General features: G+C 64.9%; 54 protein-coding genes, 1 tRNA gene and 1 pseudogene (1 of these 56 only partly in view). 25 read left to right on the plus strand and 31 right to left on the minus strand.

Annotated features, from left to right (window positions below; translation table 11 throughout):
• From HMPREF3014_RS16195 to HMPREF3014_RS16270, 15 genes and pseudogenes are all read right to left on the minus strand, one after another.
• Positions 1–599 (minus strand): annotated as a pseudogene (locus HMPREF3014_RS16195) (phage tail protein); the annotation flags it as partial.
• 58 nt (positions 600–657) lie between these two features.
• A complete protein-coding gene (locus HMPREF3014_RS16200; RefSeq protein WP_003117974.1) occupies positions 658–1,260 on the minus strand; it encodes a tail assembly protein in 603 nt (200 codons plus the stop codon).
• Positions 1,261–1,314: 54 nt separating this feature from the next.
• Positions 1,315–2,085, minus strand: a complete 771-nt coding sequence (locus HMPREF3014_RS16205) for a C40 family peptidase (protein ID WP_003117973.1) — start codon at positions 2,083–2,085, stop codon at positions 1,315–1,317.
• Positions 2,086–2,087: 2 nt separating this feature from the next.
• Positions 2,088–2,783, minus strand: a complete 696-nt coding sequence (locus HMPREF3014_RS16210) for a phage minor tail protein L (RefSeq protein ID WP_003117971.1) — start codon at positions 2,781–2,783, stop codon at positions 2,088–2,090.
• 7 nt (positions 2,784–2,790) lie between these two features.
• A complete protein-coding gene (locus HMPREF3014_RS16215; RefSeq protein ID WP_003113186.1) occupies positions 2,791–3,132 on the minus strand; it encodes a phage tail protein in 342 nt (113 codons plus the stop codon).
• Positions 3,125–4,963: a phage tail tape measure protein gene (locus tag HMPREF3014_RS16220; RefSeq protein WP_009875789.1), complete on the minus strand. Its 1,839-nt coding sequence runs from the start codon at positions 4,961–4,963 to the stop codon at positions 3,125–3,127. The genes HMPREF3014_RS16215 and HMPREF3014_RS16220 overlap by 8 nt, the downstream gene beginning before the upstream one ends.
• Before the next feature lie 46 nt (positions 4,964–5,009).
• Complete coding sequence (locus HMPREF3014_RS16225) at positions 5,010–5,264, minus strand: hypothetical protein (RefSeq protein ID WP_003113188.1); 255 nt, start codon at positions 5,262–5,264, stop codon at positions 5,010–5,012.
• Between the two features lie 29 nt (positions 5,265–5,293).
• On the minus strand, positions 5,294–5,641 hold the full coding sequence (locus HMPREF3014_RS16230) for a phage tail assembly chaperone family protein, TAC (RefSeq protein WP_003113189.1): 348 nt from the start codon (positions 5,639–5,641) through the stop codon (positions 5,294–5,296).
• Positions 5,642–5,652: 11 nt separating this feature from the next.
• Positions 5,653–6,147, minus strand: coding sequence for a phage tail tube protein (locus HMPREF3014_RS16235; RefSeq protein ID WP_003113190.1), 495 nt, complete (start codon positions 6,145–6,147; stop codon positions 5,653–5,655).
• 315 nt (positions 6,148–6,462) lie between these two features.
• On the minus strand, positions 6,463–6,720 hold the full coding sequence (locus HMPREF3014_RS16245; RefSeq protein WP_003118919.1) for a hypothetical protein: 258 nt from the start codon (positions 6,718–6,720) through the stop codon (positions 6,463–6,465).
• Complete coding sequence (locus HMPREF3014_RS16250) at positions 6,717–7,079, minus strand: hypothetical protein (RefSeq protein WP_004355109.1); 363 nt, start codon at positions 7,077–7,079, stop codon at positions 6,717–6,719. Before HMPREF3014_RS16250 ends, HMPREF3014_RS16245 begins: the two co-directional genes overlap by 4 nt.
• Complete coding sequence (locus HMPREF3014_RS16255) at positions 7,076–7,705, minus strand: glycoside hydrolase family 19 protein (RefSeq protein WP_009875788.1); 630 nt, start codon at positions 7,703–7,705, stop codon at positions 7,076–7,078. Before HMPREF3014_RS16255 ends, HMPREF3014_RS16250 begins: the two co-directional genes overlap by 4 nt.
• Before the next feature lie 15 nt (positions 7,706–7,720).
• A complete protein-coding gene (locus tag HMPREF3014_RS16260) occupies positions 7,721–8,068 on the minus strand; it encodes a phage holin family protein (protein ID WP_003117965.1) in 348 nt (115 codons plus the stop codon).
• Between the two features lie 459 nt (positions 8,069–8,527).
• Complete coding sequence (locus HMPREF3014_RS16265) at positions 8,528–8,887, minus strand: PA0613 family protein (protein WP_023086930.1); 360 nt, start codon at positions 8,885–8,887, stop codon at positions 8,528–8,530.
• A 47-nt stretch (positions 8,888–8,934) separates the two neighbouring features.
• On the minus strand, positions 8,935–9,135 hold the full coding sequence (locus HMPREF3014_RS16270; RefSeq protein ID WP_003085132.1) for a TraR/DksA C4-type zinc finger protein: 201 nt from the start codon (positions 9,133–9,135) through the stop codon (positions 8,935–8,937).
• Positions 9,136–9,592: 457 nt separating this feature from the next.
• Here HMPREF3014_RS16270 and prtR point away from each other — a divergent pair, with 457 nt between their 5' ends.
• Together prtR and prtN are read left to right on the plus strand one after the other, a co-directional pair.
• The gene (gene prtR / locus HMPREF3014_RS16275; RefSeq protein WP_003113202.1) at positions 9,593–10,363 is read left to right on the plus strand and encodes a transcriptional regulator PrtR; all 771 of its coding nucleotides are present in this window, start codon (positions 9,593–9,595) and stop codon (positions 10,361–10,363) included.
• A 99-nt stretch (positions 10,364–10,462) separates the two neighbouring features.
• Positions 10,463–10,777: a pyocin genes transcriptional regulator PrtN gene (gene prtN, locus HMPREF3014_RS16280; protein WP_003121843.1), complete on the plus strand. Its 315-nt coding sequence runs from the start codon at positions 10,463–10,465 to the stop codon at positions 10,775–10,777.
• Between the two features lie 316 nt (positions 10,778–11,093).
• On the opposite strand, the gene trpE is transcribed toward prtN, so the two are convergent.
• From trpE to HMPREF3014_RS16330, 10 genes are all read right to left on the minus strand, one after another.
• The gene (trpE, locus tag HMPREF3014_RS16285; protein WP_023086929.1) at positions 11,094–12,572 is read right to left on the minus strand and encodes an anthranilate synthase component I; all 1,479 of its coding nucleotides are present in this window, start codon (positions 12,570–12,572) and stop codon (positions 11,094–11,096) included.
• Between the two features lie 72 nt (positions 12,573–12,644).
• A complete protein-coding gene (locus HMPREF3014_RS16290; RefSeq protein WP_003099532.1) occupies positions 12,645–13,463 on the minus strand; it encodes a phosphoglycolate phosphatase in 819 nt (272 codons plus the stop codon).
• A complete protein-coding gene (gene rpe, locus HMPREF3014_RS16295) occupies positions 13,463–14,137 on the minus strand; it encodes a ribulose-phosphate 3-epimerase (protein WP_003085122.1) in 675 nt (224 codons plus the stop codon). The genes HMPREF3014_RS16290 and rpe overlap by 1 nt, the downstream gene beginning before the upstream one ends.
• Positions 14,138–14,260: 123 nt before the next feature.
• Positions 14,261–15,091, minus strand: coding sequence for an ABC transporter permease (locus HMPREF3014_RS16300; protein ID WP_003099535.1), 831 nt, complete (start codon positions 15,089–15,091; stop codon positions 14,261–14,263).
• Between the two features lie 105 nt (positions 15,092–15,196).
• A complete protein-coding gene (locus HMPREF3014_RS16305) occupies positions 15,197–16,444 on the minus strand; it encodes an ABC transporter permease (protein ID WP_003123930.1) in 1,248 nt (415 codons plus the stop codon).
• Positions 16,445–16,558: 114 nt separating this feature from the next.
• Positions 16,559–17,605 (minus strand): ABC transporter substrate-binding protein, encoded by a 1,047-nt coding sequence (locus tag HMPREF3014_RS16310; RefSeq protein WP_003099539.1) that lies wholly within the window; start codon positions 17,603–17,605, stop codon positions 16,559–16,561.
• Positions 17,606–17,660: 55 nt separating this feature from the next.
• A complete protein-coding gene (locus HMPREF3014_RS16315; RefSeq protein WP_003085109.1) occupies positions 17,661–18,770 on the minus strand; it encodes an ABC transporter ATP-binding protein in 1,110 nt (369 codons plus the stop codon).
• A 233-nt stretch (positions 18,771–19,003) separates the two neighbouring features.
• Positions 19,004–20,038: a polyamine ABC transporter substrate-binding protein gene (locus HMPREF3014_RS16320; RefSeq protein WP_003085106.1), complete on the minus strand. Its 1,035-nt coding sequence runs from the start codon at positions 20,036–20,038 to the stop codon at positions 19,004–19,006.
• A 128-nt stretch (positions 20,039–20,166) separates the two neighbouring features.
• Positions 20,167–20,799 carry a response regulator gene (locus tag HMPREF3014_RS16325; RefSeq protein WP_003085103.1) on the minus strand — a complete coding sequence of 211 codons (633 nt, stop codon included), beginning with the start codon at positions 20,797–20,799 and terminating at the stop codon, positions 20,167–20,169.
• 45 nt (positions 20,800–20,844) lie between these two features.
• Positions 20,845–23,238, minus strand: coding sequence for a PAS domain-containing sensor histidine kinase (locus HMPREF3014_RS16330; RefSeq protein WP_009875783.1), 2,394 nt, complete (start codon positions 23,236–23,238; stop codon positions 20,845–20,847).
• 151 nt (positions 23,239–23,389) lie between these two features.
• Between HMPREF3014_RS16330 and HMPREF3014_RS16335 the strand changes: the two genes are divergently transcribed.
• Complete coding sequence (locus tag HMPREF3014_RS16335) at positions 23,390–24,451, plus strand: alpha/beta hydrolase family protein (RefSeq protein ID WP_009875782.1); 1,062 nt, start codon at positions 23,390–23,392, stop codon at positions 24,449–24,451.
• Here HMPREF3014_RS16335 and HMPREF3014_RS16340 read toward each other — a convergent pair whose 3' ends face one another.
• Genes HMPREF3014_RS16340 through HMPREF3014_RS16350 form a run of 3 tightly spaced genes read right to left on the minus strand, consistent with a single transcriptional unit; the run spans position 24,452 to position 26,899 of the window.
• A complete protein-coding gene (locus HMPREF3014_RS16340; RefSeq protein ID WP_009875781.1) occupies positions 24,452–25,210 on the minus strand; it encodes a DnaJ domain-containing protein in 759 nt (252 codons plus the stop codon). It lies immediately after the preceding gene.
• 1 nt (position 25,211) lies between these two features.
• Positions 25,212–25,886 (minus strand): N-acetylmuramate alpha-1-phosphate uridylyltransferase MurU, encoded by a 675-nt coding sequence (murU, locus tag HMPREF3014_RS16345; protein WP_003117959.1) that lies wholly within the window; start codon positions 25,884–25,886, stop codon positions 25,212–25,214.
• Positions 25,883–26,899 carry an aminoglycoside phosphotransferase family protein gene (locus tag HMPREF3014_RS16350; RefSeq protein WP_023086928.1) on the minus strand — a complete coding sequence of 339 codons (1,017 nt, stop codon included), beginning with the start codon at positions 26,897–26,899 and terminating at the stop codon, positions 25,883–25,885. The genes murU and HMPREF3014_RS16350 overlap by 4 nt, the downstream gene beginning before the upstream one ends.
• Before the next feature lie 126 nt (positions 26,900–27,025).
• On the opposite strand from HMPREF3014_RS16350, the gene lptD reads away from it, so the two are divergent.
• From lptD to HMPREF3014_RS16410, 12 genes are all read left to right on the plus strand, one after another.
• On the plus strand, positions 27,026–29,809 hold the full coding sequence (gene lptD / locus HMPREF3014_RS16355) for an LPS-assembly protein LptD (RefSeq protein ID WP_004352244.1): 2,784 nt from the start codon (positions 27,026–27,028) through the stop codon (positions 29,807–29,809).
• Positions 29,790–31,082, plus strand: a complete 1,293-nt coding sequence (locus HMPREF3014_RS16360) for a peptidylprolyl isomerase (protein WP_003109024.1) — start codon at positions 29,790–29,792, stop codon at positions 31,080–31,082. The genes lptD and HMPREF3014_RS16360 overlap by 20 nt, the downstream gene beginning before the upstream one ends.
• Positions 31,079–32,065, plus strand: a complete 987-nt coding sequence (pdxA, locus tag HMPREF3014_RS16365; RefSeq protein WP_003085089.1) for a 4-hydroxythreonine-4-phosphate dehydrogenase PdxA — start codon at positions 31,079–31,081, stop codon at positions 32,063–32,065. Before HMPREF3014_RS16360 ends, pdxA begins: the two co-directional genes overlap by 4 nt.
• A gap of 115 nt (positions 32,066–32,180) precedes the next feature.
• The gene (rsmA, locus tag HMPREF3014_RS16370; protein WP_003161932.1) at positions 32,181–32,987 is read left to right on the plus strand and encodes a 16S rRNA (adenine(1518)-N(6)/adenine(1519)-N(6))-dimethyltransferase RsmA; all 807 of its coding nucleotides are present in this window, start codon (positions 32,181–32,183) and stop codon (positions 32,985–32,987) included.
• 36 nt (positions 32,988–33,023) lie between these two features.
• Positions 33,024–33,404, plus strand: coding sequence for a Co2+/Mg2+ efflux protein ApaG (gene apaG / locus HMPREF3014_RS16375; RefSeq protein WP_003085085.1), 381 nt, complete (start codon positions 33,024–33,026; stop codon positions 33,402–33,404).
• Positions 33,404–34,255 (plus strand): symmetrical bis(5'-nucleosyl)-tetraphosphatase, encoded by an 852-nt coding sequence (locus tag HMPREF3014_RS16380; protein WP_003113213.1) that lies wholly within the window; start codon positions 33,404–33,406, stop codon positions 34,253–34,255. The genes apaG and HMPREF3014_RS16380 overlap by 1 nt, the downstream gene beginning before the upstream one ends.
• 43 nt (positions 34,256–34,298) lie before the next feature.
• Positions 34,299–34,631 carry a thiosulfate sulfurtransferase GlpE gene (glpE, locus tag HMPREF3014_RS16385; RefSeq protein ID WP_003099577.1) on the plus strand — a complete coding sequence of 111 codons (333 nt, stop codon included), beginning with the start codon at positions 34,299–34,301 and terminating at the stop codon, positions 34,629–34,631.
• A 278-nt stretch (positions 34,632–34,909) separates the two neighbouring features.
• Positions 34,910–36,832 carry a PrkA family serine protein kinase gene (locus tag HMPREF3014_RS16390; RefSeq protein ID WP_003085078.1) on the plus strand — a complete coding sequence of 641 codons (1,923 nt, stop codon included), beginning with the start codon at positions 34,910–34,912 and terminating at the stop codon, positions 36,830–36,832.
• Between the two features lie 100 nt (positions 36,833–36,932).
• Positions 36,933–38,204 (plus strand): YeaH/YhbH family protein, encoded by a 1,272-nt coding sequence (locus HMPREF3014_RS16395; RefSeq protein ID WP_003099579.1) that lies wholly within the window; start codon positions 36,933–36,935, stop codon positions 38,202–38,204.
• Positions 38,201–39,754: a SpoVR family protein gene (locus HMPREF3014_RS16400; protein ID WP_003099581.1), complete on the plus strand. Its 1,554-nt coding sequence runs from the start codon at positions 38,201–38,203 to the stop codon at positions 39,752–39,754. The genes HMPREF3014_RS16395 and HMPREF3014_RS16400 overlap by 4 nt, the downstream gene beginning before the upstream one ends.
• A gap of 93 nt (positions 39,755–39,847) precedes the next feature.
• A complete protein-coding gene (locus HMPREF3014_RS16405; protein ID WP_009875777.1) occupies positions 39,848–40,354 on the plus strand; it encodes a DUF4136 domain-containing protein in 507 nt (168 codons plus the stop codon).
• A gap of 43 nt (positions 40,355–40,397) precedes the next feature.
• On the plus strand, positions 40,398–41,630 hold the full coding sequence (locus tag HMPREF3014_RS16410; protein ID WP_003099584.1) for a multifunctional CCA addition/repair protein: 1,233 nt from the start codon (positions 40,398–40,400) through the stop codon (positions 41,628–41,630).
• Here the strand turns inward: HMPREF3014_RS16410 and folK are convergent.
• Positions 41,603–42,145 (minus strand): 2-amino-4-hydroxy-6-hydroxymethyldihydropteridine diphosphokinase, encoded by a 543-nt coding sequence (gene folK / locus HMPREF3014_RS16415; protein ID WP_003099585.1) that lies wholly within the window; start codon positions 42,143–42,145, stop codon positions 41,603–41,605. The genes HMPREF3014_RS16410 and folK overlap by 28 nt on opposite strands.
• Positions 42,136–42,489, minus strand: a complete 354-nt coding sequence (gene folB / locus HMPREF3014_RS16420; RefSeq protein ID WP_003099587.1) for a dihydroneopterin aldolase — start codon at positions 42,487–42,489, stop codon at positions 42,136–42,138. Before folB ends, folK begins: the two co-directional genes overlap by 10 nt.
• Positions 42,490–42,572: 83 nt before the next feature.
• Here folB and plsY point away from each other — a divergent pair, with 83 nt between their 5' ends.
• Positions 42,573–43,142 (plus strand): glycerol-3-phosphate 1-O-acyltransferase PlsY, encoded by a 570-nt coding sequence (gene plsY / locus HMPREF3014_RS16425; protein ID WP_003085061.1) that lies wholly within the window; start codon positions 42,573–42,575, stop codon positions 43,140–43,142.
• A 78-nt stretch (positions 43,143–43,220) separates the two neighbouring features.
• On the opposite strand, the gene tsaD is transcribed toward plsY, so the two are convergent.
• Positions 43,221–44,246, minus strand: coding sequence for a tRNA (adenosine(37)-N6)-threonylcarbamoyltransferase complex transferase subunit TsaD (tsaD, locus tag HMPREF3014_RS16430; RefSeq protein ID WP_023086927.1), 1,026 nt, complete (start codon positions 44,244–44,246; stop codon positions 43,221–43,223).
• A gap of 200 nt (positions 44,247–44,446) precedes the next feature.
• Between tsaD and rpsU the strand changes: the two genes are divergently transcribed.
• The 9 genes from rpsU to HMPREF3014_RS16475 form a co-directional block, all read left to right on the plus strand.
• On the plus strand, positions 44,447–44,662 hold the full coding sequence (gene rpsU / locus HMPREF3014_RS16435) for a 30S ribosomal protein S21 (protein WP_003085057.1): 216 nt from the start codon (positions 44,447–44,449) through the stop codon (positions 44,660–44,662).
• Between the two features lie 69 nt (positions 44,663–44,731).
• Complete coding sequence (locus HMPREF3014_RS16440) at positions 44,732–45,181, plus strand: GatB/YqeY domain-containing protein (RefSeq protein ID WP_003085042.1); 450 nt, start codon at positions 44,732–44,734, stop codon at positions 45,179–45,181.
• 82 nt (positions 45,182–45,263) lie between these two features.
• The gene (gene dnaG / locus HMPREF3014_RS16445) at positions 45,264–47,258 is read left to right on the plus strand and encodes a DNA primase (RefSeq protein WP_003121834.1); all 1,995 of its coding nucleotides are present in this window, start codon (positions 45,264–45,266) and stop codon (positions 47,256–47,258) included.
• Between the two features lie 79 nt (positions 47,259–47,337).
• Positions 47,338–49,191, plus strand: coding sequence for an RNA polymerase sigma factor RpoD (gene rpoD, locus HMPREF3014_RS16450; protein WP_003085035.1), 1,854 nt, complete (start codon positions 47,338–47,340; stop codon positions 49,189–49,191).
• A gap of 106 nt (positions 49,192–49,297) precedes the next feature.
• Positions 49,298–53,035, plus strand: coding sequence for an EAL domain-containing protein (locus HMPREF3014_RS16455; protein WP_009875774.1), 3,738 nt, complete (start codon positions 49,298–49,300; stop codon positions 53,033–53,035).
• 16 nt (positions 53,036–53,051) lie between these two features.
• Positions 53,052–53,128, plus strand: a tRNA-Ile gene (locus HMPREF3014_RS16460).
• Positions 53,129–53,308: 180 nt separating this feature from the next.
• Positions 53,309–53,719: a hypothetical protein gene (locus tag HMPREF3014_RS16465; protein ID WP_017001534.1), complete on the plus strand. Its 411-nt coding sequence runs from the start codon at positions 53,309–53,311 to the stop codon at positions 53,717–53,719.
• A gap of 573 nt (positions 53,720–54,292) precedes the next feature.
• Positions 54,293–54,508: a restriction endonuclease subunit S domain-containing protein gene (locus tag HMPREF3014_RS34925; RefSeq protein WP_023086925.1), complete on the plus strand. Its 216-nt coding sequence runs from the start codon at positions 54,293–54,295 to the stop codon at positions 54,506–54,508.
• Positions 54,501–55,778, plus strand: the 5' portion of a protein-coding gene (locus tag HMPREF3014_RS16475; RefSeq protein ID WP_017001536.1) for an N-6 DNA methylase. The gene runs 198 nt beyond the window's last position; 1,278 of the gene's 1,476 nt are visible here — the first part of the coding sequence; its start codon is at positions 54,501–54,503; its stop codon lies off the right edge, out of view. The genes HMPREF3014_RS34925 and HMPREF3014_RS16475 overlap by 8 nt, the downstream gene beginning before the upstream one ends.

The raw sequence follows: 55,778 nt of genomic DNA on the forward strand, positions 1-55,778 counted from the left end.
CGGTTGTTGTTCTGGTTCGGCGTCAGGCGGCGCACGCGCACCTGCCAGCCGCTCCGCGCCTCCGGCAGGTCGACACGGTGGGAGCGCTCGTAGCGGCTGGTGGACTTGTCGTCCAGCGAAGCCTTCAGCGCTTCCTGCCAGGCACCGCCGTCGACGGCGATGTCGATCGCGTAGTCGATGCGGTAGCCGACCACGTCACCGTTTTCCTGCTGGCGCTGGATGGCCGGCCAGGACAGGCGCAGGCGCACCGCCGAGAGCTGGGTGTTGTTCACCGCGCGGACCCAGGGCGCGTCACTCTTGAGTTCGACGCCGACCGCCAGTTCGTTTTCCACGGCGGGCACACCGGCAATGTGTTCCTGGTCCACCGAGCCCGGACGGAACTCCCAGGTCACTCCGGGGAAGTTCACCGAGCCGTCCGCCGCCAGCAGCGGCGTATCGTCCAGGTAGATCGAACGGCCGTCGACGCCACCGTCGAACTCGCCTTCGCCCAGTGCCAGGAGAATCTTCGCCCGCGCGATCGAGCGCACCGAGTCCGGCATCTCCACCGGCTGGCGCGGCTTCTTGCTGCCACCCTTGTGGCCCGTGATGGTCTTGTTCATGACGTTCCTTCAGGCAAAAAAACGCCCGCGCATGGCGGGCCTGTTACGGCGTTGCCGACTACAGCCGGTCCTCGGCATAGATGCCGGCGCTGATCACCGCGCCGCCGATGCGGCGCTTGCCATAGAGCACGCCGACCGGATGGCCCTGGGCGATGGTGTTGACCGGGCCGCCGAAGGCATAGCTGGGGGCGTTCTCGGGGGCCTCTCGGCCCTTCAGGCCCTTGGGTTGGGGGCTGAGCATCTGCATGACGCCGCCCGCCAACATGCTGACTCCAACGGTTACTAGGAACGAACTGGTTCCACCGGAGAAGAACGTCGTGAATCCACCCACGACAATCAAGGCAGCCCCCAGAATCGTCTGGAAAAGCCCCGCCTGCTTGCTCCCGATCACCAACGGCACGATGCGGATATCCTCGCGTCCGCGCATGTCCAGTTGCTCGCCGGACAGGTTGGTACGCCCGCGGAACACGGCGAAGGTCAGCCCTTTCGACTCCGCCTCGCGCATGAACGTCTCGAATCCCTCCATGGTGTGCTTCAGGGCACTCATCGCCTCGCGTACCGTGCCGCTTTCCAACAACCGGCCGTGCATGCGGCCGAAGCGCTTGCCCAGAACCCCGTATAGACGGATGGTGGTGAGGCCCTGACTCAGGGTGTCACTCATGGACCTGTTCCTCTCGTGAAGAGCCGATTCCGACGGCTCGCTTGAATATGTCGTTCACTGCGGCATCTGCGTGTGCCGCAAGACCAGGCGCGTGCGTTCGATCCAGGGTCCGCCGAACACGTCGCGGGTCGACAGCCGTCCGTACAGGTGGTGCAGCAGGAACGGTCCGTCGCCGCCGAGCGCCTGGACCGGCTCGCTGTCCAGACGCCAGTCATTGCCCAGGTAGATGCCCGCGTGGTTAGGGTGCAGCGCCCTCCCGACCTGCATCACCAGCATGTCGCCGCGGCGGATTCCGGCCAGCGGCACCGGCCGGAATCCGGCCGCCGCATAGTGCTGCTCGTAGAGGCTCTCGCCGGTTTCCCACCAACCGTCGCGGCGCGGATAGTCCGGAAGCTCCAAACCTGCCTCGCGGCGGTACCAGTCGCGACAGAGGCTCCAGCAGTCGAGCACGCCGTGGGCGAACTCGCGGCCGAGCAGCGGCGCCCGATAGCCCTCCGGCGCTAGATGCGCGACATCGCCTTCAGGCCAGGACAGGATCACCCAGGGCAGACCATGCAGTTCGCAACTGACCCGATCGGCCATGCTCGGCGTGGCCGGAACGTCCGGGTGGCTGTGGACGATGGCCAGGACCTCGCCCTGGTCCTCGGCAGCGCACCAGTCCTGGTGATCGATCACGAAGTGCTCGCTGGGCGATCCGGCTGCGTTGCGACAGGCCACGTAGCGGCGTTGACGCACACCGCGAACGATCAGCCCGCAGCATTCGCGCGGATGCTCGCGGGCGGCGTGTGCGGCGATGGCCCGCTGCAGGCTGCGGCTCAGTTCCATGCTCACATCCTGACCAGGCCGGCGCCGGCGAAGCCGCCGTGGGACAGCGGGTTGTCCGCGCCGAAGCGCAGCTTGCAATCGCTGACCCGGCCGCCGCAGCGGTCCAGCGCCGGATCGTCCACCGGATTGCCGTCGGCATCGAACATCGCCGTGCCGGTGTAGTTGCAGTCCTGCCCGCGGTACTCGTTGGTGATGCACCAGTGGCACAGCGAGGTGATCTGGCGCGCCGGGATCTGCTGGCCCTGGAAGTCCGGCGGAGCGGACAGCTCCCAGGTCACCTGGACGCTGTTCTCGGCGGTCTTCTGCTCGAGGAACCAGATGTTCAGGCGCTCCTGGGAGGGGTCGGCCTGCGGGTTGCCTTCGGCGAAGTTGGCCGCATCCAGGTAGTGCGCATAGGTCTCGCGCACGGTCAGGCGCGCGCCTACCAGGCCATCGAAGAACAGGCAGAGCGCGCTGATGCTGCCGTCAATGTTGCCCACGCTAAGGGTCGGCGAACTGGCCCGGCCGTCGCCGCGCTGCTCGAAGCCGCGCGCCTCCAGCGGCCAAGCTTGGTAGACGTTGCCCTGCCAGTGGATCGGCCCCTGCTGCAGGTGGCCGTGGAAGCGCAGCATCTCGCCGCCGAACCCGGTGCAATCCAGGTCGAACAGGCGCACCAGCGCCCCAGGCTCGAGGGCCTGGTCATCGGCTGTGATGGTCATGCTTACCTCACGGATTGAAGACTTGCTGGAAGGTGGTGTTCAGGGTGAACACGCCGTTGCCGCGCGGTCGCAATTGCCAGCCCTGGGCGCGCACCCGTACCGGTTCGCCAGTGGGCAAGGTCCAGAGGAACGAGCGGTAGCCGCCGTGGCGCTTGAGGAAATCGCGGATCGGGCCGATCAGCGCGAGATCGCCGGTACGCGAAACCTGCCAGGTCTCGCTGAGGTTGTTCAGCCCGTCGCCGAGCGCCTGGCTGTAGCCGCCGCCGTACTGCACCTGGCGCACCAGTTGGTTCGCCTGGCCGGCGGAATCGATCGAGATGTCCCAGGTAAAGCGTTCCAGATCAGCCATTCACCATCCTCCATACCAGGCCGCCGGGGCGCAGCTCCTGCGCCACCACGTTGCGCGCGGCATCGTTGATCATTCCCGCCAGCTGCTGTCCCGTACCGTCGTCGCCGCTGGCCGTCGCCGCGCCCTCGCGGCCGCCGCCCAGGCTGACGCTGGTGGAGAAATTGAAGACGTTGCCACCCTCGCCGCCGCCGAGCGCGCGCACGCCGAGCACGCCATCGGAACCGCGACTCAGCGGCATGATGGCTTCCGGCCCACGCTCGCCGATCAGCGCCGGACGACCGCCGGCCATGCTGAACAGCGCCGGCGCGCTCTGGATGCCATCGTTGAAGGCACCGCCCCTGGCGAACCCAGGCATGCCTCCGGCGCGTTGCTTGCTGACCCAATTGGCCATGTCCGAGCCGGTGTAGTCGGAAATCCGCGAGCCCGCCGTTGCGCCGCTACCGAAGAACCCGCTGACCGCACCGACGATGCCGCCGATGATCTGCAGCGTCGCCTGCCGCGCGGCGATCCGCGCCATATCCTGGATCACCGAGTCGGCGAAATCCTTGAACGACAGCTTGCCCGTGGTGGCAAAGGTGAACAGGGCGTTCTCCATATTGGTGAAAGCGTTGGTAAACAGCATGTCCATCATTCCCGAGACGTCCTGCGCCTGGTCGCGCAGGCTCGCCCAGGAGGCGTCCATCTGTTCGACCCAACTGCCCACCGGCTTGCCAGCGCTCGCCGAAGCCCCTCCAGCCGATACCTTGGAACCGTCCCCGGTCTGCCCGGAAGCAGTGGCCACCATCGCGCCGACATCCATCGCCGCTGCCGGCATTGGCGCGGCACCCTGGGCCGCGGGAGCGCCCGCAGCCGCTTGTCCCGCATCTGCTCGGGCCTTTTCCAGTAGCGAGGTATAGGGCTTCTGGCTGGCCAGTTGCGCCTCGGTGATGCCGGCCTTGCCATTCATCCAGCCGAACAATCCGTCCAGGGCGAGCATTGAAAGCTGCCGCGCGGCGATCCGGGCGACATCGTCGATCACCGTCTTGGCGAAGTTGCTCAAGGACAGCTTTCCGGTAGTGGCGAAATTGAACAGCGACTTCTCGAGCTTCTCCGACGCATTCCTGAACAGCTCGTCGGTCATCCCGGAGATATCCTGCAGCGGCGCGCGGTAGGCGCCCCAGACACTGTTCATCTGCAACAGCCACTGCTTGAAGACCTGCGACTGGAGCGACGGCTGTTCCTTCTCGTCGTCGCCGGCCTTCGCCTGTCCCTTGCCCGCCTTGTCGTCGACCTTGGGCTTCTCGGTACCGACGCTGGCGACCCAGCCAAACAGCCCGTCCAGCAGCATCAGCGTCATCTGCCGCGAGGCGAGGCGCGCGGCATCGGCGTAGGCGGCCTTGCCCACGTTGGCAAGCGACAGCTTGCCGGTCTCGCTGAGATTGAGCAGCGCCTTGTCGAGCTTGTCGGAAGAGTTCTTCAGTAGTGCTTCGTTGAGCTTGGACAGATCCTGGAGTGGTTCGCGATAGCTCTTCCAGGCTTCGCCCAGTTCCTTCTGCCGGGACTTCCACTCGGCCAGTACCTTGTCCTGGGCGCTCTGCACAGGCTTCTTGGCCTGACCCGCCTGGCGACTGGTCCTGCCCAGCATGTCCAGCGCCTGGTCCAGCACGCTGCTGGCAATCAGTGCCGAACTGTCCAGGCTTTTGCCGATAGCCTTGCCAGCTTTTTCCGCGCGCGCCTCCATGGCACGCATTTTCTGATCGTTGATCCTGCCAACCTTGTCCATCCCGGCCCTGTACCCTTCGCTGCGAAGGACCAGGTCGAGCGTCAGGCTGCCGTCGGTATTCGTGGCCATGATTCATGTCTTCCAGAAAAAGACCCCGCCGCAGCGGGGTGGCCTGTCATGCCCATTGATCCATCGCCTGATGCAGCGAAAGGGGCTGGAGAGCCATATGCGGACGGAACGCGTCGGGATCGGCGTCCGCTCCCAGCGCATGCCCGAGCAACGCAGCGATCCGAGCCAGCGCAAGCTCCAGCCGGTGTCCCGGATGGAGCGAGCCGCGCTTGTTCAGGTAGGCGACCCAGGCGCGGTACTCGGCGTAGCTGAGCCGCTCCTTGGCCTCGGCAATGGTCGACCCGCCGACGCCGTTCAGCACCAGCTCGTGCCAAACCTCGTCGGCGGGGGTCAGTTTTTTTCCGCGTCCTCGACCCGGTTGACCTCACCGACCGCCTGCAGCAGCAGGAAGCCCAGCGCCGGGTCGAGGTCGTAGGCCTGTTCGTAGGTCAGGCTTTCCTCTCCCGTCTCGCCCAGGCGAATGCATTCGGCGAGGTAGCGCGCGTTGCGGCTCTGCTGGTCGCCTTCGGCGGAGAACAGGCGCTCCACCGCGCCAAAACTGTTGCGTCGGACGAACACCTGGAAGGTGTCGCTGACCGCCTTCTTCCTGCCGGCGGGAACGCGGGTCCAGGTAATCTCCTTGCGCACCAGCGCCGACTCGATGAAACCGCCCGCCGCACGAAGTTCGTTGAGATTCATCTACGCGCTCCTCAAGCCGACTTCGGCGTCCACTTGCCGGCGCCGGAACGCTGGATGGTGGCCTGGGTAGCGACCAGCGTGTTGCTGGCGAAATCGAAGGGGAAGTCGCTGACGTAGCCTTCGAAGGTGAACCAGGTGCGCGCCGGCGGCAGCACGAAATCGTCGCCTTCGGTGCTGACGGTCGGCTTTACGTCGATTCCGTCGGACCAGCCGATGGCCCACTTGACGCTCGTCTCGCCATCTTTCTCGGACAGTTGGAACAACCGAACGTGACTGGCCAAGCGTGGATCGGCGTTGATGCCGAGGGTCGCCTGGCCAGGGGTGCGCAGGCCTTTCTTGTACTTGCGCGAAGTGTCGCTCAGGCACGGGTCTTCGATCTGGTCGGCCGGATTGCCGCCCGGGTTGAACGAAGTCACGCCTTCGATCTCCAGGACGGTAGCGGCACCGGTACCGGATACCGGCGGAACCAGGGCGTAGATCTGGGTACCTTGAGTCAGGATGGACATGGAAAACTCTCCTTTATGCACATGAAAAGACCCGCACCAGGCGGGTCGTCTGGCCCCGTCCCCAGGACGGTCGGCCGTGGCGCGGTACGCGGTCGGCGAGGAGCCTCCACGTCCCGAGCCGTTGTCGGATGCAAACGAAAAAGCCCGGCACACTGGCCGGGCTCTGAGGTTGCAGGTGACATCCCTGGGGGGACACACCTGTACAAGCATGACTACGTTGTACCGACCGATTCCCGGCTCGACAACGCTGCGGAATCAATACACGGCAATATGCGCCGGACACACGTCCATCGACGTCCATATGCGCCCAGTGTCTCAGCGGCAGGCACGCAATGCCGCCTGCAATTCGAGTTCGTAGCCCTGCCGCTGGCGGCGCTCGGCGAGCAATGCGCGAACCTTGGCCTGCAGCGAATCGCCGGCCTTCAGCGTGGCGCCGGCCCAGCTCGGCGGGCGCACGTCAGGTACACGGCAGGGCACTGCCAGGGGAACCTCGACGCGCACGGGGCGAGGTGTCGTCGGTGAGGCTGCGCAGCCCGCGAAAAGCAGACAAAGCCCCAGCAGGAGACGAGTCATAGTCCCAGCTCCCGGTCGATCGCCGCACCTGCCGCCTGGCAGTCCGTGCCAATGTCGGGTTCCTGGAGCAGACGCACGGCCGCGGCATACTGCTCCGCGGCCTGCGCCCTGGCCTCGCCGAGTGCCTGCTCGGCATCCTTCGCGCGCCTCTCGGCGCTCGCCCGCACCGCCGCCAGCGCGCGCTGCTGCTCATCGAGCAAAGCCTCGAGCTGGCCGCTGGCGACGCGGCTGGCAGTGAGTTGGCCCAGGGCCTCCTCCAGTTGCGGACGATAATGGCGGGCAACCAGGCCGCCGCCGAGCAAGGCGCCGGCCAGCAGGACCAGCAACACGGCCGGCAGGAGCAGAGCGAGCCGGCTCATGACAGCACCGCCCTGGCCCGCTGCCACAACGCCAGGCGCTCCGCCTGGCCATTCAGGCCGCCGTTGATGCGGCGGGTGATGGCAGCGAACTCGCCGCGGTCGGCCAACTCGTTGAGCCCGTGACCGGCCCACCACCAGGCGGCGCTGCGGGCCGCCGGCACGGGCTGCTCCAGGCGCCAGGGCTCGGCTTCCAGCGGCTCGCCGAGGGCCTCGCCGACCAACCGGTAGTTGGCACGCCCGGTGATCTGTAGCAAGCCACGCCCACGGAAGCGCCAGCCATCGCCGGACGCTTCGTCGCCATTGCCGTTGCGCGTGGCGTAGGTGTTGTCGGCAATCGCCTGCGGATTGCGCGCCAGCCGCAAGGCCAACGCGTTGGGCTGCCCGTCGGGGCCGAGATAGCGGCTCGGCCAGGTCGCCGCCAAGCCTTGGGCGCTGTAATTGAGGTTCTCCACCAGCCGGGTCAACTGGCTGCTTTCGTGGCCGACCTGGGCGAGAAACGCGACACGCCGCGCCGGTGTGTCGATCTCCCTCTCGTCCATGGCCCGTTGCAACGCCGCAACGAAAACGCCCGCGACGAGGCGGGCGTTGGGAAAAATGCGCAGCAATTGCTGCTCGGTCAGTTTCATCGATCCTCCTGGCGCTTATGTCCGCTCATGCGGCTCCTCCTCGGGCAGCTCGCAAACCCCCAGGCGCCGGGCGGCCCAGCGTTCGTAGAGACCGACGGCGATCTCCGCGCCGGCCGCGGCGGTCAGGCTGCCCAGCGCCGCGGCGAACAGCAGCGCGGCGCCGCAAGCCAACGCCAGCAGCATCACCGCCACGCCGCAGACGATCGACGCGCCGGAGCGCAGCGCCAGGCGCCGCAACAAGGCCCAGCCGCCGAGACCGGCCTTGTCGGCACGCCACATCTCGCCGCTGACGCCGCCCAGCGCGGCGAGCAGGATCAGTACCCAGAGCGGCATTTCCGTCAGTGTCTGCGGTTCGTTGCCCATGGGTCCCTCCTTGGCAGGCAGCGCCGGGCACGTCCGCACGAACGTTTTCCCGGGCAATAAAAAACCCGGCGCCAGGGCCGGGTTCCGGTGCTTCACGAGTGCCTCCCTGGGGACGCACCTTTACAAGAATGACTACTTTTTACCGCCCGATTCCCAGCCCGGCAATGCCTTCTCGACAATCCACTGCAATAGGAGGGAGACGCACCACGATATGAGGGTGATATACCGCCTTGGGAACCTTCGCCAGGCATCCGGGCAAGTGCGTACCCACTTCCGATATGGAAAAGCCCGGCATCGACTGACGAAAAGGACGGCTCCGCCAGCCCGACCCCGCCTCTACCGTGCAGGGTCCGCTGCTGTGCATGGGATTCGCCGCCTCCGTGGGCGACAGGCATAAAAAAAACCGGCCCGAAGGCCGGTTGGAAAATTCCAGGGGGGACCAGGATCCGGTCCAGGAACTCAGGCCGCCCGCCGCAACAGGCCGTCCTGGATACCCTGGTGCGCCACATGCAGGCGCAGATAGAAGGTGTTGCGGCTGCAACCGCAGTGGCGGTACTTCTGCTCGGGGAAGCTGTCGCGATTGAGATAGTGCTCCACCACCACGGTCTTCAGTTCCTCGGGTAGGCGATTTACCAGGCGATCGACCTCCGCCACACGGTCGAGGATCACCCGGCTGCCACGGTGGCCGCGGACCACCTCGCCCTTGCTGGCGATCAGCATGGCGATCAGGTTGCCGCCGGCGTAGCCGCCTCCGTTGCTGCCTGGCGCGTGCAGTTCCTCGGCCCAGAGCTTGAGCATTTCATCGATGGCTTTGATCACGGTCGTGTCTCCTTTCACTGCCCGCGAGGGCTCGGCATGAGGTCGGTTCAACGGCGCTCGTGGCGGTCCTGGCAGTCGATGCAGCGACTGCAACCCGGTGCCGCCCGACGGCGCGCCTGGGGAATGGGCTCGCCGCAGTCCTCGCAGTCTTCCGCGGACTCACGGATGGCCAGCGCCGGGCGCGCCGCCAGGAGGCCGTCGAGGCGAGCCAGGACCAGTTCGTTGGCGTGATCGGCAAGGTCAGCCATGGAAAGCCTCCCTGGCGTGCCCGACGCCCGACGGCCGAATGGATGGAACATGACAGATGCGCGGCGCCGGTTCGGCGACCTGCGTTCCTCTGCGCGGAAATGGCGAGTGCGTATCTCGCGACATGGCAATGACTCCCTGTACGACGCCGCCGTACCTGAAGCAGGTCGGCGACAGAATGAATGAGCGGGACGGAGCGTCTGCATGGACGGCGCTCCGGCCCTCCAGGTGCCGGAGCGCTTTCCCGTGGCCCCGGCACCCAAGCAGTCGGCACCTGCATCGTCGGTCGCCGACAACCGGGTGTGTCCCTGCACCCATGTGAAATCTCTGAAAGGCGGGTGGGAAGTTGTGGAACTCACCCCTTCCGCTTTCTGACGGAAGAGAAATTACAACCAAAGCTATTTATCGTCAACACCTAGGCTCTTTACAGAAAATCCATCGGTCTGTAGATTGCCGAGCATGGACAAGAGCACCCAGATCCCGCCCGACAGCTTCGCCGCTCGCCTCAAGCAGGCCATGGCGATGCGCAACCTGAAGCAGGAAACCCTCGCCGAAGCGGCAGGGGTTTCGCAGAACACCATTCACAAGCTGACCTCGGGCAAGGCCCAGAGCACCCGCAAGCTGATCGAGATCGCGGCGGCCCTGGGCGTCTCGCCGGTCTGGCTGCAGACCGGCGAAGGCGCTCCAGCCGCGCGCAGTGCCGTATCCGTGGCCGATGGCAGCCCATTGGTGCTGGAACCGCTGCATCCGTGGGACAGCGACACACCGCTGGACGAAGACGAAGTGGAACTGCCGCTGTACAAGGAAGTGGAGATGTCCGCCGGCGCCGGACGCACTGCGGTGCGCGAGATAGAGGGGCGCAAGCTGCGTTTTTCCTACGCCACGCTGCGTGCCTCGGGCGTCGATCCGTCGGCGGCGATCTGCGCCCAACTCACCGGCAACAGCATGGAACCGCTGATCATGGATGGCTCCACCATCGGCGTGGACACCGCCACCACCCATATCACCGATGGCGAGATCTACGCCCTCGAACATGACGGCATGCTGCGGGTGAAGTTCGTCTATCGCCTGCCCGGCGGCGGCATTCGCCTGCGCAGCTTCAACCGCGAGGAATATCCGGACGAGGAGTACTCGCCGGAGGACATGCGCAGCCGCCAGATCAGCATGATCGGTTGGGTCTTCTGGTGGTCCACCGTACGCCACCGGCGCGGCCCGTCCCTGGTGCGGTGAGCGCCTGGCGCTCGCCCGCTCTACAACTTCAGCTATTGAACAAGAAAACAACCTGAGCTATATTTCCCTCAACGACGTGTAGCCGCAGGAGGGAATACCATGCAGCCATCCATCGCCCCTAGCACTCCGATTCCACGCCAGGAAACCGTGGAATTGGTCTACCGCATCTTCGGCGACGTCCTGGTGCCGCTGGAGCAGGTTCGCGAACGCTGGTTTCGCAACCTGAACAAGGAAAACTTCAGCAAGGCCCTGGCATGCGGGCGGATCGCCCTGCCGGTGACGACCCTCGACGATAGCCACAAGGCCATGCAGTTCGTGGCCCTCGATCACCTCGCCGCCTACGTCGACCAGCGCGCGAACCAAGCCGGAGGCGCCCGTCGAGCACAGCCGGGCGCTGACAGCATCGCATCCTGAGCGGCCCGCCGTTGCCAGCATCGTAGGGAGCGACACCATGCTCCGCCTGGCGGATATCGCGTGGTGATGTCCCCCTACGAAAGCGCCTTCTGCGTGGGCAAGTAATGCCGAAGGCGTCATCCGCCAACCGGACATATCGATCACTTCACCTTGAGGCGGGTTCGGCGTCCTGCCCCTGGCGGATATCGCGCCGCGATATTCGCCCTACGAAAGCGGTGCCGCGTAGGGCCGAAGCCAATGCGTGGGTCCAGCCGGGCATAAAGAAGGCGGATGACGCAAACGCCATCCGCCTTCTTTTCTTCCGCCTCGCGCCGTCTTATTCGACGCTCTGCTCGGCCAGCGCCACGGCGCGGAACATCGCCCGGCGCTTGTTGATGGTTTCTTCCCACTCCAGCGCGGGCACCGAGTCGGCAACGATACCGCCGCCGGCCTGCACGTGGAGTTCACCGTTCTTGATCACCGCGGTGCGGATGGCAATGGCAGTGTCCATGTTGCCGTTCCATGCCAGGTAGCCGACCGCGCCGCCGTAGACTCCACGCTTGACCGGCTCCAGCTCGTCGATGATCTCCATGGCGCGGATCTTCGGCGCGCCGGATAGAGTGCCCGCCGGCAGAATCGCCCGCAGCGCGTCCATCGCGCTGAGCCCCTCGCGCAATTGCCCGGTGACGTTGGACACGATGTGCATGACGTTGGAGTAACGTTCGATCACCATTTTTTCGGTGACCTTCACCGCGCCGATATCGGACACCCGCCCCACGTCGTTGCGCCCCAGGTCGATCAGCATCAGGTGCTCGGCGATCTCCTTGGCGTCCGACAGCAGATCCTGCTCCAGTGCCAGGTCGGCCTCTTCGTTGATCCCGCGCGGACGGGTACCGGCGATCGGGCGCACCGTCACCAGGCCATCCTCGACCCGTACCAGCACCTCCGGCGAGCTGCCCACGACATGGAAGTCGCCGAAGTTGAAGAAGTACATGTAGGGCGTCGGATTGAAACAGCGCAGCGCGCGGTACAGGTCGATGGGCGCCGCCTTGAATTCGATGGACATGCGCTGCGACGGCACCACCTGCATGCAGTCGCCGGCCAGGATGTAGTCCTTGATCCTTCCTACCGCGTTTTCATAGTCCTCGCGGGTGAAGCTGGCACGAAACGCCGGCTCACGACCCTGGGCCGCCTCGAGGTCGAGGCCGCGACGCGGGGTGACCGGCTGGCGTAGACGCTCCAGCAGCTCCTCCAGACGTGCCTGGCCGCGCTCGTAGGCATTTTCCTCGGAGGGATCGGCGAGGACGATGGCGTGGATCTTCCCGGCCAGGTTGTCGAATACCACTACGGCATCGGACACCATCAACAGGATATCCGGGTTGCCCAGCGGGTCCGGGTTCGGACAGGTGGCCAGACGTTTTTCCACGTAGCGCACGCAGTCGTAACCGAAGTAGCCGACCAGGCCGCCATCGAAACGTGGCAAGCCGGGCACGGTGGGCACCTGGTAGCGCGCCTTGAACTCCTCGACGAAAGCCAACGGGTCGGCGCAATCGAAGCGCTCGGTTTCCACGCCATCGATGCTGATCCGCACTTGATGGTCGTAGACCCGCAGCACCGTGCGGCACGGCAGGCCGATGATCGAATAGCGCCCCCATTTCTCGCCGCCCTGCACCGACTCCAGCAGGTAGGAGTTCGGCGCGTCGGCCAGCTTCAGGTAGATCGACAGCGGCGTGTCGAAGTCGGCAAGGGTCTCGAAGGACAGCGGGATGCGGTTGTAGCCATCGGCGGCCAGCCGCAGAAATTCTTCGCGATTCATGATCAGCCTCATCGGAGGAGAGAACGGTCAACAGGGTGCAAACGCGCGCCGGCTATCCGGCGGAGGATGATGTCAGGCGCGCCAGCGCCAACGCGCCAGGGCCTTGATGACCTTCATCCAGAGTTTGCTGACCGCCACGGCTTGATCTCGCTGGTCGGAGGGGGAAAGGGAGTCGTCCGGCAACACTATCTCAGCGGCCTGGTCGGCGCAAGGCAGCAGGTCGCGCAGGTTGTCGATGACCAGGGTGGGCGCTTCCTCGGCGATCGGCCGGCCGTGGTTGTAGCCATAGGTCAGCGCCGCGCAGCGCACGCCGGCAGCTTTGGCGGCGAGCACGTCGTTGCGCGAGTCACCGACGAACAACGCATCTTCGGGCTCGATGCCGGCCATCTTCATCACGAACAGCAGCGCCGCCGGGTCGGGCTTCTGCTGCGGCAGGGTGTCGCCGCCGATGATCCAGCGAAAATAGCGACCCAGCTTCATCTCATCCAGCAGCGGAGCGACGAAGCGCTCCGGCTTGTTGGTGATCAGCGCCATTTCCACGCCGTTGCGCTTGAGCCACTTGAGGGTGTCGACGACGCCGGGGTAGACCTCGGTGAGCGCATGACTGTCGGCATAGGCCTCCATGAACAACGCCAGCGCGGCTTCGGTTTCCTCCTCACCGATGCCGTCGTGCTCGATGCTTCCGGCCAGGGCGCGACGCACCAGGACGCGTGCGCCGTTACCGATCCACTGGCGGACCTTCTCGATGCCCGCCGGCGGCCGCCCGAGGCTGGCGAGCATGCTGTCGACCGCGGCGGTGAGGTCGGGAACGGAATCGACCAGCGTGCCATCCAGGTCGAACATCACCAGACGCGGCAGGCGCGTGGCGAAGAACGGCTCCGCAGCGCTCATTACTGGTGCGCCTGGGCCAGTTCGGCATGCATGGCGCGGATGACCTCGGCGTAGTCCGGGGCGTTGAAGATGGCCGAGCCGGCGACGAAGGTATCGGCGCCCGCCGCGGCGATCTCACGGATGTTCTTGACGTTGACGCCGCCATCGATCTCCAGGCGGATCTCGCGACCGGAGGCATCGATCAGGGCGCGTGCCTCGCGCAACTTGTCGAGGGTACCGGGGATGAATTTCTGCCCGCCGAAGCCGGGGTTGACGCTCATCAGCAGGACCATGTCGACCTTGTCCATCACGTACTTCAGCACCTCCAGCGGAGTGGCCGGGTTGAACACCAGGCCCGCCTTGCAACCGCCGTCACGGATCAGTTGCAGGGAACGGTCGATGTGCTGGGAAGCTTCCGGATGGAAGGTGATGTAGGTGGCGCCAGCTTCGATGAAGTCGCCGATGATGCGATCCACCGGGGACACCATCAGGTGCACGTCGATCGGCGCGCTCACGCCGTACTTGCGCAGCGCCGAGCAGACCATCGGGCCGATGGTCAGGTTCGGCACGTAGTGGTTGTCCATCACGTCGAAGTGAACGATGTCGGCACCGGCGGCGAGCACCTTGTCCACGTCCTCGCCCAGGCGGGCGAAATCGGCGGAAAGGATCGACGGAGCGATGGCGAAGGGTTGCATGGCGCACCTCAAAGGGGATCACGGAAGGCGCGCATTGTAGCCGTTATCGGTTTTTGGCGGTGAAAATGACGACTTTTCGCCGCAGCAGCCGACGCCCGGACCAAGCCGGGCGCGCCCTGCGCCTCAGCCGCCGGGTTGTGCGGTACGCATCTTCTCGCTGCGCCCGCGCAGCCATTCCAGGGTCAGCAACAGCAGTACGGAGAAACCGATCAGCAAGGTCGCCGCGGCGGCAATGGTGGGGCTCAGGTTCTCGCGAATGCCGCTGAACATCTGCCGCGGCAGGGTGGCCTGCTCGGGACCGGCGAGGAAGAGGGTCACTACCACTTCGTCGAACGAGGTGGCGAAGGCGAACAGCGCGCCGGAAATCACTCCCGGAGCGATCAGCGGCAGGGTCACCCGGAAGAAGGTGGTCAGCGGCGGCGCGCCGAGGCTGGCGGCGGCGCGCACCAGGTTGTAGTTGAACCCCTGCAGGGTCGCGGAGACGGTGATGATCACGAACGGCACGCCGAGCACCGCATGCACCACGATCAGCGACAGGTAGCTGTTGCCGAGCCCCAGCGGAGCGAAGAACAGGTAGCTGGCCACGCCGATGATCACCACCGGCACCACCATCGGCGAAATCATCAGGCTCATCACCAGTGCCTTGCCGCGGAACTCGCCGCGGGTCAGGCCGATCGCGGCCAGAGTGCCGAAGACCATTGCCAGCAGGGTCGCCGCCGGAGCGACGATCATGCTGTTGGTCAACGAGCGCATCCACTCGGCGGACTGGAAGAAGTCGGCGTACCAGCGCAGGGAGAACCCTTGCAGCGGGTAGACCAGGAAGGTGCCGGAGTTGAACGACAGCGGCACGATGACCAGCACCGGCAGTACCAGGAACAGCAGTACCAGGCCGCAGAGGATGCGCAGGGAGTAGAACCACAGGCGCTCGACCGGGGACATGTAGGGACTCAGCATGACTCGCTCTCCAATGTGTTTCGTGCGGATCCCCCTCTCCCCGCCCTCCGGGCAACCTTTTTTCCGAAGGCAGAGGGGAATCGGTTGGCCTTCTCGGAAGGCCCTCTATCCCAGGCGCAGGCGGCTGGCGCCCACCAGCCAGCTGTAGACGACGTAGAGCACCAGGGTGGCGAGCAGGAGCAGGCCGCCGAGGGCGGTGGCCATGCCCCAGTTGATGGTGCTGTTGGTATAGAAGGCGACGAAGTAGCTGACCATCTGGTCGTTCGGGCTGCCCAGCAGCGCCGGGGTGATGTAGTAGCCGATGGACAGGATGAACACCAGCAGGCAACCGGCGCCGACGCCCGCGACGGTCTGTGGGAAATACACCCGCCAGAAGCTGGCGAACGGGTGGCAGCCGAGGGAAATCGCGGCGCGCATGTAGCTCGGCGAAATGCCCTTCATCACGCTGTAGATCGGCAGGATCATGAACGGCAGCATGATGTGCACCATCGCGATGTATACGCCGGTGCGGTTGAACACCAGTTGCAGCGGCTGGTCGATCAGGCCGAGCTTGAGCAGCGCGCCGTTGATCAGGCCACCCGATTGCAGCAGGACGATCCAGGCGGCGACACGCACCAGGATCGAGGTCCAGAACGGCAGCAGGACCAGGATCATCAGCAGGTTGCTCTTGCGCGTCGGCAGGTTGGCCAGCAGGTAGGCCAGCGGGTAGGCCAGCAGCAGGCAGATGACGGTGATCACCGCGCCCATCCAGAAGGTGCGGGCGAAGATGTCCAGGTAGATGGCCTGGTCCGGGGTGGCGCGCGCCACTTCGCCGAGATCGTCGATCCGGTGGTCGAGGGCTGCGAGCAGGTAATAGGGCGTATAGCTGCTGGCGTTGCGGCGGATCACCTGCCAGTAGGCGGGGTCGCCCCAGCGCTCGTCGAGCTGCTCCATGGCGTCCTTGTAGGAAGCGGGCTCCTCCTTGAACGGCAGCTTGCGCGCGGTCTTCGCCATCAGGCTGCGATAACCGGCCAGCTCCATGTTCAGGCGCTTGGAGAGATCGCCGATGGTCTGGTTGCGACGAGCCTCGGCGAGATCCTGGCTGAGCGCCTTGTAGACGGCGTCGGCCGGCAGCGACTTGCCGTCCCAGGCGGAGATGGCCTCTACCGTCAGCGGCAACGAGCGAACCACTTCCGGGTTGGACACGCTCTTGTAGAGCAGCGCGGCGATCGGCACCAGGAAGGTCAGGACCAGGAAGGCCAGCAGGGGCAGGATCAGCGCCTGGGACTTCAGGCGGTTCATCCGCTCGGCGCGCGCCAGGCGTTGCTTGAGGGTACTGCCGGTGGCCTGGGATATGGGCACAGCTGTGGCCATAGCGAACTCCGGAAAAAAAGCGGGCCGTCGGGAACGACCCTGGAAAGTGTGGAACGGTAGGAGGAGCCGCCGCGCGGCGGCCCCTCCGGCCCTCACTGGAGGGTCAGGCGAGGATTACCTGGCCGCCCAGGCGTTGAAGCGCTGTTCCAGTTGTTCGCCGTAGTCGGCCCAGAAGGTCACGTCCATTGCCACCTGGTTCTGGATGTTTTCCGGAGTGGTCGGCATGTCCTTCAGCAGGGCCTTGTCCAGCAGCGGCACCGCCTGCTTGTTGGCCGGACCGTAGGCGATGTTTTCCGAGTAAGTCTTCTGCTGCTGGGGCTGCACCGAGAAGGCGATGAACTTCAGGGTCTCTTCCCGTTTCTTCGCCCCCTTCGGGATGGCCCAGGCGTCGAAATCGTAGATGCCGCCGTTCCATACCACCTTCAGGTTGCTTTCCTTCTGCACCGCGGCGATCCGACCGTTGTAGGCAGAACTCATCACCACATCGCCGGAAGCCAGGTACTGCGGCGGCTGGGCGCCCGCCTCCCACCACTGGATGCTCGACTTGATCTCGTCGAGCTTCTTGAAGGCACGATCCTGGCCTTCCTTGGTGGCGAGCACGCCGTAGACGTCCTTCGGCGCCACGCCATCGGCCATCAGGGCGAATTCGAGGGTGTACTTGGCGCCCTTGCGCAGGCCGCGCTTGCCGGGGAATTTCTTGATGTCCCAGAAGTCCGCCCAACTGGTCGGCGCGCTTTTCAGCTTGTCGGCGTTGTAGGCGAGCACCGTGGACCAGACGAAGAAACCCACGCCGCACGGTTGGATGGCGCCGGGCACGAAGTCCTCGGTCTTGCCGAACTGCGCCGGGTCGAGTTCCTCGAACAGGCCTTCGTCGCAGCCGCGCGACAGCTCCGGCGACTCCACTTCCACCAGGTCCCAGGACACGCTGTTGGTATCGACCATGGCCTTGACCTTGGCCATCTCGCCGTTGTATTCGCCGGCGACGATCCTGTTGCCGGTGGCTTTCTGGTAGGGCTCGTAGAACGCCTTGATCTGGGCGCTCTTGTTGGCCCCGCCGAAGGACACCACGGTCAGGTCCACCGCCATGGCCTGGGCCGCGCAGGCCAGGCCGGCCGCCAGGGTGGCGAACTTCAGGCTGGCCGCTTTCAGGGATTTCGACATTATTGTTCTCTCCACAGTGCAGGGTTGCTTCGGTACGGTTCGGGACTGCCGGCGCTCACGCCGCCGGCAGAGGGTCGAGCGCCCTCACATGCTCGACCTGCCAGCCCAGCGGAACCACATCACCGACGCTCAGCGTCGGGTCCAGCTCGGCGATCGGCTGCTTGACGAAGAAGTCGTCGCGGCCGCAAACCTCCAGGCGCACACGCACGTGGTCGCCCAGGTAGACGAACTCGGCCACGCGGCCGGAGAAACGGTTGACGCAAGACTCGCTGGCACCGTTCAGGCGCACCCGCTCGGGGCGGATCGACAAGGTTACCGGCTCGCCCGGCTGGCCGACGTTGACCGCCAGCGCCTCGACCTTCTCGCCGCGCGGCAGTCCGACCACGCAGCGCTCGCCGTCGCAACTGAGAAGCTGCCCGGATAGACGGTTGTTCTCACCGATGAAGTTGGCCACGAAGGTGTTGCGCGGCTGCTCGTAGAGATTGCGCGGCGGCTCGATCTGCTGGATTTCGCCCTGGTGGAACACCGCCACCCGGTCGGACATGGTCAGCGCCTCGCCCTGGTCGTGGGTGACGTAGACCACGGTGACACCGAGGCGCTGGTGCAGATGCTTGATTTCCATCTGCATGTGCTCGCGAAGTTGCTTGTCCAGCGCTCCCAGGGGCTCGTCCATCAGCACCAGTTGCGGCTCGAAGACCAGCGCGCGGGCCAGCGCCACGCGCTGCTGCTGGCCACCGGAAAGCTGCGCCGGATAACGCCCGGCGAAGGCGTCGAGCTGGACCATCGACAACGCGCGCTTGACCCTTTCCTTCACGTCGGTCTTGCTCATGCCGCGGACGCTGAGGGGAAAGGCCAGGTTCTCGGCCACGGTCATGTGCGGGAACAGCGCATAGTTCTGGAACACCATGCCGATGTCGCGCTTGTGCGGAGGGACATTGTTGATCGAGCGACCGGCCAGGAGGATTTCGCCGGCGGTGGGGGTTTCGAAACCGGCCAGCATCATCAGGCTGGTGGTCTTGCCGGACCCGGAGGGGCCGAGCAGGGTGAGGAATTCGCCCTTGCGAATGTCCAGGTTGAGATCCTTCACGATGAGGGTCTCGCCGTCGTAGCTCTTCTGCACGCCACGGAAGCTGACCAGCACATCGCCGCCTTGAGTCTCGGCCATAACCGCACCTTTGTTCGTTTTATGGATGCTGTGCGAACAGCCTAGAGAACCCGGCGCAGGACGCAAATCGGCCGGCAAGAGAGTTTTCTATCAGGGGAAAGGAAAGCTCTTTGTAGGAATCGCCCTACAAAAAAGATGCATCCCGGAATGGGCCGAACCGCTCTGGGAAGGGGCTTTCGAGAAGAGCAAAGGTTTGCGCGCCAGCGCTCTCCGGCTGGCGCGCAACGGCCTCCTCAGCGCTTGGCCCAGTTCTGGAAACGCTGCTCCAGGGCCTCGCCGTGCTCCGCCCAGAAGGCCACGTTCATACCCACCGCGTTCTGCATGTTCTGCGGCGCGGTCGGCAGGTTGGCAGCCACTTGCGGATCGAGCAGGCCTACCGCCTTGCGGTTGGCCGGGCCGTAGGCGATGTTCTCGGCGAAAGCCTTCTGCTGCTCCGGCTGGCTGGCGAAACGGATGAACTCCTCGGCCAACTGCTTCTTCCAAACCCCGACCGGCAGCGCCCAGAAGTCGAAATCGTAGACGCCGCCGCTCCAGACCATTGCCAGGCGCTGCTTCTCGGCCTGCGCCGCGGCGATCCGCCCGTTGTAGGCCGAACTCATCACCACCGTGCCATCGGCCAGGTCGCGCACAGGGTCCTGCCCGGACTTCCACCAATGGATATAGGGCTTCAGCTCGTCGAGCTTGCGGAATGCCCGCTCGACGCCGGCGGGCGTCGCCAGCGTCTGGTAGACGTCCTTCGGCGCCACGCCATCGGCCATCAGGGCGAACTCCAGGCTGTACTTGGCGCCCCAGCGCAGGCCGCGCTTGCCGGGAAACTTCTTCACGTCCCAGAAATCCGCCCAGCCCTGCGGGCTGCCCGCAACCTTGCCGGGGTTGTAGGCAAGCAGCGTGGTCCAGACGAAGATGCCGACTCCGCAGGGCTGCACCGCGCCGGGAACGAAATCCGCGGGATCGCCGACCTTCGCCATGTCCAGCTTCTCGAACAGACCTTCCTCGCAACCGCGCGCCAGCTCCGGCGCCTCGACTTCCACCACGTCCCAGGAGACGTGGCTGATCTCCACCATGCGCTTGAGCTTGGCCAGGTCGCCATTGTAGGAGCCATGCACCACGCGATTGCCGGTGGCGCTCTTGAAGGGTTTGTAGAACGCGGTTTCCTGGGCTTCCTTGTTGGCGCCGCCGAAGGAAATCACGGTCACGTATTCCGCCCAGGCGGGCGCGGTAACTCCGAGAAGGGCGCACAACAGGCCCGTCCTCATGGCTGGCAACATCGTTTCTTCTCCTTATCGTGTTGGCCGGCAAGCATCATTCCCTGCCGCGCGGAAGCCAGGTAGACAGCAGATCGCGAAAACCGGACCTGGCGCACAAGCCGCGAGCAAAACCTGGGCGAACGCCCCTGTCAGAGCAGGCGGTGCTCCATCGCGTAGCGCACCAGGTCGGCTACCGAATGCGCGTTGAGCTTCTGCATCAGGCGTGCCTTGTGGGTACTGATGGTCTTGTTGCTGACCGCCAGTTGCTGGGCGATCTCGTTGACGTTGGCGCCCTGCACCAGCCGCTCGAACACCGAGAACTCGCGCTCGGAAAGCAGCGCATGGGGCGGACGCGAATCGGTCAGGCCGACCTCGAAGACCATCCGATCGGCAAGGTCCGGGTCGATGTAGCGTCCGCCGCCGGCGACCCTGCGGATCGCGGTGAGCAGCAATGCCGGATCGCTGTCCTTGGTGGCATAGCCGGCAGCACCTATCTTCAGGGCGCGGGCGGCCATCTGCGCCTCGTCGTGCATCGACAACACCAGGATCGCCGGCGGCTCGTTCAGCGCGCGAATCCGCGGAATCGCCTCGAGGCCATTGACGCCGGGCATGGAGATATCCAGCAGGACCACCTCGCAAGGCGTTCCGCGCAGGGTTTCCAGCAACTGCTCGCCATTGGTGGCCTCGCCGACCACCTGCAGGTCCTTGGCCATGCCAATCAGTTGCTTGATGCCTTCCCTGACGATCGTGTGGTCTTCAGCGACCAGGACTCGGATCACCACTCTTTGCTGCCTCACGCTGTTCCGCCTTGCCGGCGGTTGTTCTTGTCACGGGCCCGCGACGCCCAGCGGAATCCTCACGCTGAGCGTGGTGCCCTCGCCGGGGGCACTGTCGATGTCCAGCGTACCGCCCATCATCAGCACCCGCTCGCGCATGCCGACCAGGCCGAAGGAACTGCCACGCCCCACCGTGGCAACATCGAACCCGCGACCGTCGTCGCTGACGCTCAGGCACAGCTCGTCGCCCTCGCGCAGCAGACGCAGTTGCACAGTATGCGCCTCGGCATGCCGCATGACATTGGTCAACGCCTCCTGGAGGATGCGGAACAGGCCGATAGCCTTGGCGTCGACCAACTGCGGCGAGTTCTCCGGCACCTCCACCAGGCAGGGAATTTGCGTGCGCGCCTCGAAGCGCCGCGCCTGCCACTCCACCGCCGAGCCGATTCCGGCGTCGAGGATCGGCGGGCGCAGTGCGGTAGCCACGTCGCGCACCAGCTGGAACAACTGGGCGATCAGCTTTTTCATGTTGCCCAGGCGTTCGCGCAGGCCCTCCTGGGCATCGGCATAGGCCAGCTCGCACATCGAGGTTTCCAGCTTCAGCACCGTCAGCACCTGGCCCAGCTCATCATGGACCTCGCGGGCGATACGCGCCTTCTCCTCCTCCCGCACCGACTCCAGGTGCGCCGACAGCTCGCGGAGCTGGGCGCGCGACTCGCCGAGTTCGAGTTCGATCTGCTTGTTCGCGGTGATGTCCCAGACCACCCCGTCCCAGACCGCGCGACCATCCTCGAAACAGCGCGCCGAAGCCTTGATGTCGGCCCAGCGCAATTCGCCCTGGCGGGTGAGGATGCGGCCCTGCCAATGCCAGTCGCGATTCTCGTCGAGGGCAGCCATCTGGCTCGACCAGTAGCGCTCGCGGTCGTCGGGATGGACCAGGCCACGAATGCCGCGGCCGCTCTCGATCAGTTCGCGAGCGCTGTAGCCGACCAGCGCCTCGCTGCCCTCGCTGATATAGGCGAAGTCGGAAAACGCGCCGGCCCGCGGGCGCTCCAGGCGGAAGACCATGCCCGGCACGTTGGAGGCGATGCCCTTCATCCGCGCCTCGCTTTCCTGCAATGCCTCGCGGGCACGGCGGCGCTCGGTGACGTCGCTGAGGAACACCACCAGATACTCGGACGTGCCGAAGCGCAGGAAGCTAAGCGAGACGTCGGCCGGCAGCCAACTGCCGTCGGCGCGCAGGCAGCGGGTCTCGAAGCTGAGCGGGCCCTCCTCGCTATTGCGCGCACGACGCCAAAGATTCAACCAGCGGTCCATGTCCAGGCCGGGCTCGAAGTCGGCCAGCGGACGGTCCACGAGTTGGCCGTCGGCATGGCCGAGCATCTGTTCGGCGGCGCGGTTGGCGTAGCGTACGCGGCTGTCCCAGTTGACCCAGAGGATGCCCAGGGTGCTGTTGTCGATGGAGAACTGGGTCAGGCGCAGCGCCTCCTCGGCCGCCTGGCGCAGCTCCAGGTCGCGGCGGGCGCCGTACAGCCGGGCTTCCAGCGCATGCTGCTGGCGCCGCTGGAGGAACACCGCCGCCAGCGCGCCGGCCAGCAGCAGGCCGAGGAGGATCGACAGGTTCTGCCAGAACCCCGGCGACTCGCCGAGGCGCGGATACTTGGGTTGCAACCAGCGCTCGTGCAACTGGTCCAGGGACTTGCGCGGCAGCGAGCGCAACGCCTGGTCGACCACCATCGCCAGTTCCGGCCAGTCGCGACGGGTCGCCACCCGTAGCAGTTGCGGGTAGCCGATGTCGCCAACCACCGCTAGCTCGGCGAACTCCGGCTCGCGAGTCAGGCGGCTGAGTTGCGCTTCGTCGATCACCGCGTAGCGTGCCTGTCCGGCGAGCACGGCGCGCAGCACCTCGCGTTCGGAATCGGCCGCCCCCCATTGCAGGCCGCTATAGGTGCTGCTGAGGTAGTCGGCTACCGAACTGCCGGCCCGCACGGCAACCCGGGTATCGCGCTCCAGTTGCTCCAATTCGACGCTGCCGCTGCCATCGCGCTTCCCCACCACCAGCCGGGAAACCCGCAGGTAGGGATCGGAGAACAGCCACAAGCGCAGCCCGGCTGGGGTCTGGCTGAGGCCGGGAGCGATATCCACGCGCCCAGCGCGCAGGGCATCGTCGAGCGCCGCCTGGTCGGGATAGCCCTGCCACCGCAAGGTCACCTGCATTGCCGTGGCCAGCCAGCCCATCAGCTCCACGTTGGCCCCGGAATACTGTTGCAGGCGGCGGTCGTACTGGGCATAGGGCGCTTCGGTGACCACCCCGACGCGCAATTCCCGATGCTCCGCCAGCCAGGTCCGTAGCTCCGCCGTCAGCGGCAAGGCGACCGACTCCTCCGCTCGCACGGGCAGGCTCAACAGCAGACAGAAGAAGAGCAGACAGCAACGACGCAACATGCCGGCGACACTCCACGGAATACACCGCAACGGAAGGAAAAGCGGGCATACCTTACCGCGAGCGCGACCGGCGAACCATGCGAAGGCTCGGCCTGACAAAGAAGTGCTCTGGGTTTAGGCTGCCTTCTGGATTGTCTATCGGGAATTTCCAATGCCGGCCTTCTCTCTACTGCCGAAGCCCTCCGCCCTGCTGCCGCTGCTATTGGCCGCCGCTTTCCTGCCGCCGGCTTTCGTTCATGCCGAAGAGGAGGCCGCCAAGGACCAGCCGCCGGCCCCCGTGGAACGCCCGGCGGTCAGCGAGCGCAGCCAGGACGAGGCCAAGGGGCTGGAGCGCCAGTTGCCGGAGGACGGCCAGCAGATCCTCAAGGCCGGCGACGAAAGCTTCCTCACCCTCTGGTTGCCAGCCAACACCGCCGAGGCCGAAGGTGTAGTGATCCTGGTTCCCGGTGATGGCGAAAGTCCGGACTGGCCGCAAGCCATCGGCCCGCTAAGGCGCAAACTGCCGGATGCCGGCTGGCAGACCCTGAGCCTGGCCCTGCCCGACCCGCAGAGCACCGCGCCGGTTACCCGCCCTGCGGAATCCGCTGCCAGCGCCAGCGCCGACAAGGACGCCAGCGCCGCGGACAGCGCAAGCAAGCCTGACGTGAAAGGAGAAAGCGGCAACGCGCCGGCGCCGGAAAGCACCGCCGAAGCCGGCAGCGGCGAACCGGCGCAGAGCGAGGACCAGGCCCCTCCCCCAGCCATCGATCCGGTCGAGCAGCGCAAGGCGCACGCCGAACGGGTCATGGCGCGCCTGCAGGCGAGCATCGACCTGGCCCTGCAGCACGAACCGAAAAGCGTCGTCCTGCTCGGTCATGGCACGGGCGCCTATTGGGCGGCACGCTACCTGGCGGAGAAGGAGCCTGCGGAAATCCACAACCTGCTGCTGGTTGCCGCGGAGGTACCGCGCGATTTTCGCCCGGCGCTGGAAGATATGGTGCCGAAGCTGAAACTGGCGACCGGCGACTTCTATTACCGCGACGCCCGCGCCGACCGCGAGGCGGCCAGGCTGCGCATGCAGGCCGGCAAGCGGCAGAAACACCCGGCCTACGTACAAATCGCGATGCAGGCGCTACCGGCCGACCCCAAGGCGGAGCAGGAGCAACTGTACCGACGAATCCGCGGCTGGCTCAGCCTTCACCTGCAGGCCGATGCGCAGAAACCTGCGGAGTGATCAGCGGAACCCCTCACGCTCTCGGACCAGGGCGTAGGCCGCCTGCAATTCACGGGTTTTCTCGGTAGCCGCACGCACGCGCTCGACGCTGGCGCCGGCTCCCGCCAGTTTGTCCGGATGGTGCTGGCTGATCAGCTTGCGATAGGCGCGTTTGATCAGCGCCGGCTCGCTTCCGGCCTCCACGCCGAGCAGCAGCAGGGCCTCACGGTAGCTATCCCGGGCGACAGCGCGCGTCCGCTTCGGCATGACCCGCGCCGACAAGCGTTCCGTTCGCTCCGCCGACCAACCCAGCCAGCGCCCCCATTGCAACACCAGTTGTCGCGCCGACTGGCTGAGCACGCCGCCAGCCCAGGCCATCCGCCAGCAGGCGAGCAATACTGCCTCCGCACGTTCGCCCTTCAGACGCGCGACCTCCGCCTGCAGATGGGCGATGCCGGCCTTGCCCTTGCCGAAGGACGCGATGGCACGCCGCTGGGCTCGCCTATCGAGCTTGCGCAACGCCATCTCCTCGCGCGCCTGGCGGATATGCATCTCCTCCACCCGCCCGCCGCTCTTGGCCAGATAGCCGAGCAACTGGAACAGCAGGTCGTCCTCATCGTTCACCGCCCGCCCGCGCAAGCGCGCCAGCAGGCCGCGCCAGGACTCCAGATGCAACCTGCGGTCCAGCAGTTGCCCCAGCAGGCCGCCGAGCAGGGCGCCGGGGATGCTGGCCAGGGCCCAGCCGGCTCCGGCTCCGATCAGCGTAGCGGGCCAGAGCATCTCAGGCGTGCTCCGCCAGCAATCGCTCGACTTCCGCCAGGCGCTCGTGGGTACCGACGTCGACCCACTGCCCACGATAGTGTTCGCCGCTGACCCGCCCCGCGGCGATGGCCTTGCGCAATAGCGGCGCCAGCTTGAAGGCGCCCGGCTGGCAGCCCTCGAACAGCGCGGGATGCAGTACGGCGATCCCGCTGTAGGTCAGGTTGCCGCCCGCTTCGCGGGTCTCGCCCACCCGTCCGCCGGCATCCAGGTGGAAATCGCCGGCGGGATGGTGCGCCGGGTTGTCGACCAGCACCAGATGCGCCAGGTCGCCGTCGGCAAGATGCAGCCGAGAGTAGTCGAAGTCGCTCCAGACATCGCCGTTGAGCAACAGGAACGGCTGCTCGCCGAGCAACGGCAGGGCGCGGAAGATTCCGCCACCGGTTTCCAGCGGTTCACCCTCCGGGGAATAGGCGATCCGCCCGCCCAGGCGCGAACCGTCGCCGAGATAGGCCTCGATCTGCTCGCCAAGCCAGGCATGGTTGATCACCCAGTCGTCGACTCCGGCCTGGCGCAGCGCCAGCAACTGACGCTCGATCAATGGCACGCCGGCGGCCTCGATCAGCGGCTTGGGCGTGTGCAGGGTGGTCGGCCGCATGCGCTCGCCACGCCCGGCGGCGAGGATCATCGCCTTCATGCCTCGGCTCCCTGCGGCAGCGAGGCCAGCAGCTCGCCCAGTTCGGCCAGCTCGGGACGGCGCGCCACGGCGGTTTCCAGATAACGGAAGAAGCGCGGCACGTCACCCAGGTAGCGCGGCTTACCGTCGCGGTGACAGATACGGGCGAAGATGCCAATCACCTTCAGGTGGCGCTGCACGCCCATCAGGTCGCTGGCACGGAGGAAGTCCTCGAAGCTTGGCGGCAGCGGGATGCCGGCCCAGGTCGCCTTCTTCCAGTAACGGTTCAGCGCGGCATGCACGCGCGGCTCCGGCCAACTGACGAAGGCGTCCTTGTACAGGCAGGTGACATCGTAGGTGACCGGGCCGTGCAGGGCGTCCTGGAAGTCGAGGACGCCCGGGTTGGGCTCGCTGAGCATCAGATTGCGCGGCATATAGTCGCGATGGACGAACACCCGCGGTTGCTCCAGCGCGCTGCGTACCAGCAGGTCGCAGATCCGTTTCCAGCGGGCCAGCGTCTCGCCCTCCAGCTCCACGCCGAGGTGGCGGGCCAGGTACCATTCGGGGAACAGCTGCAGCTCGCGGCGCAGCACCGCTTCGTCGTAGGCAGGCAGGACACCGGCGACATCGACCTTCTGGAAGGCGATCAGCGCATCCAGGGCCGGTTCGAACAGCTCGTCGGCATTCCCGGGATGAAGCACGTCGAGGTAGGTCTGCCGGCCCAGGTCACTGAGCAGCAGGAAACCGTTCTCCAGATCCTGGGCGAGAATCCTCGGCACATGCACGCCGGCTCCGGCGAGCAGTCCGGCGACCTTGACGAACGGTCGGCAGTCTTCCTGGGGCGGCGGCGCGTCCATCACCACCAGGCTGCGGTCCCCTCCCTGCCAGCGGAAATAACGACGGAAGCTGGCGTCGCTACTGGCCGGGATCAGTTCGGCGGGGGGCACTTCCCCCCAACCTTCGGCAACGAACAACTCGGGCAAACAAGAGTCCAACCAGCGATTCAGCTGCTGGAAACGGGCATCATCAGACATTTACGGGGTTCTCCACGGCCCTAGCCGTTGCGCAGGTCATGCTTTATTATCCAGCATCTTTTTCAGCCCATCGAGAGGCGTGCGGCCCACCGGGCCGATGGCGCGCAGGAAGCCCGGATTAACAAGATGGCAGTGAAATCCCTCGTGTTTCGAAGAAAGTTTCCCCTGCTGGTCACCGGCAGCCTGCTGGCTCTGCAGCCGGTCGCAGCATTGACTGTACAGGCCGCCGATCAGTTCGACTGCAAGGTATCGGCCACCGGCGGCTGGGATTGCTCCCCGCTGCAGAACGCCAATGCCAACCTGCCACCGCGCCCGGCGCATACCGCGACCTCGGTCAGCACCGCCGCGGCGGGCACCAGTGTATCCGGCAGCGGAGGCGAAACCGTCGAGGCAGAGCCGACCCAGCGCCTGGTCACCGAGTCCGGCGGTCGCGCGCTGAAATCCCGCAGTGCGGACTACTCGCACCTCGACTGGATTCCTCGGGAAAAACTGACCGCCGCCCAGTTGGCGGAAATCGGCCCCTATTGCGGCGGCTCCTACATCGAGCCGGTGCGTCCGGGCATGGATGACGGCGCGCCCAGCGACGAGAGCCCGACCTACGTATCCGCCAAGGCTTCGCGCTACGAGCAGGAAAAACAGATCGCCACCCTCGCCGGTGACGTGGTCCTGCGCCAGGGCAGCATGCAGGTGGAAGGCGACGAGGCCAACCTGCACCAGCTGGAAAACCGCGGCGAACTGGTCGGCAACGTCAAGCTGCGCGACAAGGGCATGCTGGTGGTCGGCGACCACGCCCAGGTCCAGTTGGACAACGGCGAAGCCCAGGTCGACAACGCCGAGTACGTGATCCACAAGGCCCATGCCCGCGGCAGCGCGCTCTACGCCAAGCGCAGCGAGAACGCCATCATCATGCTCAAGGATGGCACCTACACCCGCTGCGAACCGAGCAGCAACGCCTGGACCCTGAAGGGCAACAACGTCAAGCTGAACCCGGCCACCGGCTTCGGCACCGCGACCAACGCGACCCTGCGGGTCAAAGATTTCCCGGTGTTCTACACCCCGTACATCTATTTCCCGATCGACGACCGCCGCCAGTCCGGCTTCCTGCCGCCGAGCTTCAGCAGCACCAGCGACACCGGCTTCACCCTGGTCACCCCGTACTACTTCAACCTGGCGCCGAACTACGACGCCACGTTGTACCCGCGCTACATGGCCAAGCGCGGCATGATGCTGGAAGGCGAGTTCCGCTACCTGACCCACAGCAGCGAAGGCACCGTCAACGCCGCCTACCTGAACGACAAGGACGATCACCGCGAGAACTTCCCGGACTACAGCAAGGACCGCTGGCTGTACGGCCTCAAGAACACCACCGGCCTCGATTCGCGCTGGCTGGCCGAGGTCGACTACACGCGGATCAGCGATCCCTATTACTTCCAGGATCTGGATTCCGACCTGGGCGTGGGTAGCACGACCTATCTCAACCAGCGGGGCACGCTGACCTATCGCGGTGATACCTTCACCGGCCAGCTGAACGCTCAAGCGTACCAGTTGGCAACGACTACAGACGTGACACCCTACGAACGCTTGCCGCAAATCACTTTCAATGGATTCATTCCCTACGAGCCAGGCGGGGTGAAGCTCAACTACAGCACTGAGTTCGTACGTTTCGACCGGGATTTGGATGACAATGTCTACCTGAACGACGACGGTAGCGTTTGGGGGCGACGCCCCGACGCATATCTGAAGGGGCTTGCGCGCTCCACCGGTGACCGTATCCATCTTGAGCCAGGCATGAGTCTGCCGATGACCCAGAGTTGGGGCTATCTGACCCCGACCCTGAAGTTCCTCTATACGAAGTACGATCTGGATCTGGACAGCCAGGGCAAGCAAACCCTTACTGCATATGACGAAACATTCGATAGCAGTCAGGATCGCTCGCTTCCGTTGGTCAAGGTTGATAGTGGCCTGTATTTTGATCGTGATACGACCTTTGCCGGCACGCAGTTCCGACAAACCCTGGAACCAAGAGCGATGTATCTGTACGTTCCGTACAAGGACCAGGACAATATTCCGGTATTCGACACCAGCGAACCGTCGTTCAGCTATGACTCCCTCTGGCGAGAGAATCGGTTCTCCGGCCGTGACCGTATCGGAGACGCCAACCAATTGTCGCTCGGCGTGACTACCCGCTTCATCGAATCCAACGGATTCGAGCGCGCCAGCTTGAGCGCTGGCCAGATTTACTATTTCCGTGATCGTCGTGTACAACTGCCCGGCCTGACCGAAAAAGATTTGGATCGTCTGCGCGTGACCAATCCTGATCTGAAGGATCCGGATACCGATAGCTGGCGTTCGCCATATGCACTGATGGGGCAATATCGCTTCAATCGCGACTGGAGGGTTAGTTCCGACTTCAACTGGAACCCCAACACCAGCCGTACCGAGTCGGGCAGTGCAATGTTCCACTACCAGCCGGAAGACAACCCGAACAAAGTGGTCAACGCCGGTTACCGGTACCGTGAAGACGCCCGCCGCTTCAACGGTGCAACTGGTCGGTACATGTACGGCCGTGAAGACGACATCATCAAACAGCACGACTTCTCGGTCATCTGGCCGCTGGTACCGCAGTGGTCCGTACTCGCCCGCTGGCAGTACGACTACAACAAGAACCGCACACTCGAGGCCTTCGGTGGCTTCGAATACGACAGCTGCTGCTGGAAGCTGCGTCTGATCAACCGTTACTGGCTGGACGTGGATGACGATGCCTTCCTCAACCAAAATGAAAAAGCCGACCGCGGCATCTTCCTGCAGATCGTCCTGAAGGGCCTCGGCGGCATCGTGGGCAACAAGGCTGAAATGTTCCTCGACAAAGGCATCCAAGGTTATCGTCAACGTGAAGATCAAGCTATGTAACCGGCTGCGCCCCCTTGCATTGGGCGCAGCACTCCTTTGCTCCTTCGCGCATGCCGAAGTGGTACCACTGGACCGGGTCGTCGCCATCGTCGACAACGATGTGATCATGCAGAGCCAGCTCGACCAGCGCCTGCGTGAAGTGCACCAGACGCTGCTCAAGCGCGGCGCGCCGCTGCCGCCCGAGCACGTGCTGACCCAGCAGGTGCTGGAACGCCTGATCATCGAGAACATCCAGCAGCAGATCGGCGACCGCTCCGGCATCCGTATCTCCGACGAGGAGCTGAACCAGGCGATGGGCACCATCGCCCAGCGCAACGGCATGAGCCTGGAGCAGTTCCAGGCCGCCCTCACCCGCGACGGCCTGTCCTACGCCGACGCCCGCGAGCAGGTCCGTCGCGAGATGGTGATCAGCCGTGTGCGCCAGCGCCGGGTCGCCGAGCGCATCCAGGTCAGCGAGCAGGAGGTGAAGAATTTCCTCGCCTCGGACATGGGCAAGATCCAGCTTTCCGAAGAGTATCGCCTGGCCAATATCCTGATCCCGGTGCCGGAAGCCGCGTCCTCGGACGTGATCCAGGCCGCCGCAAGGCAGGCCCAGGAGCTTTACCAGCAGCTCAAGCAGGGCGCCGACTTCGGCCAACTGGCGATTTCCCGCTCGGCCGGCGACAACGCCCTGGAAGGCGGCGAGATCGGCTGGCGCAAGGCCGCCCAGTTGCCGCAGCCGTTCGACAGCATGATCGGCTCCCTGGCCGTCGGCGACGTCACCGAGCCTGTCCGCACCCCCGGCGGCTTCATCATCCTCAAGCTGGAAGAGAAGCGCGGCGGCAGCAAGATGGTCCGTGACGAAGTGCATGTCCGCCATATCCTGCTCAAGCCCAGCGAAATCCGCAGCGAAGCGGAGACCGAGAAGCTGGCGCAGAAGCTGTACGAGCGCATCCAGTCCGGGGAAGACTTCGGCGAACTGGCGAAGAGCTTCTCCGAAGATCCGGGTTCCGCCCTCAACGGCGGCGACCTGAACTGGATCGACCCGGAAGCCCTGGTGCCCGAGTTCCGCCAGGTGATGAACGATACCCCGCAGGGCGAGCTGTCCAAGCCGTTCCGCTCGCAGTTCGGCTGGCACATCCTGCAGGTCCTCGGCCGTCGCGCCACCGACAGCAGCGAGAAGTTCCGCGAGCAGCAGGCGGTAAGCGTACTGCGCAACCGCAAGTACGACGAGGAACTGCAAGCCTGGCTGCGGCAAATCCGCGACGAGGCCTACGTGGAAATCAAGCAGTGAGCCTGCGCTTCGCGCTCACTCCCGGCGAGCCGGCAGGTATCGGACCCGATCTGTGCCTGCTGCTCGCCCGCTCCGCCCAGCCCCACCCCCTGATCGCCATCGCCAGCCGCACGCTCCTGCAAGAGCGCGCCGGCCAACTGGGCCTGGCGATCGACCTTAAGGACGTTTCCCCGGCCGCCTGGCCAGAGCGACCGGCCAAGGCCGGCCAACTGTACATATGGGATACGCCCCTGGCCGCCCCGGTCCGGCCCGGGCAATTGGACCGAGCCAACGCCGCCTACGTCCTGGAAACCCTGACCCGCGCCGGCCAGGGCTGCCTCGACGGGCACTTCGCCGGGATGATCACCGCACCGGTGCACAAGGGCGTGATCAACGAAGCCGGCATCCCCTTTTCCGGCCATACCGAATTCCTCGCCGACCTCACCCACACCGCCCAGGTGGTGATGATGCTGGCCACTCGTGGCCTGCGCGTTGCCCTGGCGACCACCCACCTGCCGCTGCGCGAGGTCGCCGACGCCATTAGCGACGAGCGCCTGTCCCGGGTCGCGCGCATCCTCCACGCCGACCTGCGCGACAAGTTCGGCATCGCCCATCCGCGCATCCTGGTCTGCGGACTCAACCCGCACGCCGGCGAAGGCGGTCACCTGGGCCGGGAAGAGATCGAGGTGATCGAACCCTGCCTCGAGCGCCTGCGTGGCGAAGGCCTCGACCTGATCGGCCCGCTGCCGGCCGACACCCTGTTCACTCCCAAGCACCTGGAGCATTGCGACGCAGTGCTGGCGATGTACCACGACCAGGGTCTCCCCGTGCTCAAGTACAAGGGCTTCGGTGCCGCCGTGAACGTGACCCTCGGCCTGCCGATCATCCGCACCTCTGTCGACCACGGTACCGCGCTCGACCTGGCCGGAAGCGGCCGCATCGATAGCGGCAGCCTGCAGGTCGCCCTGGAAACCGCCTACCAGATGGCGGCCAGCCGCTGCTGACGGCGGTCGGCCATCGTTTAGCCCTGCCGGCCCGACGCTTCGCTGTTAAAATGGCGCCCTTTCGCATCCGCGCCTCCCGCCTTGGCCTGGGGCCCGCAGCCTGGAACCGTTTCCAATGTCCGAGCTTTACCAACACCGCGCGCGCAAGCGCTTCGGCCAGAACTTCCTGCACGATGCCGGGGTGATTCACCGCATCCTCCGTGCCATCCATGCCCGCGAGGGTCAGCGCCTGCTGGAGATCGGCCCGGGCCAGGGCGCCCTGACCGAGGGACTGCTGGGCAGCGGCGCACGCCTGGACGTGATCGAGCTCGACCAGGACCTGATCCCCCTGTTGAAGCTGAAATTCGGCCTCGAGTCGCGCTTCAGCCTGCACCAGGGCGACGCCCTCAAGTTCGATTTCGCCTCGCTGGTGGAGAGCGGCGAGAAGCTGCGAGTGGTCGGCAACCTGCCCTACAACATCTCCACGCCACTGATCTTCCATCTGCTGGAGTACGCGCCGGTGATCGAGGACATGCACTTCATGCTGCAGAAGGAAGTGGTCGAGCGCCTGGCGGCCACGCCGGGCGGCGGGGACTGGGGCCGGCTCTCGATCATGGTCCAGTATCACTGTCGGGTGGAGCACCTGTTCAACGTCGGCCCCGGCGCGTTCAACCCGCCGCCCAAGGTCGACTCGGCCATCGTCCGCCTCACCCCCTTCGCCGAGCCGCCCCATCCGGCACGCGACCCGAAACTGCTCGAACGGGTGGTCCGCGAGGCCTTCAACCAGCGCCGCAAGACCCTGCGCAACACCCTCAAGCCTCTCCTGAGCGTCGAGGACATCGAGGCTGCAGAGGTCGATCCGACCCTTCGTCCCGAACAACTCGACCTGGCCGCATTCGTCCGCCTGGCCAACCGGCTGGCCGAGCTGCCAGGCAATCGTTAGTCTGATGAGACACTCGTCAGGAATCAGGCAAGCCGTATGAGCGATACCCAGCACCAGGTCAACGTCAGGGTCGACACCCGCTACCTTCCGGAACAGTCCGCCCCGGAGCAGAACCGTTTCGCCTTCGCCTACACGGTGACCATCGAGAACCAGGGCGAGGTTCCGGCCCAACTGCTGTCGCGCCACTGGATCATCACCGACGGCGACGGCCGTACCCAGGAAGTTCGCGGCGCCGGCGTGGTCGGCGAGCAACCGCTGATCGCCCCCGGCGCGCAACACACCTACACCAGCGGCACGGTGCTGGCGACCCGGGTCGGCAGCATGCGCGGCAGCTATCAGATGCTCGGCAGCGACGGAATCGCCTTCGACGCCGCGATCCCGGTGTTTCGCCTGGCCGTACCGGGAGCGCTGCACTGATGGCGGTCTACGCGGTAGGCGACCTGCAGGGTTGCCTGGATCCCCTGAAATGCCTGCTGGAGCGCGTCGCCTTCGACCCGGCCAAGGACCGCCTGTGGCTGGTCGGCGACCTGGTCAACCGCGGCCCGCAGTCCCTGGAGACGCTGCGCTTCCTCTATGCCATGCGTGAGTCGGTGGTCAGCGTCCTGGGCAACCACGACCTGCACCTGCTGGCGGTGGCGCACAAGTCCGAGCGCCTGAAGAAGTCCGACACGCTGCGGGAAATCCTCGAGGCGCCGGACCGCGAGCCACTGCTCGACTGGCTGCGTCGCCTGCCGCTGCTGCACTATGACGAACAACGCAAAGTCGCCCTGGTGCATGCCGGCATCCCCCCGCAGTGGAGCCTGGAAAAAGCCCGCCTGCGCGCAGCCGAGGTGGAGCAAGCATTGCGCGACGACCAGCGCCTGCCGCTGTTCCTCGACGGCATGTACGGCAACGAGCCGGCCAAGTGGGACAAGAAGCTGCATGGCATCGACCGCCTGAGGGTGATCACCAACTACTTCACCCGCATGCGTTTCTGCACCGAAGATGGCAAGCTCGACCTGAAGAGCAAGGAAGGCCTCGACACCGCGCCGCCCGGCTACGCCCCCTGGTTCAGCTTCCCTTCGCGCAAGACCCGCGGTGAGAAGATCATCTTCGGCCACTGGGCGGCCCTCGAAGGTCACTGCGACGAGCCCGGCCTGTTCGCCCTGGACACCGGCTGCGTCTGGGGCGCGCGGATGACCCTGTTGAACGTCGACAGCGGCGAACGCCTGAGCTGCGATTGCGCCGAACAGCGCGCGCCGGCCAGACCCGCCGCCACGCCCGCATGAATCCCCGGCGTCCGGTGGACGCCCTGTACACAGGTACCCCGACATGAGCGACACCTTCCAGCGCATCGCCCCCGAACAGGCCCGCCAGCTCCGCGAAAACGGCGCCCAGGTGGTCGACATCCGCGACCCGCAGAGCTTCGCTGTCGGCCACATCAGCGGCTCGCGGCACATCGACAACCACTCGGTGGCGGACTTCATCGCCGCCGCCGACCTCGACGCTCCGCTGGTGGTGGTCTGCTACCACGGTAACTCCAGCCAGAGCGCCGCCGCCTATTTCATCCAGCAGGGCTTCAGCGACGTCTACAGCCTCGACGGCGGCTTCGAGCTATGGCGCAGCGTCTATCCCGCGGATACCAGCAGCGGCGAAGCGGAGTAGGCCGCGCCGCTACCCCGCCAAAAAAACTGTAACTTCTCTCGCCTTTCTTCCTTTACTCCGTCCAGAACGAACTATTCTTTTCCTCAGGCCATCCAAAACAGGGGAGAGCCGGCACACCGGCTTCCGGGCCATCGGCTGTGACCGTTAGGAGCGCTGGCGGAAAGGGAAGCACCGTGCAGCGACGGAGTCTGGGGGATTCTCGCCGGCCTGGCTGGCGGCCCCCCCGCACCCGCACGACCGATCCCGCGCCGGCTCACTGCATCGAGCGAGGAGACGTCATGAGCATTTTCAGTCACTTCCAGGAACGCTTCGAAGCGACCCGCCAAGAGGAATATTCCCTCCAGGAATATCTCGACCTCTGCAAGCAAGACAAGACAGCCTATGCCTCTGCCGCCGAGCGCCTGCTGATGGCGATCGGCGAGCCGGAATTGCTGGACACCTCGGTGGACTCCAGGCTGTCGCGGATCTTCTCCAACAAGGTGATTCGCCGCTACCCGGCGTTCGCCGACTTCCACGGCATGGAGGAATGCATCGACCAGATCGTCGCGTTCTTCCGCCACGCGGCCCAGGGCCTGGAGGAGAAGAAGCAGATCCTTTACCTGCTCGGCCCGGTCGGCGGCGGTAAATCCTCCCTGGCGGAAAAACTCAAGCAACTGATGGAGAAGGTGCCCTTCTACGCGATCAAGGGCTCACCGGTCTTCGAGTCGCCGCTGGGCTTGTTCAACCCCGACGAAGACGGCGCCATCCTCGAGGAGGACTACGGCATCCCGAGGCGCTACCTGCGCTCGATCATGTCGCCCTGGGCAACCAAGCGCCTCAACGAATTCGGCGGCGACATCAGCCAGTTCCGCGTGGTCAAGCTGTACCCCTCGATCCTCAACCAGATCGCCATCGCCAAGACCGAACCCGGCGACGAGAACAACCAGGATATATCCGCGCTGGTCGGCAAGGTCGACATCCGCAAGCTGGAGGAATACCCGCAGAACGACGCGGACGCCTACAGCTATTCGGGCGCCCTCTGCCGGGCCAACCAGGGCCTGATGGAATTCGTCGAGATGTTCAAGGCCCCGATCAAGGTCCTGCACCCGCTGCTGACCGCGACCCAGGAAGGCAACTACAACAGCACCGAAGGCCTCGGTGCCCTGCCCTACAGCGGCATCATCCTGGCTCACTCCAACGAGTCGGAATGGCACAGTTTCCGCAACAACAAGAACAACGAGGCCTTCATCGACCGCATCTACATCGTCAAGGTGCCGTACTGCCTGCGTGTGGCGGACGAGATCAAGATCTACGACAAGTTGCTGGTCAACAGCTCGCTGGCGCATGCCCACTGCGCGCCAGACACCCTGAAGATGCTCTCGCAGTTCTCCGTGCTGTCGAGGCTGAAAGAGCCGGAAAACTCGAATATCTACTCGAAGATGCGGGTATATGACGGCGAAAACCTGAAAGATACCGATCCCAAGGCCAAGTCGATCCAGGAATACCGCGACTCGGCCGGGGTCGACGAAGGCATGGCCGGGCTTTCCACCCGCTTCGCCTTCAAGATCCTCTCCAAGGTATTCAACTTCGACCCGCACGAGGTAGCGGCCAACCCGGTACACCTGCTCTACGTCCTCGAACAGCAGATCGAGCAGGAACAGTTCCAGCCGGAAACCCGCGAGCGCTACCTGCGCTTCATCAAGGAATACCTGGCGCCGCGCTACGTCGAGTTCATCGGCAAGGAAATCCAGACCGCCTACCTGGAGTCCTACAGCGAATACGGTCAGAACATCTTCGACCGCTATGTGCTGTACGCCGACTTCTGGATCCAGGACCAGGAATACCGCGACCCGGAAACCGGCGAGATCCTCAACCGCGCCGCCCTCAACGAGGAACTGGAGAAGATCGAGAAACCCGCGGGCATCAGCAACCCGAAGGACTTCCGCAACGAGATCGTCAACTTCGTGCTGCGCGCCCGCGCCGGCAACAACGGCAAGAACCCGAGTTGGCTGTCCTACGAGAAGCTGCGCGTAGTGATCGAGAAGAAGATGTTCTCCAACACCGAGGACCTGCTTCCGGTCATCAGCTTCAACGCCAAGGCCAGCAAGGAGGACCAGCAGAAGCACAACGACTTCGTCAAACGCATGGTCGAGCGCGGCTACACCGAGAAGCAGGTCCGCCTGCTGTCGGAATGGTACCTGCGGGTTCGCAAGTCGCAGTAGTCTGCCATCGGTACGGTCGCTGCGACCGTACCGGTCGCCGTCGCATTCGGACCTCGGCGCCTCCGCTCCGGCGGGGCGCCACAGGCCCTGAGGAGCATTCATGAGCTACGTCATCGACCGGCGTCTGAACGGCAAGAACAAGAGCACGGTGAACCGCCAGCGCTTCCTGAGGCGCTACCGTGAACACATCAAGAAGGCCGTCGAGGAGGCCGTCAGCCGGCGTTCCATTACCGACATGGAGCACGGCGAGCAGATCAGCATTCCCGGGCGCGATATCGACGAACCGGTGCTGCACCATGGCCGCGGCGGGCGGCAGACCGTCGTCCACCCCGGCAACAAGGAATTCACCGCCGGCGAGCACATCGCCCGCCCATCCGGCGGCGGGGGCGGCCGCGGCGGCGGCAAGGCCAGCAACAGCGGCGAAGGCATGGACGACTTCGTCTTCCAGATCACCCAGGAGGAATTCCTCGACTTCATGTTCGAGGACCTGGAGCTGCCCAACCTGGTCAAGCGCCACATCACCGGCACCGACACCTTCAAGACCGTCCGCGCCGGCATCAGCAACGACGGCAACCCGTCGCGCATCAACATCGTCCGCACCCTGCGCTCGGCCCATGCGCGGCGCATCGCGCTGTCCGGCGGCAGCCGGGCCAAGCTGCGCGCGGCGCTGAAGGAACTGGAGCGGATCAAGCGCGAAGAGCCGGACAACCTCGGCGATATCCAGGAACTCGAGCTGGAAATCGCCAAGCTCCGCGCGCGCATCGACCGGGTGCCGTTCCTCGATACCTTCGATCTCAAGTACAACCTGCTGGTCAAGCAGCCCAACCCCACCTCCAAGGCGGTGATGTTCTGCCTGATGGACGTCTCCGGCTCGATGACCCAGGCGACCAAGGACATCGCCAAGCGCTTCTTCATCCTGCTCTACCTGTTCCTCAAGCGGAACTACGAGAAGATCGAAGTGGTGTTCATCCGCCACCACACCAGCGCCCGCGAGGTCGACGAGGAGGAGTTCTTCTACTCCCGCGAGACCGGCGGCACCATCGTCTCCAGCGCGCTGAAGATGATGCAAGAGATCATGGCCGAGCGTTATCCGACCCATGAGTGGAACATCTACGCCGCCCAGGCCTCGGACGGCGACAACTGGAACGACGACTCGCCGGTGTGCCGGGACATCCTCCTCAAGCAGATCATGCCGTTCGTCCAGTACTACACCTACGTCGAGATCACCCCGCGCGAACACCAGGCCCTGTGGTTCGAGTACGAGCGCGTGCGCGAAGCCTTCGAAGACAGCTTCGCCCAGCAGCAGATCGTCTCGGCATCGGACATCTACCCGGTGTTCCGCGAGCTGTTCCAGAGGAGGCTCGTCGCATGAGCAAGCGCCAGCCCATCGCCACCGGCTCGGAATGGACCTTCGAGCTGATCCAGCAGTACGACCGGGAAATCAGCAGGATCGCCGAGCGCTATGCCCTGGATACCTATCCGAACCAGATCGAGGTGATCACCGCCGAGCAGATGATGGACGCCTACGCCTCGGTGGGCATGCCGATCGGCTATAACCACTGGTCCTACGGCAAGCACTTCCTCAGTACGGAAAAGAACTACAAGCGTGGCCAGATGGGCCTGGCCTACGAGATCGTGATCAACTCCGATCCCTGCATCGCCTACCTGATGGAGGAAAACACCCAGTGCATGCAGGCGCTGGTGATCGCCCACGCCTGCTACGGGCACAACAGTTTCTTCAAGGGCAACTACCTGTTCCGCACCTGGACCGATGCCAGTTCGATCATCGATTACCTGGTGTTCGCCAAGCAGTACATCATGCAGTGCGAGGAGCGCTACGGGATCGACGCGGTGGAAGACCTGCTCGATTCCTGCCACGCCCTGATGAACTACGGTGTCGACCGCTACAAGCGTCCCTACCCGATTTCCGCGGAAGAGGAGCGGCAGCGGCAGAAGGAGCGCGAGGAACTGATCCAGCGCCAGGTCAATGACCTCTGGCGGACCATCCCGCGCGTCGGCGGCAAGGACAAGGAACAATCCATGGCGCGCTATCCGAGCGAGCCGCAGGAGAACATCCTCTACTTCATCGAGAAGAACGCGCCGCTGCTGGAGCCCTGGCAGCGCGAGGTGATCCGCATCGTGCGCAAGATCGCCCAGTATTTCTACCCGCAACGCCAGACCCAGGTGATGAACGAAGGCTGGGCGACCTTCTGGCACTACACGCTGCTCAACGACCTCTACGACGAAGGCCTGGTCAACGACGGCTTCATGATGGAGTTCCTGCAATACCACACCAGCGTGGTCTACCAGCCGTCCTTCGACAGCCCCTACTACAGCGGCATCAACCCCTACGCCCTGGGCTTCGCCATGTACCGCGACATCCGCCGCATCTGCGAGGAACCTACCGACGAGGACCGCCGCTGGTTCCCGGATATCGCCGGCAGCGACTGGCTGGCCACGCTGAAGTTCGCCATGAAGAGCTTCAAGGACGAAAGCTTCATCCTGCAGTTCCTCTCGCCCAAGGTGATTCGCGACCTGAAGCTGTTCAGCATTCTCGACGACGACCAGAAGGACGACCTGCTGGTCGCGGCGATCCACGACGAAGCCGGCTACCGCACCATCCGCGAGACCCTGGCGGCGCAGTACAACCTCGGCAACCGCGAGCCGAACATCCAGATCTGGAACGTCGACCGTCGCGGCGACCGCTCGCTGACCCTGCGCCACCAGCAGTTCGACCGCCAGCCGCTGAGCGACTCCACCGCCGACGTGCTCAAGCACCTGCATCGCTTGTGGGGCTTCGATATCCACCTGGAGACCCTGCAGGGCGACCAGCTCGTGCAGACCCACCACATGCCGCCCAAGGGCGCCAGCGAGGGCGAGGAAGGCTACCCGCGCCTGGACCTGATCATCCCGCCCATTTGATCGGTTGACGTCCGCCCCGACCGCCGGCCAGCATGCCGGCACGGTCGGGCCGCCCACAGCAGAACAAGAAGCCGGCCGTCCACGGGAGCCGCCATGCGCCTGTTCGCCATCGTCCTGCTCTGCCTCGTCCTGGCCACCTGCGCCAGCCACATCCCCAGCGCCCGGGTGACCCATCCGGCCAGCGCCGGACTGCCCGGCCTGCAAGGTTTCCAGTTGATGCCGCCGGAACAGGCGGTCGACGCCCTGCCCTACCGCAACCGCTATCCGCTGATAAACGCAGAGCTGCGCCAGGGACTGGCGACCCACGGCTACCACGAGAGCGCTACCCCGCAATTCCGCGTCTACTACTGGCTGGCGCTACGCGACGCACCGCTGGAATTCCGCCCCGACCTTCCGCCCACCTCCGGCATGGGGCCTTATCTGGCGATCCACCGCCTGCGCGACGAAACCGGGACATTGCGCGTGCGCCTGGTCGACCTGGAGGAGCGCGTTCTCTGGGAAGGTATGGTAAGCACCGGCCTCAGCCCCGCCAGGGCCAATCCGGAACAGCTCGAACTGGCGGTCGGCGCCCTGCTCCGGCTGCTTCCACGCGCCCGCTAGGACACCCTGGGGTAGACTTCCGCCTATCACGCGGAGGATTCCCATGCAGATTTACAAGGTCGGCGGCGCCGTGCGCGATCGCCTTCTCGGCCGTCCGGTCACCGATATCGACTGGGTGGTGGTCGGTGCCAGCAGCGACGAGATGCTCGCCCGCGGCTACCGCCCGGTGGGCGCCGACTTCCCGGTCTTCCTTCATCCGCAGAGCGGCGAGGAATACGCCCTGGCGCGCACCGAGCGAAAGAGCGGGCGCGGCTACGGCGGCTTCACCTTCCATGCCAGCCCCGAGGTGACCCTGGAGGAAGACCTGACTCGCCGTGACCTGACCATCAACGCCATGGCCGAGGACGAACAGGGCCGGGTAATAGACCCCTACGGCGGCCAGGCCGACCTCGAGGCGCGCCTGCTGCGCCACGTTTCCCCGGCGTTCGCCGAGGATCCCCTGCGGGTCCTGCGCGTAGCGCGCTTCGCCGCCCGCTACGCCGGCCTGGGCTTCCGGGTCGCCGCCGAAACCCTCGCCCTGATGCGCCAACTGGCGGAATCCGGCGAGTTGCAGGCGCTGACCCCGGAGCGCAGTTGGAAGGAAATTTCCCGAGCCCTGATGGAACCCAACCCCGAGGTCTTCATCCAGGTCCTGCACGACTGCGGCGCCCTGGCCGAACTGATCCCGGAAGTCGAGGCGCTATTCGGCGTACCGCAGCCGGCGGCCCACCATCCGGAAATCGATACCGGCGTCCATGTCCTGTCGGTATTGCAGCAATGCGCCCGCCACCGGCAGCCGCTCAGCGTACGCTGGGCCTGCCTGCTGCACGACCTGGGCAAGGGGCTCACCAGCGAAGCGGACTGGCCCCGCCATATCGCCCACGAGGCTCGCGGCGTGCCGTTGATCGATGCGGTGAACCAGCGCTTCAGGGTGCCGCGCGACTGCCAGGAACTGGCGCGCCTGGTGGGCGAGTACCACACCCACGCCCATCGGGCGCTGGAGCTGCGCCCGAATACACTGCTGGAGCTGTTGCAGAGCTTCGACGTGTATCGCCGCCCGCAGCGTTTCGAGGAGTTCGTCGCCGCCAGCGAGATGGACGCGCGCGGCCGCCTCGGCCTGGAACAGCGGGACTATCCGCAGGCCGCCTACCTGCTCGGCGCGGCGCAGGCAGCGCGGGCAGTCAGCGTGAAGCCGCTGGTGGAAAAGGGCTTGAAGGGCGCGGAACTGGGCGAGGCGCTGAAGCGTGCGCGCCTCGCCGCACTCAAGGCCTACAAGGAAGAACGCGGAAAGGCCTGAAGCAGCGCTTCGGGAGTCAACGCCTGGCCACGCCATTCGAATGGCGCCGGCCAGAGCTTCTGCTGGATCCTCGTCTCGCGCCAGAGATCGCCCAGCGGCTGGCGGGCGACCGGATGCTCCAGGTTCGGCGCCAGCTCGGACAAGGGCCAGAGCACGAAAGCGTTCTTCAGCACTTCGGCGCGCGGCAGCACCAGGCCATCGAAATCGCCCACCAGGTCGCCGTAGAACAGCACGTCGATATCCAGCGGCAGTCCCTTGCGCTCTGGCGCATAGCGGCCATTGTCGGCCTCGATGTGCTTGAGTCGCAGGCTCAGTTCGGCCAGCGGCAGATCGGTGCGGGCAGACACCACCAGGTTGAAGAACGGCCCGCTCTTGATACCCACCGGCTCGCTCTCGAATACCGGCGAACAACGCAGGTCATGAAGGAAAGCGGCCAGCGCATCGAGGCCGGCATGCAGATGGCGCTCACGCTCGACATTGCTGCCGAGGCCGAGGTAGACCGGGATCAGCGACATCCGCGTTCGATCTCCACGCCAACGCCACGGGCCGCCGGCACCGCGCCGGGCTTGGTCACGCGGATGCGCAGCCAGGGAATGCCGCGCTCGCCCATCAGTACCTCGGCGAGGCGCTCGGCGAAGGTTTCCACCAACTGGAAATGCGATTCCCGGGCGAACTCCTGCACCCGCTCGGACAACGCGGCATAGTCCAGCGCCAGGGCGAGATCGTCGCCCGCGGCGGCCGGACGGTTGTCCCAGCCCAGGGTCAGGTCCAGGCGCAGGCACTGACGGATGCCGCGCTCCCAGTCGTACACGCCGATGACGGTATCGACCTCCAAGCCTTCGATAAAAACTCTGTCCACTTCGCTACCCGCTCCAAGGGATGCCACGACAAGCGTGCGCCGCCCCGTTAGAATCGAGGACATCCTCGTCCTCGGTGGAATCCATGGTCTGGCTACTGGCGATCCTCGCCTACCTGCTCGGTTCCCTCTCCTTCGCCGTCCTGCTCAGCCGCTGGTTCGGCACCCAGGACCCGCGCGCCAGCGGTTCCGGCAACCCCGGCGCGACCAACATGCTGCGCGTCGCCGGGAAGAAACTCGCCATCCTGACCCTGCTCGGCGACGTCGGCAAAGGCCTGCTGCCGGTGCTGGTCGCCCGCTGGCTGGGGCTCGGCGTGATGGAGGAGGCCTGGGTCGGCATCGCCGCCGTGATCGGCCACCTGTACCCGCTGTACTTCAACTTCCGCGGCGGCAAGGGTGTCGCCACCGCCGCGGGCATGCTCCTCGGCCTCTATCCGCCGGCCGTACTGCTGGCCGCGGCGGCCTGGCTGCTGACCTTCAAGCTGTCGCGCACCAGCTCGCTCGCCTCGCTGGTGGCCACCCCGCTGACCCTGCCGTTGCTGGCCTGGCAGCAGCCCGGAGCGCTGCTGCCGATGACCGTGCTGACCGGCCTGATCGTCTGGCGGCACCGCGCCAACTTACGCGATCTGTTCGCCGGCCGCGAACGGCATTTCTAATCCATAAAAGGAAAAAACTTCATGCAGTCTGGCCCAGCTGCGTCATCGACACCTGCCTGACTGCGACCTGGCGGCCACTCAGACCGCCGGCAGCGACTCCATCGGCCAGCGCGGCTGGACGCTGATCGCCGGGCCGTCATGCTGGCCGGCGAGCAGGCGCTGGCAGCCGGCGTAGGCGATCATCGCGCCATTGTCGGTGCAGAAGCACGGGCGGGCGTAGAACACCTGCCCCTTCATTTCGCCGAGCATCTTTTCCAGGCCGCTGCGCAGCGCCTGGTTGGCGCTGACGCCGCCGGCGATCACCAGGTTCTTCAGGCCGGTCTGCTTCAAGGCGCGACGGCACTTGATCAGCAGGGTCTCGACCACCGCGGTCTGGAACGCCAGGGCGATGTCGCAGCGGGTCTGCTCGCTGTCGTCGCCGGCCTCGACGCAACGCTGCCAGGTGTTCAGGGTAAAGGTCTTGAGCCCGCTGAAGCTGAAGTCCAGGCCGGGGCGATCGGTCATCGGCCGCGGGAACACGAAGCGGCCAGGAGTGCCGAGCTCCGCCAGGCGGGCGATTTCCGGACCGCCGGGATAGCCCAGGCCGATCAGCTTGGCGGTCTTGTCGAAGGCTTCGCCGGCGGCATCGTCCACCGATTCGCCAAGCAACTGGTAGCGACCGATGCCGTCCACCCGCACCAACTGGGTGTGACCGCCGGAAACCAGCAAGGCGACGAACGGGAACTGCGGTGGCTGCTCTTCCAGCATCGGCGCCAGCAGGTGCCCTTCCATGTGGTGCACGCCGACCGCCGGCACGCCCCAGGCGAAGGCCATCGCCTGGGCACAGGAAGCCCCCACCAGCAGGGCGCCGACCAGGCCGGGACCGGCGGTATAGGCGATCGCGTCGATATCCGCCGGCGTGCAGCCGGACTCGTCGAGCACCTGGCGGATCAGCGGCAGCATGCGCTTGACGTGGTCGCGCGAGGCCAGCTCGGGCACGACGCCGCCGTAGACGCGATGGAGGTCGATCTGACTGAACAGCGCGTCGGCCAGCAGGCCGCGTTCGCTGTCGTAAAGGGCGACGCCGGTTTCGTCGCAGGACGTTTCCAGTCCCAGCACGCGCATGGGCTTGAGCCTTAGAGCTTGGCAAATACGAAGCCGCGCATGATAATCGGCGGCTTTGCGCCAGACCAGTGTTTTTCGATCGGAGGCTTTGCATTCCTCCGGCCGAACCGTTAATATCCGCAACCCTTGAAAACCGACGTATCCGCGCCACCTTGCCGGAGTACGTTCAACCCCCGGTAATCAGTGAAGGTACGACCTGGATGCCAGCCGTCAAAGTAAAAGAGAACGAACCCTTCGACGTAGCCCTGCGTCGTTTCAAGCGCTCCTGCGAAAAAGCAGGTGTACTGGCTGAAGTTCGCAGCCGCGAGTTCTACGAGAAGCCCACTGCCGAGCGCAAGCGCAAGGCCGCTGCCGCAGTGAAGCGCCACGCGAAGAAAGTACAGCGCGAACAGCGCCGTCGCGAGCGCCTGTACTGATCCACTCGACGCCCACGCGTCAGTGATCGTGCCTCAGCCCGGCCCCGGCCGGGCTTTCGGCTTTCCGCCATGAGCGAAATCAAATCCCGCCTCCTCGACGCCGTCAAGGTCGCCATGCGCGCCCAGGACAAGCCGCGGCTGACCACGTTGCGCCTGGCCCTCGCGGACATCAAGCGCGTCGAAGTCGACGAACGCATCGAGGTGGATGACGCCCGAGCCCTGCTGATCCTCGACCGGATGATCAAGCAGCGCCGCGACGCCCAGCGCCAGTTCAGCGACGCCGGCCGCCAGGACCTCGCCGAGGTCGAGGCTGCCGAGATCCTCGTGCTCCAGGACTTCATGCCCAAGCCCCTGGACGACCATGAGATCGACGCCCTGATCGAGCGCAGCATCGTCGACAGCGGCGCCCAGGGTCCGCAGGACATGGGCAAGGCGATGAACCTGCTGCGACCGCAGGTCCAGGGTCGCGTCGACATGGCACAGGTCAGCCAGCGCCTGAAGGCGCGCCTCTCCTCCTGAAACACCGCGCCGGCCTGATCGGCCCGGCGATAATTGCTATGCTGCCGCTCTGCGCCCACGCGCCGTCGTTTTCGAGAACACCATGGCCGGCCTGATACCGCAAAGCTTCATCGATGACCTGCTGAACCGCACCGACATCGTCGAGGTGGTGAGTTCACGCATCCAACTGAAGAAAACCGGCAAGAACTACAGCGCCTGCTGCCCGTTCCACAAGGAAAAGACTCCCTCGTTCACCGTCAGCCCGGACAAGCAGTTCTACTACTGCTTCGGCTGCGGCGCCGGCGGCAACGCGCTCGGCTTCGTCATGGACCACGACCAGCTGGAGTTCCCCCAGGCGGTCGAGGAACTGGCCAAGCGCGCCGGCATGGACGTGCCGCGCGAGGAACGCGGCGGACGCGGGCACACGCCGCGCCAGCCGACCGACTCGCCGCTCTACCCGCTGCTCAGCGCCGCCGCCGAGTTCTACAAGCAGGCGCTGAAAAGCCACCCGGCGCGCAAGGCCGCGGTGAACTACCTGAAGGGCCGCGGCCTGACCGGCGAGATCGCCCGCGACTTCGGCCTCGGTTTCGCCCCGCCCGGTTGGGACAACCTGCTCAAGCACCTGGGTGGCGACAACCTGCAACTCAAGGCCATGCTCGACGCCGGCCTGCTGGTGGAGAACAGCGACACCGGCAAGCGCTACGACCGCTTCCGCGATCGCGTGATGTTCCCGATCCGCGACAGCCGCGGGCGGATCATCGCCTTCGGCGGCCGGGTGCTCGGCGACGACAAGCCGAAGTACCTGAACTCCCCGGAGACTCCGGTCTTCCACAAGGGCCAGGAACTCTACGGACTCTACGAGGCCCGGCAGAAGAATCGCGACCTCGACGAGATCATGGTGGTCGAGGGCTACATGGATGTCATCGCCCTGGCCCAGCAAGGCATCCGCAACGCGGTGGCGACCCTCGGCACGGCGACCAGCGAGGAACACATCAAGCGCCTGTTCCGCCTGGTACCGAGCATCCTGTTCTGTTTCGACGGCGACCAGGCCGGGCGCAAGGCGGCCTGGCGCGCCCTGGAGTCGGTGCTGCCGAACCTGCAGGACGGCAAGCGCGTGCGCTTCCTGTTCCTCCCCGAGGGCGAGGACCCGGATAGCCTGGTACGCGCCGAGGGCGAGGATGCCTTCCGCGCACGCATCACCCAGCAGGCCCAGCCGCTGGCGGAGTACTTCTTCCAGCAACTGATGCTCGAGGCCGACCCCGCCACCCTGGAAGGCAAGGCCCACCTGGCGACCCTCGCCGCGCCGCTGCTGGAGAAGATTCCCGGGAACAACCTGCGCCTGCTGATGCGGCAACGTCTGTCGGAAATCACCGGCCTGTCCGGCGAAAACATCGGACAACTGGCGCACCACAGCCCGCCACCGTCGTCCATGGACCACGGAGCGAGCGGCGTCTTGGACGGCGACGACTATTTCGCCGCCAGCGCCTACTACGAGAACGAGCCCTCCCATGCGCCGTTCGACGCTGCGCCAGGCTATGGCGAGGCGCAACCGCGCAAGAGCTGGAACAAGGACAAGAAGCCCTGGGACGGCAAGAAGTGGGATGGCAAGAAGAAGTGGGACAAAGGCGGCCGCGGCGACTTCAAGGCTCCGCAACGAACGCCGGTCAGCGTGGAGTCCACCACCCTCAACGCCCTGCGCACCTTGCTGCATCATCCGCAGTTGGCCTTGAAGGTCGACGATGCGGGCACCCTCGCCAGGGAGCAGGATACCTACGCCCAGTTGCTGGTGTCCCTGCTGGAAGCCCTGCAGAAGAACCCGCGGCAGAGCTCGATGCAACTCATCGCGCGCTGGCACGGCACGCCCCAGGGCCGCCTGCTGCAGGCCCTGGGCGAGAAGGAGTGGCTGATCGTCCAGGAGAACCTTGAAAAGCAGTTCTTCGACACCATTACTAAACTCTCCGAGAGCCAGCGTTTCGGCGAGCGGGAGGAGCGTTTACGCAGCGTCATGCAGAAGAGCTACAGTGAACTGACCGATGAAGAGAAAGCCTTGCTCAGAGAGCACTACAGTGTTGCCGCTTCATCGCCTTCCCAGAGCTGAACTGGCGCCTCAGCCCAGGCATCAGGTATAATCCTCTGCTTATTTTTTGCCCGCCAAGACCTTCAGTGGATAGGGTGTTATGTCCGGAAAAGCGCAACAGCAATCTCGTCTGAAAGAGTTGATCGCCCGAGGCCGTGAGCAGGGATACCTGACTTACGCGGAGGTCAACGACCACCTGCCGGAGGATATTTCCGATCCGGAACAGGTGGAAGACATCATCCGCATGATCAACGACATGGGGATCAACGTATTCGAGACAGCCCCGGATGCGGATGCCCTGTTGCTGGCCGAGGCGGATACCGACGAAGCCGCAGCGGAAGAAGCCGCAGCGGCCCTGGCCGCGGTGGAAAGCGACATCGGTCGCACCACCGACCCGGTGCGCATGTACATGCGTGAAATGGGTACCGTGGAACTGCTGACCCGCGAAGGCGAGATCGAAATCGCCAAGCGCATCGAGGAAGGCATCCGCGAAGTGATGAGCGCCATCGCCCAGTTCCCGGGCACGGTGGACAGCATCCTGGCCGACTACAATCGCATCGTCGCCGAAGGCGGTCGCCTCTCCGACGTCCTCAGCGGCTATATCGATCCCGATGACGGCAGCCTGCCCGCCGAAGAGGTGGAGCCGGTCAACCTGAAGGACGATTCCGCCGACTCGAAAGAGAAGGACGACGAGGAAGAAGAAAGCGACGACAGCAGCGACAGCGACGACGAAGGCGACGGCGGTCCGGATCCGGAAGAAGCCCGCCTGCGTTTCACCGCGGTCTCCGAGCAGCTCGACAAGGCCAAGAAGGCCCTGAAGAAGCACGGTCGCGGCAGCAAGCAGGCCACCGCCGAACTCACCGGCCTGGCCGAGCTGTTCATGCCGATCAAGCTGGTGCCCAAGCAGTTCGACGCCCTGGTCGCCCGCGTGCGCTCCGCCCTGGAAGGCGTGCGCGCCCAGGAACGCGCCATCATGCAGCTCTGCGTGCGTGACGCGCGCATGCCGCGTGCCGACTTCCTGCGCCTGTTCCCGAACCACGAGACCGACGAGAAGTGGGTCGACAGCGTCCTGAAGAGCAAGCCGAAGTACGCCGAGGCCATCGAGCGCCTGCGCGACGACATCCTGCGCAACCAGCAGAAGTTGGCGGCCCTGGAAAGCGAGGTCGAGCTGACCGTCGCCGAGATCAAGGAAATCAACCGCGCGATGTCGATCGGCGAAGCCAAGGCTCGCCGGGCGAAGAAGGAAATGGTCGAGGCCAACCTGCGCCTGGTGATTTCCATCGCCAAGAAGTACACCAACCGCGGCCTGCAATTCCTCGACCTGATCCAGGAAGGCAACATCGGCCTGATGAAGGCGGTGGACAAGTTCGAATACCGTCGCGGCTACAAGTTCTCCACCTACGCCACCTGGTGGATTCGCCAGGCGATCACTCGTTCGATCGCCGACCAGGCACGCACCATCCGCATCCCGGTGCACATGATCGAGACGATCAACAAGCTCAACCGCATCTCCCGCCAGATGCTCCAGGAAATGGGTCGCGAGCCCACCCCGGAAGAGCTTGGCGAGCGCATGGACATGCCTGAGGACAAGATCCGCAAGGTACTGAAGATCGCCAAAGAGCCGATCTCCATGGAAACCCCGATCGGTGACGACGAAGATTCGCACCTGGGCGATTTCATCGAGGACTCCACCATGCAGTCGCCGATCGAGATGGCGACCAGCGAGAGCCTCAAGGAATCCACCCGCGAAGTCCTCGCCGGCCTCACTGCCCGGGAAGCCAAGGTGCTGCGCATGCGCTTCGGCATCGACATGAACACCGACCACACCCTCGAGGAAGTCGGCAAGCAGTTCGATGTGACCCGCGAGCGGATCCGCCAGATCGAAGCCAAGGCGCTGCGCAAGCTACGCCATCCGTCGCGAAGCGAGCACCTGCGCTCCTTCCTCGACGAGTGACGAACGAACCCCCGGCCTGAAAAACCGGGGGTTTTTCTTTGCCGCTTGCCCCACCGCCCGGCGTCTACACTTCCGCTTATATTCCCGTCCACCGCGAGACCGCCTCATGCAGCGTCTGCAGGCCGTGCTTCTCCTGTGTCTGGCCTGCTGCTGGCCGGGGCTGGCCGGCGCCCTCACGCTCACGCCCGAGGAACGGGCCTGGCTGGCCGAGCACCCGAGCATCCGCCTGGGCGTGGACACCTCCTGGCCGCCATTCGAGTTCCGCGACGAACAGGGCCGCTACCAGGGACTCGCCGCCGGCTACATCGGCCTGCTACAGGAACGCCTGGGCGTCAGCCTGACGCCTGTCGAACCGAAGACCTGGGCGCAGGTCCTGGAGCAGGCCAAGGACGGTCGGCTGGACCTGCTGCCCGGCATCATGGCTACCCCGGAGCGCCAGGAGTACCTGAGCTTCACCCGGCCCTACCTGGACTTCCCGATCATCATCCTGGCACGCAAGAACGGCCCGATGCCGAAGCGCATCGACGAGCTCTACGGGCTCAAGGTCGCGGTGGTCGACCACTATGCTCCTCACGAACTGCTGATCGCCCAGCATCCCGACCTCACCCTGCTGCCGCTGCCTTCGGTAGCGGCAGCCCTGCAGGCGCTGGCCACCGGCCAGGCCGACGCCTTCGTCGGCGACTTCGCCTCCAGCGTATGGAACCTCCGCCAGCTCAAGCTCAACGGCCTGGAGATCAGCGGCGAGACGCCATACCGCTACCAACTGGCGATGGCCGTGCCGCGCGGACAACCGATCCTCGCCGGGATCGTCGACAAGGTCCTCGCCGACCTCAGCGCCGAGGAGATCGAGCGACTCCAGGCCCCCTGGGTCGGCGGCCTGCTCGACCGACGTCCGGCCTGGCGCGAGATGGCGACCTACGGCCTTCCCATCGTCCTGCTGATCCTGGTCTCGGTCGCCATACTGCTGGCCATGAACCGCCGCCTGCGCCGCGAGGTGAGTCGCCGGCGGCAATTGGAGCGCGAACTGCGCGACAGCGAACAGCACTACCGGGGACTGGTGGAAAGCCTGAATGCCATCGCCTGGGAAATGCGCCTCGAGGAGAACCGCTTCACCTACGTCTCGCCCCACGCCGAACGCCTGCTCGGCTATCCCCTCGGCGAATGGCTGCAGCCGGGCTTCTGGCAGCGGACCCTGCACCCCATGGACGCCGAGTACGCCATCCACTACTGCATGAGCGAAAGCCAGGCCGGACGCGACCACAGCTTCGACTACCGGATGCTCGCCGCCGACGGCCGGGTGGTCTGGATTCGCGATTTGGTCACCCCGATCACGCAAGGCCGGGACCTGCTCCTGCGCGGTCTGATGATCGACATCACCGAGGCCAAGCTCACCGAGCAGGCCATGCGCCTGTCCGAACAGAAGTTCGCTTCGGTGTTCCACCACTGCCCGGACATGGTGGTACTGGCCAACGGCGCCGACGGCCGCTTCCTCGCGGTGAACAGCACCTTCGAGCAGCAGATCGGCATCGCCGCCGACGACGCCATCGGCAAGACCGCCACCGAGCTGGGCATCTGGGCACTCCCCGGCCTGGGCCCGCAGGTCCTGGAAAAGCTCGGCCACGGCAACCTGACCAACCTCGAGGTGCCCCTGCGGCGCCGCAATGGCAGTACCTTCAGCGCGCTGCTCAGCGCCCAGCACGTGGCCCTCGACCAGACCCCGGCGCTGGTGGTGGTGATCCGCGACATCACCCACCTGGTGGAGACCCAGGAACTGCTGCGGATCTCCGAGGAGAAGTTCGCCAACGCCTTCCATGCCTACCCCGACGGTCTGCTGATCAGCCGCCTCGAAGACGGCACGCTGATCGACGTGAACGAAGGCTTCACCCGTCTCACCGGCTACCGCCGCGACGAGGTCATCTCCCGCTCCACGCTCGAACTCGGCCTGTGGGTCGACACCGAGGACCGCAAGCGCCTGATCTCGCTGGTACGCCACCACACCCTGACCCAGGGCTTCACCGCCCCTGTACGGGACCGCAACGGTGGCATCCGCCAGTGCGAGATGTCCGCCCACCGGATCAGCATCGATGGCGAGGACTGCGTGCTGACCATCGCCCGCGATATCACCGAGCGCCAGCTCATGCAGGAGAAGCTGCAGCAGGCCGCCACCGTCTTCGAAAGCACCGCCGAAGGCGTGATGATCACCGATACCCGCCAACGCATCACCGCGGTCAACCGCGCCTTCAGCGAGATCACCGGCTACAGCGAGCAGGAGGCGCTGGGACGCTCGCCCAGCCTGCTCTCCTCCGGACAACACGACTCCAGCTTCTACCTCGCCATGTGGAACCAGCTGGAGCGCGACGGGCACTGGCAGGGCGAGATCTGGAACCGACGCAAGACCGGCGAGCTGTACCCCGAATGGCTGACCATCAGCGCGGTACACAATCCGCAGGGCGAGATCACCCACTTCGTCGGCGTCTTCGCCGATATCTCCACCCTCAAGTACGCCCAGGCCCGGCTCGACTACCAGGCCCACCACGATCCGCTCACTGGCCTGCCCAATCGCCTGCTGTTCGAGAGCCGGCTCAATCACGCCCTCGACGAGGCCCGCGAAGAGAGCCGTCCCGGCGCCGTGCTGTTCATCGACCTGGACCGCTTCAAGCACATCAACGACAGCCTCGGCCATCCCATCGGCGACCTGCTGCTCAAGGCCATCGCCGAACGCCTGCGCGACCAGTTGCGCGACGTCGATACCGTGGCCCGCCTGGGGGGCGACGAATTCATCATCCTGCTCCCAGGCCTGCACCAGGAAAGCGACGCCGAGCACGTCGCGCGCAAGCTGCTGAATGCCTTCACCGCGCCGTTCCAGGCCGACGGTCATGAATTCTTCGTCAGCGCCAGCGTCGGCATCGCCCTGTTCCCCAAGGACGGCGACGACGCCCCGACCCTGGTGAAGAACGCCGACGCCGCCATGTACCGCGCCAAGTCGCGGGGCCGCAGCCGCATCGAGTACTACACCCGCGAACTGACCTACCTGGCCACCGAGCGCATGGCGCTGGAAACCGAACTGCGCCGCGCCCTCGAGCGCGACGAGTTGCAGCTGTACTACCAACCCAAGCTGAGCCTGGAGAGCGGCCTGCTGGTCGGTGCCGAGGCACTGGTGCGCTGGTACCATCCGCTGTTCGGGGAAATTTCCCCGGAGCGCTTCATCCCCCTCGCCGAGGATTGCGGCCTGATCCTGCCCCTCGGCGACTGGGTGCTGGAACACGCCTGCCAGCAGATGGGCGAATGGCAAAAGCTGCACGCACCGTTCGGCCCGCTGTCGGTCAACCTCGCCGGCGCCCAGCTCGGCCAGCCGCAAATGATCGAACGCCTCGAGCAACTGCTGGAGCAGTCCGGCCTGGAACCGTCGCGGCTGCAACTGGAAATCACCGAGAGCTTCATCATGAACCAGACCGAAGAGGCCCTCGCCGTCCTCCACGGCCTCAAGCGTCTCGGCGTACAGCTGGCGATCGACGACTTCGGCACCGGCTACTCCTCGCTCAGCTACCTCAAGCGCCTGCCGCTGGACATCCTGAAGATCGACAAGTCGTTCATCCGCGGCCTTCCCGACGATCCCCACGATGCCGCCATCACCCGCGCCATCATCGCCCTCGGCCGCAGCATGCAGCTCACGGTGATCGCCGAAGGCGTGGAAACCGAAGGCCAGCAGAGCTTCCTCACCCACGAAGGCTGCGAGCAGATCCAGGGCTTCGTCCTCAGCCCGCCGCTGCCGGCCGAGCTGTTCGCCAGCAAATTCCTCAAACCGCGCCAGCCGATTGGCGCTCCCCGAGAAGCGCCGGTATAATCCGCCGACCTTCTGGGGGCCTATAGCTCAGTCGGTTAGAGCAGAGGACTCATAATCCTTTGGTCCACGGTTCGAGTCCGTGTGGGCCCACCATATAAATCAACGATTTAAGCCCGCCGCAATGGCGGGCTTTTTCGTTTATGGCTATTTTAGTCCCCACTTTGGTCCCCATTTCCTTTCCTGCCGATCAGCCCCATGACTCCAGGCAGATAGCTGAACACTGTATAGCGAGCTAGTTTTAGTACCGGTCAGCACCAATGGGGTAGGAAAAGGATGAGTAATGCGAAAGTCAGCAGGATGATGGATCGAATAGCCCTCGGCGGTCTCGCCGGGGCTTATGCACAATGTTTTGAGCACTACAGCGACCACCGTCAGGCAATGCAAATGACTTGCAAAGCGGCGATTCGTGCTGGTTACCGGCCCGCTGCGTGCTGGGTCAGCGCAGTAATGCTGGCCGCAGGAAAACCAACTCACACGGTCGCCTTCACCAAGGGATCCTCTCCCTCTTTTTTGGTTGTCCAGGTTGGCGGCGTTGGGATTGATCACGAGCTCGATGTCATGTTTGATCCAAAAAACGGCGATCCTGGCTGGAAGCTGATCGAAGGGGAGGCCGGCGATCAGTACCAAGCCTGGGCCCAGAATCGCGAGCCGGATGGCATCGAGTATGAAATAGCTTGCCAATGAGGAGATGGTAAGCACTAACGCTGAGCAAGCGCCGTTCGCCTCGATTCTATTAGACCAACCGTCAGCCTCGGACCATCACCCCACTCCCATGCTTGATGGCCGATCACAGGTCCAGAGCCAGCCAATCGCAGTAGAACCCTTCTGCTTGCAAGCTTTCCGCTAGGTGCATATACTCCCTTCCACCTAGAAACTGTAGAGTTCTTCTGCATTAATCTTTCCAAGCTTGCCCATGTCCGTACAGCCGTTGTGTTCCGCAGCCAGCCGCCCCAAGAGGAGCAGAATGGCAATGTGCGTGCATTGGCGATCAGGGATTTGGTCGCAAGCAAACCGCTCCAATGGAATGAACTACCGCGGATCCTCCTAGATGAGGGGCACCTCTCCCATTGCCTGCAACCAGGTGACGTCGTAATCCCTTCGCGGGGCGACTATTACAAAGCGTGGCTTTTTGAGGGCGCTAGCGAGCCCGTATTTCCCCTAGGGCAATTGAACGTGATCACGCCCGGGCCGCAACTGGATGCTCGCTACCTCGTTTGGTACCTCAACCAGAAATCAACGCAGACTAGGATTGGCTTGATGCTGACCGGTACTAGCATCAAGGCACTTACAAAGGCGGCGCTGCTTACTCTGGAAGTGGAGACGCCTCCCCTGCTCAAGCAGAAGCAGATCTCAGAGTTGGATCACACCAAGCAGCAAATTGTCGCCATCCGACATCGCTTGAGCGAGCTGGATCAAGCAGAGATCGCCCACGTGACAAAGCAGCTTCTGCAGGACGGAGGTCGTCATGCCTGATCTGCAAATGCTGAATACCATTAACGCAGCCATATCGAGCGTGTTGAGCGTCTTCCGAGGAGTTTGTGATCCTCATGACAGCGTAGAGTTTGCTATGGCAATGCTCATGCTCAAGTACCTCACCGACACGGGTCTAGAGGACTCTCCCGAGAACAAGAAACTTGCTAGTGGAGTGCACTATTTCGTACCCGAAAAGGCGAACTTCTACAGCTTGCATGCAGCTAGGAGTCAGCCTGGCAATGGGGCACGTATTGATAAAGCTCTCGAACTGATCGACGCCTCCAACAGCGGGTTGGACAAGATGTCTCTGTTTGTATCATTCGACTCGCCCAGGCTCGGCAGCGCAGATCAGAAAGACCGCATCCTTTGTCGGTTGCTTGAGGCGTTCAGAACCCCAGCACTCGACTTTCGCGTGGTTCCTAGTGGCGACATACAGGGCGCCGCTGCAGCTGCGTCTGAAGCCATTCTGAGATACACCGGAGAAGCTAGCGGCAAACGTGGCGGGGAGTATTTGACGCCACCTGAGCTTTCGCAATTGATCGCCCGTCTAATGCAGCCCTCTGAGGGGGAGAAAATCTACGATCCCTTCTGTGGCGCTGCCTGGACCCTGACCGCCTGCAATAAATTTGCACGCCAGAATTCGAGTGGCAAAGGCTGCCTGTTGTACGGCCAGGACGCGAACGGCAACACATTGGGCCTAGCCAAGATGAACTTGCTCCTTCATGGCGAAACAGACTGCTTGCTCGCATGGGGAGATACCCTACGCAATCCTAGTTTTCTCGACGCGGATGGCCAGTTGAGTCGGTTCGACGTCGTTGTGTCTCATCCGCCTTTCTCGCTACGCGAATGGGGGCATGAATGGGCAGAGAATGATCCATTTGGCCGCTACTGGCGCGGCATTCCCCCTCGGGCATCAGGCGACTTCGCGTGCATTAGTCACATGATTGCGAGCCTTGCGCCTGAGCGCGGTCGCATGGCTGTGATTGTCTCTCTCGGCGTGTTGTTCCGAGGCGGCGCAGAGCGCCAAATTCGGGAGCACCTCGTTAAGGAAAACCTAATTGATGCGGTAATTGCCCTACCGCCCAAGATGCTCGCCAACACAGGCATTCAGACGGCGATTCTGGTACTGCGTAGGAAAAAGGCAGATGACGGGATCTTGTTTATTGATGCCGGCCGTAGCTACCAGCAAGGGAAGATTCTGAACGTCTTGCGCGAGCCTGATCTGGACCAGATCGAAACGACCTACCAGGCTCGGATAAATGTCGACCAA

It is taken from the genome of Pseudomonas sp. HMSC065H01, assembly GCF_001815235.1.
Taxonomy (GTDB): Bacteria; Pseudomonadota; Gammaproteobacteria; order Pseudomonadales; family Pseudomonadaceae; genus Pseudomonas; species Pseudomonas aeruginosa.

What these genes read in the sequence shown, in the direction of transcription:
- HMPREF3014_RS16440 (WP_003085042.1), top strand. Translation starts at nt 44,732, where the DNA reads ATGAGCGAAATCAAATCCCGCCTCCTCGACGCCGTCAAGGTCGCCATG.
- HMPREF3014_RS16330 (WP_009875783.1), bottom strand. Translation starts at nt 23,238, where the DNA reads ATGTTGCGTCGTTGCTGTCTGCTCTTCTTCTGTCTGCTGTTGAGCCTG.
- HMPREF3014_RS16270 (WP_003085132.1), bottom strand. Translation starts at nt 9,135, where the DNA reads ATGGCTGACCTTGCCGATCACGCCAACGAACTGGTCCTGGCTCGCCTC.
- HMPREF3014_RS16200 (WP_003117974.1), bottom strand. Translation starts at nt 1,260, where the DNA reads ATGAGTGACACCCTGAGTCAGGGCCTCACCACCATCCGTCTATACGGG.
- HMPREF3014_RS16390 (WP_003085078.1), top strand. Translation starts at nt 34,910, where the DNA reads ATGAGCATTTTCAGTCACTTCCAGGAACGCTTCGAAGCGACCCGCCAA.
- plsY (WP_003085061.1), top strand. Translation starts at nt 42,573, where the DNA reads ATGGTCTGGCTACTGGCGATCCTCGCCTACCTGCTCGGTTCCCTCTCC.
- HMPREF3014_RS16335 (WP_009875782.1), top strand. Translation starts at nt 23,390, where the DNA reads ATGCCGGCCTTCTCTCTACTGCCGAAGCCCTCCGCCCTGCTGCCGCTG.
- HMPREF3014_RS16305 (WP_003123930.1), bottom strand. Translation starts at nt 16,444, where the DNA reads ATGGCCACAGCTGTGCCCATATCCCAGGCCACCGGCAGTACCCTCAAG.
- HMPREF3014_RS16395 (WP_003099579.1), top strand. Translation starts at nt 36,933, where the DNA reads ATGAGCTACGTCATCGACCGGCGTCTGAACGGCAAGAACAAGAGCACG.
- prtR (WP_003113202.1), top strand. Translation starts at nt 9,593, where the DNA reads ATGGACAAGAGCACCCAGATCCCGCCCGACAGCTTCGCCGCTCGCCTC.
- HMPREF3014_RS16315 (WP_003085109.1), bottom strand. Translation starts at nt 18,770, where the DNA reads ATGGCCGAGACTCAAGGCGGCGATGTGCTGGTCAGCTTCCGTGGCGTG.
- HMPREF3014_RS16290 (WP_003099532.1), bottom strand. Translation starts at nt 13,463, where the DNA reads ATGAGCGCTGCGGAGCCGTTCTTCGCCACGCGCCTGCCGCGTCTGGTG.
- tsaD (WP_023086927.1), bottom strand. Translation starts at nt 44,246, where the DNA reads ATGCGCGTGCTGGGACTGGAAACGTCCTGCGACGAAACCGGCGTCGCC.
- murU (WP_003117959.1), bottom strand. Translation starts at nt 25,886, where the DNA reads ATGAAGGCGATGATCCTCGCCGCCGGGCGTGGCGAGCGCATGCGGCCG.
- HMPREF3014_RS16340 (WP_009875781.1), bottom strand. Translation starts at nt 25,210, where the DNA reads ATGCTCTGGCCCGCTACGCTGATCGGAGCCGGAGCCGGCTGGGCCCTG.
- HMPREF3014_RS16320 (WP_003085106.1), bottom strand. Translation starts at nt 20,038, where the DNA reads ATGTTGCCAGCCATGAGGACGGGCCTGTTGTGCGCCCTTCTCGGAGTT.
- HMPREF3014_RS16255 (WP_009875788.1), bottom strand. Translation starts at nt 7,705, where the DNA reads ATGAAACTGACCGAGCAGCAATTGCTGCGCATTTTTCCCAACGCCCGC.
- rpoD (WP_003085035.1), top strand. Translation starts at nt 47,338, where the DNA reads ATGTCCGGAAAAGCGCAACAGCAATCTCGTCTGAAAGAGTTGATCGCC.
- dnaG (WP_003121834.1), top strand. Translation starts at nt 45,264, where the DNA reads ATGGCCGGCCTGATACCGCAAAGCTTCATCGATGACCTGCTGAACCGC.
- glpE (WP_003099577.1), top strand. Translation starts at nt 34,299, where the DNA reads ATGAGCGACACCTTCCAGCGCATCGCCCCCGAACAGGCCCGCCAGCTC.
- folK (WP_003099585.1), bottom strand. Translation starts at nt 42,145, where the DNA reads ATGTCGCTGATCCCGGTCTACCTCGGCCTCGGCAGCAATGTCGAGCGT.
- HMPREF3014_RS16300 (WP_003099535.1), bottom strand. Translation starts at nt 15,091, where the DNA reads ATGCTGAGTCCCTACATGTCCCCGGTCGAGCGCCTGTGGTTCTACTCC.
- HMPREF3014_RS16260 (WP_003117965.1), bottom strand. Translation starts at nt 8,068, where the DNA reads ATGGGCAACGAACCGCAGACACTGACGGAAATGCCGCTCTGGGTACTG.
- apaG (WP_003085085.1), top strand. Translation starts at nt 33,024, where the DNA reads ATGAGCGATACCCAGCACCAGGTCAACGTCAGGGTCGACACCCGCTAC.
- HMPREF3014_RS16210 (WP_003117971.1), bottom strand. Translation starts at nt 2,783, where the DNA reads ATGACCATCACAGCCGATGACCAGGCCCTCGAGCCTGGGGCGCTGGTG.
- HMPREF3014_RS16405 (WP_009875777.1), top strand. Translation starts at nt 39,848, where the DNA reads ATGCGCCTGTTCGCCATCGTCCTGCTCTGCCTCGTCCTGGCCACCTGC.
- HMPREF3014_RS16235 (WP_003113190.1), bottom strand. Translation starts at nt 6,147, where the DNA reads ATGTCCATCCTGACTCAAGGTACCCAGATCTACGCCCTGGTTCCGCCG.
- rpe (WP_003085122.1), bottom strand. Translation starts at nt 14,137, where the DNA reads ATGCAACCCTTCGCCATCGCTCCGTCGATCCTTTCCGCCGATTTCGCC.
- lptD (WP_004352244.1), top strand. Translation starts at nt 27,026, where the DNA reads ATGGCAGTGAAATCCCTCGTGTTTCGAAGAAAGTTTCCCCTGCTGGTC.
- HMPREF3014_RS16245 (WP_003118919.1), bottom strand. Translation starts at nt 6,720, where the DNA reads ATGACTCGTCTCCTGCTGGGGCTTTGTCTGCTTTTCGCGGGCTGCGCA.
- trpE (WP_023086929.1), bottom strand. Translation starts at nt 12,572, where the DNA reads ATGAATCGCGAAGAATTTCTGCGGCTGGCCGCCGATGGCTACAACCGC.
- HMPREF3014_RS34925 (WP_023086925.1), top strand. Translation starts at nt 54,293, where the DNA reads ATGCTGACCGGTACTAGCATCAAGGCACTTACAAAGGCGGCGCTGCTT.
- HMPREF3014_RS16350 (WP_023086928.1), bottom strand. Translation starts at nt 26,899, where the DNA reads ATGTCTGATGATGCCCGTTTCCAGCAGCTGAATCGCTGGTTGGACTCT.
- HMPREF3014_RS16465 (WP_017001534.1), top strand. Translation starts at nt 53,309, where the DNA reads ATGAGTAATGCGAAAGTCAGCAGGATGATGGATCGAATAGCCCTCGGC.
- rsmA (WP_003161932.1), top strand. Translation starts at nt 32,181, where the DNA reads ATGTCCGAGCTTTACCAACACCGCGCGCGCAAGCGCTTCGGCCAGAAC.
- HMPREF3014_RS16310 (WP_003099539.1), bottom strand. Translation starts at nt 17,605, where the DNA reads ATGTCGAAATCCCTGAAAGCGGCCAGCCTGAAGTTCGCCACCCTGGCG.
- rpsU (WP_003085057.1), top strand. Translation starts at nt 44,447, where the DNA reads ATGCCAGCCGTCAAAGTAAAAGAGAACGAACCCTTCGACGTAGCCCTG.
- HMPREF3014_RS16220 (WP_009875789.1), bottom strand. Translation starts at nt 4,963, where the DNA reads ATGGCCACGAATACCGACGGCAGCCTGACGCTCGACCTGGTCCTTCGC.
- HMPREF3014_RS16250 (WP_004355109.1), bottom strand. Translation starts at nt 7,079, where the DNA reads ATGAGCCGGCTCGCTCTGCTCCTGCCGGCCGTGTTGCTGGTCCTGCTG.
- HMPREF3014_RS16400 (WP_003099581.1), top strand. Translation starts at nt 38,201, where the DNA reads ATGAGCAAGCGCCAGCCCATCGCCACCGGCTCGGAATGGACCTTCGAG.
- HMPREF3014_RS16215 (WP_003113186.1), bottom strand. Translation starts at nt 3,132, where the DNA reads ATGGCTGATCTGGAACGCTTTACCTGGGACATCTCGATCGATTCCGCC.
- HMPREF3014_RS16410 (WP_003099584.1), top strand. Translation starts at nt 40,398, where the DNA reads ATGCAGATTTACAAGGTCGGCGGCGCCGTGCGCGATCGCCTTCTCGGC.
- HMPREF3014_RS16380 (WP_003113213.1), top strand. Translation starts at nt 33,404, where the DNA reads ATGGCGGTCTACGCGGTAGGCGACCTGCAGGGTTGCCTGGATCCCCTG.
- HMPREF3014_RS16230 (WP_003113189.1), bottom strand. Translation starts at nt 5,641, where the DNA reads ATGAATCTCAACGAACTTCGTGCGGCGGGCGGTTTCATCGAGTCGGCG.
- HMPREF3014_RS16455 (WP_009875774.1), top strand. Translation starts at nt 49,298, where the DNA reads ATGCAGCGTCTGCAGGCCGTGCTTCTCCTGTGTCTGGCCTGCTGCTGG.
- HMPREF3014_RS16205 (WP_003117973.1), bottom strand. Translation starts at nt 2,085, where the DNA reads ATGGAACTGAGCCGCAGCCTGCAGCGGGCCATCGCCGCACACGCCGCC.
- prtN (WP_003121843.1), top strand. Translation starts at nt 10,463, where the DNA reads ATGCAGCCATCCATCGCCCCTAGCACTCCGATTCCACGCCAGGAAACC.